This window comes from Rhizobium sp. P1_B8 (assembly GCF_056406515.1).
Map to the genome: position 1 here is coordinate 168171 of NZ_JBFTZZ010000005.1, position 53770 is coordinate 221940.

Here is a 53770-nt window from a genome sequence, read left to right on the forward strand (position 1 = left end):
CGCGGGATTGTTACGCTCGCTGGGTTACAAGACGCGGGTCTCGGACGCAGGGCCAGATCGCGGGAAGGACATAGTTGCCTCTCCGGACGGGTTCGGTTTCGAGTCGCCTCGTATTGTAGTCGAGGTCAAACATCGTAAAGGCACAATGGGCGCACCGGACGTTCGAAGCTTCCTAGGTGGCCGACACCCGCAGGATAAGGGTCTGTATGTGAGCACCGGCGGTTTCACGCGCGAAGCTCGGTATGAAGCGGAGCGTGCAAACATCCCGCTGGCGCTCATGGATCTAGACGACTTAGTGAAGAGCCTGCTGGAGCAATACGGGAAGCTTGACCTTGAGGCTCAGCAACTCGTGCCCCTGAAGCGAATCTTCGTGCCGGCTTGGACATAGCGGTTAGTTATTCAGTTCCCCATCCGCAATGTCAGTCGGGCTTGCTGTTCGCTTCGTTGACTTCATCGCCTCAACGATCTCCATCGTTTCGACTGAAACGTGGGTGACGCGAGCGATCAGGTCAATCATCCTGAACCGCGCCAGGATCTCCGGAGGCCGTTTGGCTTAAGTTATGCGGCCAGCGCTAATTGGTCCAGCATGGCGTAGTATCGTACCTCGGCTTCGGCTGATGCTGACGACGCCGTTCACCGCCCGGAACAACGTGCGGGCGCGGATGGCGCGGCCTTCGGGGGCCATGTCGGACTGCAGTTCGGGCAGAGGTTCGGCGATCATATCCATGAGGAAGAGGTGCTCGTCGAGATGCCATTGCGGCGTCGGGCTGGTTTCCGGCGGGGAGTGGTCGAGTATCGCGTTCCAGAAGTTTCGAACGCGGCAGCGCCCGATAACCAACCGATCTCACCTTACCCGCGCTCTGCAAACAGTCGAACACCTGTGAGTCCGGCAAGCTTTTCCGCGAGCGCCTCCTGAAACCCAGCATCGCTAACCTCAGGCAAGGCCTCCCGCTGCCGGCGATGATACCAATAACCGCCGCTCACCTTCGCGGCCCCCGCATCGCTTGCCGCAAGCCACGTCTGCGTGAGGTGCCCCATCTCCAGGTCATCGGGTGCGCCGGCGCCGCCCATCTTGGTCGGGACCCAGCCGGGATCCACCGCGTTGCTCAGAACATCCGGCCAGTGGCGGGCGAGGGCGGCGGCGAGGGTGGCGATGTAGAGCTTGCTTTCCGAATAGGCCTGGCTGGCGTTCCATGGCCGCTTCTTCCAGTCGATATCGTCAAGGGCGCTGCTGCCGCTGCGGTGCATGCCGCTGGTGAGATAAACCAGGCGATCGGGACGGGCGATCCAGGCGGTGAGGAGATAGGGGGCGAGCACATTCACCGCCAGCGTCTTGGGGTGACCATCAGGCGTTTCGCCCCGGCTCCTTTCGAGGTAGATGCCGGCATTGTGGATGACGGCGTCCATGCGGCCGATGGCGTTGACCTGCTCGGCGATCGATCGCGTCTCGGCGGCGCTGGCGAGATCGCCGATGACGAGGCCGCGTGCGGCAGAGGAAATCGCTGATATGGCGGCGGCGCGCTCCCGGGAGCGGGCGTGCAGCACGACGTCATGGCCTTCCTTCATCAGGGTGCGGGCGGCGGCAAGGCCGAGGCCATCGGTGGAACCGGTGATGAAAATGCGGCTCATGGGTTGTCCTTTCGCGGCGGCGTGGTGGGCGTCAGTCAAGCAGCTTTCGTTGGGCTGCTCAATGCGGGAGTTGGGGCGTGGGTTCCCGTGCTCCCAGGTGAGGATCCATGGAAATTTACCGATCGGGATATTTCGGGATGTGGAGCAGGGTTGAGGCTATGAATTTTCCCGCTCGGTAATATGGCTGGTGGCGCTTCGCAGGTCTGTCCTCTCAGCGTGAGGATTTACGGCTGCCCCTTCGTGCCCATGCCTGCCCCTCACCCTAACCCTCTCCCCGTAAACGGGGCGAGGGGACGTACCTCGCGAGAGGTTAGTGGGGGACGGAGAGGTTGCGGCATATCCCCTTCGCCCCGCCTGCGGGGAGAAGGTGCCGGCAGGGCGGATGAGGGGCATTTTTCGCGGTGATTTCAGTGGCTTGACTCCAGTGCCCGCCGGCATCATGGCGGCGGGTGTAGATCCTCGGGTCAAGCCCGAGGATGACGGAGGATGGGGTGGGGCTCGGCGAAAACGGCAACGTCAGCCTGCGCCACTCGACCCCGCCACTTCACCAAACGCCACCTCACACGCCCGCTTCACGCCGCCGCTCCGCCCCCGCGGCAATCGTCTGCACCAGCTCATCCACCTCCCGCGCCAGCCGCTCCAGTGGCAAGCCGACGAAGCGGCCTTCGAGGCTGATGCTGACCACCCCATGCACTGCGCCGAACAGGGTGCGGGCGCGGATGGCGCGGTCTTCGGGGGGCATGTCGGGCTGCAGTTCGGCCAGCGGTTCGGCGATCACGTCCATCAGGAAGAGGTGTTCGTCGAGGTGCCATTGCGGCGTCGGGCTGGTGTCGGGGGGGAAGTGGTCGAACAGCGCCTTCCAGAGGTTCCGGTGCTCGACGGCGAAGCTTAAATATCCCTGCGCCAGGTTGCGCAGCCGGTCGGTCGGCGGCTTGTCCTTGGTTTCGGAAAGCGTCAGCCTCGCCTCCAGCGCCTTCAGCGTCGCGGAGTTGACGTGGATGACGAGCTCGGCGAGGTCTGAAAAGACCGTGTAGAGGCCGCCGAGCGCGCAGCCGGCATCCTGGGTGATGTCGCGGGCTCTAAGGTTCGTCAGCCCGTCGCGGGCGATCCGCTCGCGCGCCGCCTCGATCAGCCGGGCCTTCAGGTCTTCGCGTTTTTCTTCTCGTCTGCCGGCCATTAACCATTCCACTTCGATTTTTTGAACGTCGTTCAAAATTTATCTTGAACGACGTTCATGATTCTGGCATAACACCTCTCGTGAACAACGTTCATAAACCGGAGGAAGGAAATGTTCAAACTGATTTCCATTTTGTTGCGGGGCAGGGCGCATGATGCCGAACAGGCTTTTGCCGATCGCAACGCCGTGCCGCTGCTTGCCCAGCAGATCCGCGATGCCGCCCAATCGATCCAGTCGGCCCGCCGCAGCGTCGCCGTCGCCATCGCCCAGAACGAGCAGGAGAGGGTGCAGTACGCAGCAATCGTCGCCCGCATCGCCGATCTGGAAAACCGCGCCTCCGCCGCATTGGCGAAGGGCAATGAGGGCCTGGCCCGCGAGGCGGCCGAGGCGATCGCCTATCTCGAGGCCGAGCGCGATGCATCGGAGAAGGCGCAAGCGCAGTTCACCAGCTCCATCGACAAGCTGAAGGCGATCGTCCGCGCCTCCGAGGCGCGGCTGCAGGAGCTGCAGCGCGGCGAGCGGCTGGCGCGGGCCACGCAGGAGGCGCAGAAGCTCGATGTCGTCGTCGCCGGTCCAGGCCTTGCGACGCTCGACGATGCCGAGGAAACGCTGGCCCGCCTTCGCCTGCGCCAGAGCCAGAATGAGCTGACGGCGGCCGCCCTGAAGGACATGGAAGGCTCAATCCGCCCGGCCGGCATCATCGAAAAGCTTGCCAATGCCGGCTTTGGGGCGCCGCTGCGCTCATCCGCCGATGATGTGCTGGCGCGGCTGAAGAGCCGCATCACGCCTGCCGCCTGAAATTGCATCCATCCAACCATTCATCCATCGAACCATAGGGACCACTGATATGAACGACAGTTTCCAGAAACATTCCGCCAGCTGGGTCAGCTTCTCCTACATCTCCTTCGGCTCGGCCGCCTTCATGCTGGCGCTTGGCCTCTACATGATGCCGCTCGATCTCTGGGGCAAAGGCTATCTCGCCATGGGCATTCTGATGCTGGTGCAGACCACGGTGAATATTACCAAGACGCTGCGCGACAACGCCGAATCCGAGAAGCTGATCCGCAAGGTCGAGGATGCCCGCACCGAGAAACTGCTGGTCAAGTTCAATCGTAACGATGAAGATTAATCTTCGTTAACCGCACTGCAGAGTTGTTACCGCACTCAACTATTGCGTAACAACTCTGTGGCCTTCTCTGCCTGCCGAAAGAGGAACGAGCCCGTGCAACACAATCTGATGACATCAAGGAAATTCGCGCCGCTGTTCTGGACCCAGTTCCTCACGGCCTTCAACGACAATTTTCTGAAGAACACCCTGGTGTTCCTCATTCTGTTCAAGATGTCGGCGAGCGAGGGGGCTGCCCTGGTGACGCTGGCCGGCGTCATCCTCATCGTCCCCTTCCTGCTGCTCTCGGCGCTCGGCGGCGAACTCGCCGACAAGCATGACAAGGCCAGGATTGCCGAGCTGTTGAAACGCTGCGAGATCGCCATCGCCGGGCTTGCCGTCGTCGGTCTGGCCTTCTCCTCCATCTTCGTGCTGATGGCAGCACTGTTCGGCTTCGGCGTCGTCTCGGCGCTGTTCGGGCCGATCAAATACGGCATCCTGCCCGATCATCTCGAACGCCGCGACCTGCCGAAGGCCAATGCCTGGATCGAGGGCGGCACCTTCATCGCCATCCTCGCCGGCACGATCATCGCCGCCTTCGCCTTCTCCGGCGGCGACAATGTGCTGATCTTCGGCACGATGATGATGGGGCTGTCGGTGCTCTGCTGGCTGGCCAGCCGGATGATCCCGCCCACCGGCTCCAAGGCGCCGGATCTGGAGATCGACCGCAATGTCATCCGCTCCAGCTACACCCTGGTCATGGAAATCCGCGCCGATAAGCGCCTGTGGCGTTCGGCGCTGATGAATTGCTGGTTCTGGCTGGTCGGCGCCTTCGTTCTCTCCATCCTGCCGACCATGGTCACCGAGCTGCTCGGCGGCTCCGAGCTCGTCGTGCCGGCCTATCTCACCGTCTTTGCCATTGCCGTCGCCGTCGGCTCGGCGATTGCCGCCTGGATGTCCTCCGGCCGCATCGTGCTGCTGCCGGCCCCGGTCGGCACGGCGCTGCTTGGCCTCTTCAGCCTCGATCTCGCCTGGAACCTCTGGGGCTTGGCTTCGGCAAGCCATGCGACGACGATCGCCGGCTTTTTCGCCGGTGAAAATACCATCCGCGTCGCCATCGATCTCGCCGGCATGGCGATATCAGGCGCCTTCATCGCCGTGCCGACCTTCGCCGCCCTGCAGACATGGGCGCATGAGGATCGCCGCGCCCGTGTCATCGGTGCCGCCAATGTGCTGTCTGCGATGTTCATCACCGTCGGCCTCGGCCTGGTTGCCGCCGTCCAGGCGCTCGGCGCCTCCATACCGCAGATCCTCATCGGCCTCGGCATCATCAATTTTGCCGTCGCCTGGCTGATGCTGAAAACGCTGCCGACCAATCCCTTCCGCGATTTCATCTCGATCCTGTTCCGCGCCTTCATGCGCCTCGAGGTCGAGGGTCTCGAAAACATCAAGAAGGCCGGCCGCGCGCCGATCATCGCGCTGAACCATGTCAGCCTGCTCGATGGCGCCCTGGCGCTCGCCATCACCGAGGAAGAGCCGACCTTTGCCGTCGATTACAAGATCGCCCAGGCCTGGTGGGTGCGCCCCTTCCTGAAGATGTGCAAATTCCTGCCGCTCGACCCGACCAAGCCGATGGCGACGCGGTCGCTGATCAAGGTGGTGCAGGACGGCAACCCGATCGGCATCTTCCCCGAGGGCCGCCTGACGGTGACCGGCACACTGATGAAGGTCTATGATGGCGCCGCCATGGTCGCCGACAAAACAGGCTCGATGGTCGTGCCGGTGAAGATCGACGGGCTGGAGAAGAGCTATCTCTCCTACCTCGATAACGGCAAGATCCGCCGCCGGCTGTTCCCCAAGGTCAAGGTCACCATTCTCGAACCGGTGAAGCTGGAAGTGCCGCCGGAGCTGAAAGGCCGCAAGCGCCGCACGGCGGCAGGTGCCGCCCTTTATCAGGTGATGTCGAACCTGCTGTTCCAGACCGCCGATACCTCGTCGACCGTGCTCGATCGCGTCATCCGGGCCGGCCACGAATTCGGCATGGGCAAGCTTGCCGTCGAAGATCCGGTCATTGGCCGGCTGACCTATGGCAAGCTCTTGACCGGCGCTGCCGTGCTTGGCGCCAAATTCCGCGCCCGCTTCCCGGAAACCAACCTCGGCGTCATGCTGCCGAATGCCAATGGCGCCGCCGCCACCCTTCTCGGCGTGATGACGGCGGGCAAGGTGCCGGCGATGCTGAACTTTACCGCGGGTGCCGCCAATATCCTCTCCGCCTGCAAGGCCGCCGAAGTCAAACATGTGCTGACCTCGCGCGCCTTCGTCACCCAGGCGAAGCTCGGTGCCGTGATCGAGGAGATGGAAAAGCAGGTGACGATCGTCTGGCTCGATGATCTCAGGGCCGAAATCTCACTCAAGGACAAGATCCTGGGGTATCTGCGCAAGGCGCGGCCGCTGGTCAAACGCCAGCCGGATGATCCGGCCGTCATCCTCTTCACCTCCGGCTCCGAGGGCACGCCGAAGGGCGTGGTGCTCACCCACCGCAACATCCTGTCGAACGCCGCCCAGGCTGCCGCCCGCATCGATTTCCACAGCGGCGACAAGGTGTTCAATATCCTGCCGGTGTTCCATTCCTTCGGGCTGACGGCCGGCACGGTGCTGCCGCTGATCTCGGGCGTGCCGGTCTATTTCTATCCGTCGCCGCTGCATTACCGCATCGTGCCGGAACTGATCTATGTCTCCAACGCCACGATCATCTTCGGCACCGATACCTTCCTCAATGGTTACAGCAGGACGGCGCATCCCTACGACTTTCGCTCGATCCGCTACATCTTCTCCGGCGCCGAGCCGGTGAAGGCCTCGACCCGCCAGACCTATATGGAAAAATTCGGCCTGCGCATCCTCGAAGGCTATGGCGTCACCGAGACCGCACCGGTGATTTCGATCAACACGCCGATGTACAACAAGTCGGGCACCGTCGGCAAAATCCTGCCGGGCATGGAATGGAAGCTCGAACCGGTGCCCGGCATCGAGGAGGGCGGCAGGCTGCATGTGCGCGGCGCCAATGTCATGGCCGGTTACCTCCGTGCCGAAAAGCCCGGCGTGCTCGAGCCGCTGATCGATGGCTGGCACGACACCGGCGATATCGTCACCATCGACGAGGATGGCTTCGTCAAGATCCGCGGCCGCGCCAAACGCTTCGCCAAGATCGGCGGCGAAATGATCTCGCTCGCCGCCGTCGAGACGCTGGCCGCCGAGCTGTGGCCAGGCGCCCTCTCGGTCGTCTCCTCACTGCCCGACGCCAAGAAGGGCGAGCGCCTGGTGCTGTTGACCGACGCCCCCACCGCCACCCGCGCCGAATTCCTCGCCTTCGCCAAATCCAGGGGCGCCATGGACATGATGGTCCCGGCCGAGGTCAATATCGGCAAGGTGCCGGTGCTGGGCTCCGGCAAGGTGGATTTCGTCGCGGCGCGGAAGCTGGCGGAAACGGCGGCGCAGGGGGTGGAGGCGGCGTAAGCGGCGAGTTTTTCAGCCGCTAGCCTGACTGAAAGTGCTTCGATCCCTGCCGGTCGAACGGCAGCAAGACGATGACCTGCAAAACAAAACAGGCGGCACCCGGCCGCCTCAGTTTGCCGACAACCTCGCTCTCCACTCGGCGTCATCCTCGGCCCTGTGCCGAGGATCTGCTACGAATCAACTGGCAGTAGATGCCCGGGACAAGCCCGAGCATGACGAAAGAGGAGTTGGCGAGACGGCGCGAAGTCTGGTGAGAGCGCCACTCCCAATCTCCGTCATTCCCTTCCTCTGGCAAAGCCCGTGGAAGGGAATGACGGAGGAGAGGTGGGGCGAGACGCAAGAGGCTGCCCTTGGTGCGAACCTGATAGCAAAGCCTCGTCCCGGGCATCTGCAGCCAGTGCAGCAGATCCTCGGCACAAGGCCGAGGATGACGCCGAGTAAGGAGCGAAGTCTGTCAACAAACAGGCGGCACCCGGCCGCCTGTCTTCGCATCTCAAACAAACCGTCCGTTACTTCTGTTCGGGCGCCAAAAACTCTGCGCAATAGGACGGGCCGTCGACGCCGGGGATGTCGGCGACGGTACGGATGTCGCGGATGGTGTAATCGGAGCTGGTGGTGATTTCGGCCTGGCAGCGCAGGTAGGCGGTGCGGGCGGAGGAAATCTGCTTGCCGCGCTTGCCGTCGGCGCCTTCGGCATATTTCGCCGGAATGCGCACGGTCTTGTAGCCGCCGCGCCAGGTATAGATGGTGGTCGAGCCTTGCTCGCTATCGCTGATCGGCGGACCGTAGGCGGCAAAGAAGATGCCGGCCGATTTGCCGACCCAGCGGGCCTCGATCGGATTGCCGGCGGAAGGAATGGTCGTGCATCCGGCAAGCGCAATTGCAAGCCCGGCCGCGGTCATGGTGCGGAAATTCATCGTGTCGTCCCTGATCTCAAGCGCAGTGGCTGCGAAGCCGCCGTCGCAGCGGTTTCGCCTGTCCCGTCTGCCCTTTAGCGCGGAACCTGGCAAAAGAAAATTGCCCCTTTGACACTTCCGTTCGATTTGCGAGAGGTGTGGCTTTTTGCTGCAGCCGCGTGACCCCAGACCTGTCACGTCACCGTCAAAAATTCCCCCGGCTTTTTGGAATTTGGTGCTTGTGCAACCAGATAGGCTGTTCTATAGAAGCGCCGCTGGTCACGGAGTGTAGCGCAGTCTGGTAGCGCACCACGTTCGGGACGTGGGGGTCGAGTGTTCGAATCACTCCACTCCGACCAGCTAGAAACCCCGCTCCGGCGGGGTTTTTCGTTTCTGCTGATCTCAGCCGAAATTCCCCAGGATTTCACCGTTTGATTCATGCGATCCCTGACCGCCCTCGCGCGTTGCGCGCTGTGGATCAAAAGGAGCCCCGCCGAAACGGGGGAATTTGGGTACGGGCGGATCGCACTGCAAGGGGTGGCGTACGGCCCCGTCACGAGGGGGCACCTGCGCGATCCTTGCGACCTAACCCATAGATAGTCGGAAAAGTTCCTGTGCGGTTCCGCACCAAGCGTTAGATAGATCGCTCGTCGCACCAGTCGTTCCGCCGCTTCGGTCACAAGCCGTGAAAAGCGCCCCGCGCCCGAAGGATGGCTGTCGGCTACTTGTTTCATTCGAATGAGAGCACATCTCGATGGAGTAAGCGCCGTCAGGAAAACAAATGGCATACGAGCCTGATATGGCTATCGTCTTCGACAGCGTGACAAAGGCGGTGATCGTAAGTTTCCGCGGAGTCACGGTCTATCTGCCAGGTCCCTATGCTGACCGAAAGGCGGCCGTCCTTACCGCCGAAGCGCATTGCCGCCGACTTGGCTGGCAAGATTGATCGCGACTTATATCAACGATCCAAACGGCAGATATTTGTATTGTGAATCGCTCGTCCTTTCGCAATGAGCGCGCATGCCGAGGCAAAATGTGCTAAGCTCTCTTGGTCGGTATCGAACATCGTTGCCGGTCTATCGTCGCTGATCATCAACAATTTCAGTGGCTTATGTGCGGTTTTGTCATAAACGCACAATTTCGCGGGACCCATAGCCAGTCTTTTGCCGTCCCGTAGCTTTCATTACACCCACAGGCGTTTGGTTTGACATCCAAGCTCCCCACGCGGAGCTGCTATGCCCCACTTCGACCAATCGACCGTCGAGAACACTCTACTGAAATTGTTGAGCGTAGACGGCTTCGCACGCCTCTCGGGAGAGATGGAGCACGTCGACCTTCCATTGCGGTACGTTCTTGTTGCTAGCGACGTCCCATCCACGCATGTCTGCTTCTTGGAAAGGGGCTTGGGATCTATTGTTGTCGGCAGCACCGACGAAGAAGCGGTGGAGATTGGCCACATCGGGTCCGAAGGCGCATCCGGCATGCACGTCGTCCTGGCGGTAGAGACCACCCCCACGCGCACGTTCATGCAAGTCGCAGGATCCGGAATTATGGTGCCGATGGAGACGTTTCAGCGCGCGCTGGCCGATGATCCCGAGATGAAGGATTTCTTCCTTCGCTATGTTCACACAACCGTGCTGCAACTCGCCCATTCGGCGCTTGCGAACGCCCGCTTCAATATGCATGAACGGTTGGCTCGATGGATCCTGATGTGTCACGACCGCCTTGAAGGCAACAACCTGCCAATTACCCATGAATTTCTGGCATTGATGCTTGGTGTCCGGCGTTCGGGCGTCACCAATGAACTACACGTCCTTGAGGGCGTCCACGCCATCCGATCGACCCGCGGAAACGTGCGAATAGTGGACAGGGAAAAATTGATCGAAATTGCCGGTGGCTGCTATGGAGTGCCGGAGCGCGAATACGAAAAGGTGCTGGGTCTTCGGCTCCGCGCCAGGTACATTAGCCCACTCGCTTAACCGCTTCCGAAAAAGGCAACACAAGCAGGATATAGCCTGTTTCGTTTCTGATCTCGACGCTTCTTGACGCAATGTCATATCCGAGGAGCACAGCACTGCTCATCAATGCGCGAGCATCATGCCCCGCTTCAAGGCGAGCGGCATCCAAAATCAGCAAGCTCGGTTCCTTCCCAGTCGTCGAGCGATCCTCCTTCAGACAGAATGTTGAAGTAGAAGCGTGGCATTCGAAATCCTTCAAAGCCGGCATGGCCGGCAGGATAGCCTGTTCATTTTGCCTTTCCGTCGCGCTCAAAGCAACAGCATCGGTAACGCATTCGCCACTGTGCCATGTCATCGCCGGCAATTGTGCGCAACCGCACTGATGGTTGGCCTTGCGAGGTTGATGCACTACGGTTTTCTTATCGCGATCCGAGTGAGCCGTTGCGACGCTCAAGGAGGATGATATGACGGACTTCAATCTCTCTCTCCAGATCGAAGACGTGAACATGCTTTCGGATGCTGTTCGGACTTGGTACCGGCATCATCACGCCACGCCAACGGAACAATCAACACAGCTACTTTGCAGCGCGGCGATCGACCTCTATAATCAAGGACATAGGACGCGCGAGGAACTGGGCACACTGCTGATCATGAAGTTTGATAGCCTTCACTCACTGGACGTCAACGCGCCGACGTCGACGTCTCATCACTAGTGAATCGGTCTGGCGTGACTCTAGAGGCGATGGAACGTGCGGCGCCGTGCGGCGATCTCAGCCGCCGACTGTGATTTCACCATCCGCGACACGTTTGACAAATATCTTCAAACCTTCATGCCTGAGTTTCTTCCAGCCGCCGTCGGAAACCATTGATTTGGCCAGATCGGCAAACCCCGTGGTGAGGTAGGGAACCTGCGATGCCGGTCGTTTGCCGAGCGCTTGAATCAGGCAGTCGGTTCTTGGTGGGGACGAGAACGTGTTTCCTGAACGTTGCATGCCGATCTCCACATGATCTGTGCCGTCCGGAAACCGGATCGTCCCATAGCCGCACTTGGCCGCCGCATTCACTTCGGCCTTGGAGAGAGTGTCTTGCAGAACAAATGACAGCTGGCTGAAAGTGTTGTCGGTGTAGTCGAACTGACCCAGTATGATGAAGTCCAGCTCGTTCTGTCCCTTCTTGGCGCCTTTGATCTTGCCGAAGAAGTCGGAATTCACCCTGGTGTCTTTGCCCGTCTTCATGGCAAGCATTTCGCCGAGCTTGATATAGGTCCTCGGTTTGGACGAAAGGTTTTCGGTACCAGCCGCGGTGTTGCCCGAAGGCAGACTTGCGGTCTCCGGCTTGGCATAGGCGTCAGCGAAGGCTTGCAGCGTCGTGAGGTTGAGCGCTTGGGGAAGCGAACCGCTCTTGAACTTGCGGCAGGAGAGCGCGGCTTGCCGTGTTGCCTTGTCAGGCTTGCCCTCGACATTCCCTGGCTTGCAGCCCAAATGAGCCAGTTGCTGCTGCAGCCTCTTGAGCAAAGCTGCTTGTTCGGCGGAATAGTCGCTGACACCGCGGGTCACACTGACATTGCGGACATCGATGCCGATACCATCCGGCTGCACCACGTCAAACTGGGACGTATGATGGTCATAGCTCTTCCAGTCACCGCCCCAACCCATCATCACCGGGCCGAGAATGAAGTTGAATGATTTTGGGTCGCGGTTTGATTGCGGCTCGCACTCGTTCGATTCCCAGCAATGCGGAGCTTGGTTGGTTGCTTCGCCTTCGGCGGCATAGATCACCTTGTTGTCGCAGCTTGCCGTAACCCAGCCGCTCTCATCGTTTGCCCATCGGATTTTCAGCGAGAATGTCGCCCATTTGCCGAAATCTTGCGGTTTTTGGCACTGGCGGGCGAGAAAGTTCACGCCGTTGCGCGTGTCGGCTTTCAGCATGTAGATGAAATTGTGGATTGCCGGTCCTTCCCAGGACGCCAAGCGCAGATGGCTGTCCCAGCCATCGGGATAAAAGCCATTGGCGGAGTTGTTGTGCCAGCCTTTGTAGGCAAAGGTCGGATCGAGCCGGAAATCGAACTTGTATTCGACGCTTTCGCCAACCTTCATGTCTCGCGTATAGCGAATTGTTGAACGGACGTTGCCATTGCGGCAATCATTTTCGCCGCGTCCATCGCCATAGTCGACATTGGAACATTGACGGTCGAATATCTCAAACCGGGTCACGCCGTCCTTGACCTCCGGTCTGACCGATCCGTTGAACTTGTGGCGCTCAAAACCTTTGGGGAGCGGATCGGCGGTCGCTATGGCGTGGGTCGCAAAAACCATCAGCGCGCCAACCGCCAGTCCAACTATGGGATTTTTCAGCATAGCTCCCCCTCCAAATTGGACTCCAACCATATCACGATCTCTCTTGGACGGTCGGGTTTAGATCGGTGCTAGAGGTGCTGCGCCATGAGCAGGTGCGGCGGTCGAAGCAGCCAGGCTGCTCGTGCTTCCGAGCCGGTGCGGCGGGCGTTTATAACGGCAGCCAGGGCGAGCGACATCAAGTGCGGCTCGTGATCGGCGATGCTTCGGATCATTCCGACCGGAACGCGGCGGGAAGATCGACAGCGACGTCAAGCGGCTGGAAATGCCGCAAGTTTTCCGTAATGACGGTGAGGTCGTAGGCTCGCGCGGTCGCCGCGATGATGAGATCGCCAAGGCCGGGATGACGGCCTTGGCTCTCGGCGTCATCTTCCAGGGCGCCGACGATCCGCGCGACAACGGTATCCATCGGCAAGATCCGATCCCCGAAACTGTCGGTGACGAAGTCCAGCCAAGCCGAAAGGCGCTTTGCCCGCTCGATCCCGCCGCGACGGTGAAGGCTCCGCATTCCTTTCTCGATCTCCGCGACCGATAGAGCCGACAGAAAGAGAGCATCGGCTTCGCCTTGCTCACGGAACCATGCCCGCACCGGATCGGACGGCGACGCCTTGCCCGGCGCGAACTTCGAAATGATATTCGTGTCGAGAAGGTAGGCGGTCACAGATCAATATCGCGCATTTTCGATGGGTTCCGCTCCAGCTCGACCCCACCGGGAAACGTCAACAGGAAATCCCCGAAATTCGGCCGTGGCGTCTTCAAAGCCCTTTTCGCGGCCTCGGCTGCTTCGACGGACACAAGCACGGCAGCCGGCTTTCCGTGTCGCGTGATCGTCACGAATTCCCCGTTTGCCGCTTCATCCACCAGTCCGGCGAAACCGGCCTTTGCCTCTGCCACGCTGATTGTCGACATTGCGGCCTCCTGTCTTAAATGACCATATATGGTCAAGATAGACATTGACGCCGACGGCATCAAGAGGGGGAATTTTCCAAACGTACGTGGGCGTCGCATGAAACAAGGTCGATGCGCTGCGCTTCAGGTTCAACTCGAACGAGTCGGTGGGCGGGAACTAGCCTCCGCACGGGCTTTCGGCGAACGGCTTGCCGTTTATGACACCATAGCATGCCTCGACGCCGTCAACGTCGATGATCTCCATCCAATCTCCGGCACGGGTCGAAGCGTTCTTGCTTTTCACTCCCTTGGCGGTGAATTTGCGCACGGGCGCATTCTCCATTTCCGTATTGCCCGATGCCCTAGCGACAATCATCGAAATCTCGGCAAGTCGGCCCCTGACTTCTTCCGACAACCTGACAAGTCTTTGCAGATCTACAGCGTCAATCTCTGCCATTTGTGCTTCCTGTTTGGTTGATCAGTGCAATGGGTTGCATCCAGGGGTAATATTAGCCGAAATTTTGCACCTAAGGTTAGTAACCCTTTTGGATGAGCGACGCGAATTTCGGTACGACACGACCCAAATGTCGAAGCTGCAGAAATAGCTGCGGGGAAGGCGTGGCCGCTCCTGCGCGCGATGCGGCCTTCGCTCAAGGAAACGCAGTCGGCAGACTATCGTCCAGAATATAGAAGTGTTCGCCGATCTTTATGATGCCGATGGACTCACCCGGACCGGGATCGAGATCCACGCATTCCTTCTTTTCCGAGCATGATGTCTGGACACGCTGTTGCCAGGCCGTGGATTGCTCGCCATTGGGCAAGGCGATTTCATCACTCTCGTCGTAGACGAGCGTCGAGTAGGTTTTCGCCTGGAACGTATCGTCCCATGCAAATGTCCTGAATTGCTGCTCTCCGCCCGGCAGATCGGTTCGTTTGATCTCTGCCAGATACGTTTGCTTGGTCAGCGCAAATCGAACGCTGTCGGACGTTATGCCGACAGCAGCGAGGATACGGAGCAGGACCAGCAACAGAAGGGGTGCGATTAGAAGAGAGACGAGACGCCGCCAGCGCCGCAGCGCGAGGTTGATGCAGATCGAGCTTGCGATGGCGATCAGCGTCACGACCCAAACGATAAGACCGATCGTCCACCAGTCCCATTGGGGAACAAGCCAATACAGCCAATTTTGCGCCAGGAATGGCAACAACCAGAGGGCATATGTCCACGTAAACTTGTCGCCACGTTTTTCTGGCTCTGGCACGTTTTAGCTACCGGCAAATTTCATTGATTCTCTGATCAACAATAACACGCACGACGGCCCCCTCAACCGGAGCGAGTCCTGCCGCGAGGTGCCGAGTCATGAGCATTGGTCGCGGTCGAGGCTATTGGCTCGGAGCTCCAGCGCTCAGCAGCGCCCGTACCAATGCCGCCTGGCTGCGTACGCCGGTTTTGTCGAAGATGCGCTGCAGCTGGGTGCGCAACGTGTTGACGCTGACCCCGAGCAGATCGGCAGCGGCGGCGAGGTCGTGGCCATCGACGATCAGGCGCGCAAGCCGGGTCTGCGCCGGCGAGAGGCCGAAGACCTCCCGCGCACTCGCGATCCGGCGCGCCACCGTCTCGGCGTCGTCGAAGGAGACCAGCGTCTTGCCGTCCTCGAGCAGGACCCAGCAGTGGAGCGGCATCCCCGCCGCGTCCTCGCCGAGCGCCACCGCCCAGGTCTGCTTCGGCGCGATGTTCAGCGGTCTCTGGCTCTGTAGCTCGCGGAACGCCAGGCGCACCGCCTCGCGTAGCGCAGGGTCGTATTCGCGCTGCCGGGCACGTAGGCGACCGGCGGCGGCGACGAGCCCGGGATGGCCAGGCATCCGCTCCCGCGCCAGCCGGTTCGTCCAGAGGATCCTTGCATCCGCGTCGACCTCGATCAGCGGGCAGTTCGCCTCCTCGACGCTGCTCTCCATCATCACCATGCAGCCGATCTTCCAGGCGCCGTCGATCCGCTGGAGGATCCGCAGCTGGCGCTTGCGATCCTCGCCGGTGTCGCTGCCGATCTGATCGAAGGTCATCCAGGCCATGTTGCCGTCGACGACGATGTTGACCTTTTCCCAGCGGACGCGCTCCGCGAAAGCGTGCTTCTCCGGGAATCGCTCGACGATCTTCTTGATCCGCGCGGCGATCGGGTCCCAGCCTTCGTCCACCCGGACGCCGAGCGAGGCGAAATATTCCATCCGCCGGGTCTGCGGCGACTGCACCCAGTGGCTTGCCAGCGCCTCGAAGTCGCGCTGCAGCCAGGCCTCGGTTTCGGCGCGGATCACTGCGATGATCGCCGCCCGGTCAGCCTCGCTGTCGTCCATCGCGCGGTCCCCCGTGACAACGGATCGCAGCATAGCATGATCGGTCTGTCGGAGCATGACGGCACCTCATGTGTTGATGACGCCGGCCAGAAGCAGCGTCACGCCGGCGGTCGCGGCAGTCAGCCCGAGGAGCCGAAGCTTCAGGCGCGGCAGGGTGATCTGATTTCGGTAGTATCGGTCCTCGGCCGCGGCGCCCATCTGCCTCGGGCGGCGGCGGTTTGGCATGTGCGCGGCGACGAGACTTTGAAGGTCCATTGTGTTGCCTCCTGGTACGGGCTTCATCTGCCGTATTCTCGCACGCATCCGAGCCAGGCTCTGTCATGCAGACGGAGGACATCGGGCTCGGCGCCCGGTTGGCAAACGAAGAATCACCTCAACTGGAACGAGTCTCGAAGTGATTCGTTGAGTCGAATGTCCAGCGTGAGGGGGCTGCATCATGAGCAGGCGACGAAGCTTCAAGCCGGTGAAAATCACCATCAATGGCAAGACGAGAACGGTCTATAATGTCGTTCAGGCGGGCAATACCTTGCTGAACGATTGGCCCGAGCAGACGCCGGCGGCGAAGGCCGCCGAACGTCTTGTGCTCGATGTGTTCAATGATGCCGCCGGACCGGAGCAGGTGCGCCGCGCATTCATCACCGCGGCCAAGGCCAGCGACATCAAGTTCAGCTCCTGATCGGCATCTGGAACAGCCTTGGCTCACTTCCATGACACCTGTTCCTGATGGCTGAGATCCTGGTTCTGGAACTGTGTCTCCATCCAGGCGGCCGTAACGATTGCCGCGAGGAAGCCGAAGGTGAGGCAGGTGATCGCCTGGGTCCGCCACGAGACGAAGGTGACCGGCGCCGGGGTGACGGGCTTTTCCGCGCATTCGCCGGGCGGGCAGGCGCAGCCGGAAAAGGCCTCGATCAGGCAATCGCTCATGATGGGCCGCCTTTCATCGTGTCGATGGCGGCGAGGATCTTCTGGTGAAGCGGGCAGCCGTGATCCTTGCTGCCATCGAAAAAGCGTTCGGCCTCCACCAGCGCCTTCAGGAGATCAGGTGCCCCGGCGGTGAAACGGGCCTTGGCGCGGGTCTTTTCGGTTGTTCCCGCCCGCCGGGCGGTAGCAAGGGAAGGGCTGTCGGTCGATGGCTCGGGTGTGGGATAGGCGGCAGACATCTCCGTTCTCCTCAGGCGTAAAGCTGATCGGTATCGGTGATGCCCATGATCTCGCGGGCATAGCGGTAGTGCTGCTCGACGCTGGCGCTCGCACCGCGCAGCCAGGACGGGCCGCGGATCGAATGTTCGGGACGGCTGAGGTACGCAAAGCCGAGGGCGCCCATGCGCTGGGCTTCGTTGGCCATATAGGCGCGGCAGTCGTGGGTCGTGCGTGCTGCATTCCAGCGGGCATCCCGCTTGCTTTCCTCGGTCTCGATATTGCGGATGTGCTGCATCGCCTGTCCTCTCGCGCCTTTGATCGGCTTGTGAGGGAAAGGTATATATCATACCCGATTGCGTCAACGATAAAAGGTATAAAAAATACCTCTTGGATTGACGAGGTACGAATCATAGGCGTATGTCAGGATCAAGTGATTGGGCGACCGGGTGCAACTCCCGAGCTGACGAAGCCCAGCGGCGCGGGAAGCGAAAGTCCTTAAGTGCGCTGTCAGAAAATCAGGACGAGGGCGAAGCGAATGGCCCCTCTGGCACGTGTCCCATCCCGGCTCCGGCCTTCAGGACTTGGCCAATGCTCTCCCGGCTTCATGGGCTTTGCTCATGGGGTAGGGGGAAGCTTTGGCCGGAACCCTCCCTCACCAGCCTTCAGGAACCTTCTCCTCCTAAGCTAAAGAGAGAGGAATGAGAACTGAAGTTGGAGTATGATGTTAGGAGAAAAAAGGAGCCGGCGATGCGCAGCGAAATCGAAATCACCGACGAAGTGATCGAGGCGGGTCTGGATGCGATCACCGAATTCTACGATCCGTGGGAGGAGAAGCTGCCGAAGGACATGTTCCCCGCAGCCATTCGGTCCATCCTGGTGGCGGTGTCGAGAGTGGTGCGCGAACGGCATCCGGAGCTTCCGCAATTTGTGGTTTCAGAGGATGAATCCTCCCGATACCCCTCATGATCCCGGCTGGGGGTCGGCGAGCTTCGGAGAGAAATCCTACAGGCCGTACATCTCTCGCGCGGCGCTGTAGGCCAGGAGCAGCACCGCTATCGTGACGATATAGAACCAGATTCTTCCGGCGCGTGAGGAAGGGCGTATCATATTGTTTTCCCTACTGAAATGTGATTGATTCGCGGCACTATTTTCGAGCCTTGCGCGCTCATCCTTACATCTCGATGATCGATCGGCGGACGCGGCCGACGATGGTGACGGCGCCCTGGAATTCCGGCGGCGGCACGTCCTCGTAGGAAGCCGGCTGGAAGGGCGGATTGTCGTTCGGGCGATAGCGCTTGTAGGTCGCGGCCCCCGTTTCGTCGGCGACGACATAGAGCGCGTTCGGCGCCAGGCGCTTGTCGCGCAGATTGACGAAGATGATCGAGCCCGGCGGCGAGATCTTGTTCATCGAATTGCCTTCGACCTCGAGTGCGATCCATTCGCCATCGGGAAGATCGAGGGCGGCGACCGTCGGGAATTCCGAGAAGTCGGTGATCGGCGCCTGTTCGCTCAGCTGGCCGGCGCTGACCCAGGAGATCTTCGGGATGTCGGCGACGGAGACCGGCAGCTCATCCGGATCGAGCGCGTTGCCGGTGCCGAACTGCAGCCAGTTGAGATTGACCTTGAAAGCGCGGGCATACTTCTTCGCATCGGCAATGCCGAAGCCGTTGCGGCCGGACTCATGCGCCTTGTAGACATTCGCATTCCAGCCGAACCGATCGACGATCGCCTTCGGCCCGGCAAAGCCAGCATTCTTCCTGGCCATGACGAGGCGCTTTGCGCGTTCTTCGCGTTCAAATTGTTCCTGCTCTTTCAACATGATATAAAAAATACCCTAAATTAAGGTACATGTCATGCCCTAATGTGCTTGACATATCGGGTATTAATTGTACCCTAATCGCCATGACAAACACCGACATCAACAACAACGGACAAGCTTTCCGGGATGGGGAGACGGCACCATGAGGTTCACCATTTCCTCGGAAGAGCGGCTTGCCATGGACGTCATGCCGACCGGCGTCGTCATTCACCGGCCGCAAGGCCCAAGGGGAGGGCGGATGTCGGCGATATCAGTTCGCAACGAGGATATCCCCTTCCTCGCCAAGGCCCTGCAGCAGGTGCTGAACGCCAACCGGGAGGTGGAATCGCTATGACCATCTCCCCAAAAACCACCGCCCGCTACACCGGCTGCCCGAATTGCGGCAAGGCGCTGTCGATCGCCGAGGTGATCGAGCGCCACTGCGAAAATTGCGATCGGCCGACGCGCCCGGAAGAGATCAGCGAGACGATGATCCCGCCCGGCGCTCAGCCGATCACCAACCCCGATAGCCCAGCCCCTCCCTGACGGCTATCGGTGGCTGGCGTCGTCGCTCCTCCCTCGGCGACGCCAGCTCCCGGGCGCACTCGCGCCCGACCCAGGCGGCGGCCTGGCAGACGACCGGAGCCTTTGCTCCCAGAGCCGGCGCTCCGGTCGTCACCCCTGAAAAATCAAAGACGTTGTTGGCACCCGCTTCGGCGGCAATGGAACACCGCGTTCGCGGGAAAGAAGGATCAAGCGATGAGCATCCAAGTGAAGGCCGCCCCGGCGCAGCAAGCCGCTCACATGAACGCGCTCGAGCTCTTCCGCTCCGGCCGGGACTATATCGAAATCGCGGCCATCCTCGGGGCGTCGGTGCCGTCGGTGGAAATCGAGATCCACAAACTTCGCAGCGCCGAGAAGGGCGACACCGCCCACGAGGGCCATGCGGGCTCGGAGAGCCGCCGGTTCCCCCGCCGCCCCCTCAAGCCGGGCACGCCGGTCAATTTCGCCGGCGGACGGCGGAGGCTGCGGGTTTGAAGAGGCCATCGCAATCGGGAAAGGCACATCGCATGGGTAAGGACACAGTGAGCCAGGAGATCATGGAGATCCTCAGCCCGGTGCTAGGGGAGGAGCTCGCGGCAGCGATCATCGAGCATCGCAAGCGCACGCTGAAGAAGCCGCTGACGGTCTATGCCGCCAGGATGCAGGCGAGGGAATATCTGCTGACCGGCGACCCGGTCGGCGCCGCCGAGATGCAGATCTTCCGCGGCTGGCAGGCAATCAAATGCGACTGGTACCTCAAGGAGAAGGCGAGGGAAGCCGGGTCGATCAACAGCAGTACGAGAAGGACGACAGTCGATGCCGCAAGAGATTTCCTCTCCGGTGAAGATCATAGCTGGGATGCTTTCGGGTTTCCCGGCATCCGCAGGCACTGATCCCGACATGCAGATCCGCGCCTATCTCGTCGCCATCGAAGGCATCTCGCTGGGGGCGGTCTGGCAGGCCGCCAAACTCTTCATCTCCGGAAAGGTGAGGGATCATAACCGCGCCTTCGCCCCGAGCTCAGCCAGTTTCGCCGAGCAATGCCGCCATCAGCAAGCGGCGATCGAGGCCGAGAGCCGCCCGCGCATGGAAGCCGAACCCGAGACGCCGCAGCCGAAGGTCACAGCCTACAAGATGCAGCTGCTGCGCGACGCCGCCAATGGCAGCCGCAGCGCCAAGCGGGAACTGGCGAGGATGTTTCCCGACAACCCGATCATTGCAAGAGCCGCACGATACGAGGAGGCATTGAGATGACCATCACCTTTTGGACGGAAGACAAGATCGTCAAGGCGGAAAAGCTCTGGAAGGAAGGGCTGTCGGCAAGAGAGATCGCCAACCTCTTCGGCTCGAAGAAGAACACCGTCATCAACATGGCGCACCGCAACCGCGACAGGTTCCCCTCGCGGCAGGACGCCTGGCATCCGCAGCCGAAGGCGGGCCTGCCCGTCCAGCCGATCCGGCACCCCGACCGCGTGACGCGGGTGACCCTGTCGGGCGCCCATGTGACGATGCCGCGCGTGCCCAGCATCGATGGGCCCGCAGAGCCATGAGCACTGTGACCCCACGCGAAACCGAAGTGATCCGCTGGATGGCGGCGGGCAAGACCGCCGCCGAGATCGGCACCATTCTCGGCATCTCCCACATCACCGTGAACACGCACATTGCCAACGCCAAGGCGCGGCTCGGCGTCTTCAAGGATACGGCGCTGGTCGCCGCCGCACTCAGAAACGGCATCATTCGATAGAAGGACAGTCAGCATGGGCGGCAAAGCCACCAAGGTGAAGACAGGGCGGGTCAACAAGGGCGCCGGCCGGCCGCGCAAGGAGAATGTCGAGCGTTTTCCCTGCGGCAAGATCAAGCCCTTCGAAACCGAGAAGGAGAATATCAGCGTGGCGATATCAGCCCGCCGCCGCATCCACGGCTTTGACAGGACGGTCGCCGACGAGACGGTCAAGAGCCCCTTTGCCGGCTACACCCTCGGCCGCATGTTCCTCGACGGCCTGATCACTTCAGAGCAGCGCCAGGCCGGCGACGACTATGCCGAGGCGATCGCCCGCTACCACAAGACCACCGGCATCCCGGCCCCGAGCCCGAGGGCGCAATCGCTGTTCTCAGTCAAAGGCCATGAAGGCGAGGTCACCGAAACCTTCGCCGACCGCGCCCGCAAGGCCAGCAACCGCATGATGGCGCTACAGGGCATCCTTCTGCGCTGCCCGGATGGACCGCAGGTCAGGAGCACGGTCTATAACGTCACGGTGATGGACTACGAACATCTGCGCCAGATGCCGCCGCAGCAATTGCTGTGGCTGCGCAGGGGATTGACAGCGTTGCGGGGGGCGAGGGGCGGGTGATGGAGTGGCTCAAGCCGGGGGTCAAAATTGCCACGCCTAAACACAGGCGATCGGATTGACAGAAGATTAGCGGTTCGCACATACCTGCAGGGCCTGTTCTAATAGGGATATTGACGGATCCACCGTGAAATTGACGTTGCTGCAAGTTTTGAGGACATTGTGGGCGCAGGGGAGCAAGTGTCAAACACATGTCGTTCTCAAGGGATATAAGGAAGCAAGACTGTGATCTACGAGCTCAGAATTTACGACTGCCTGCCCGGCCGATTGCCCGCGCTGCTCAACCGCTTTGCCGAACATACGCTGGCAATATGGGACAAGCACGGCATCAAGCAGGCGGGTTTCTTCACCACAATCGTCGGCGAAAGCAGCCAGCGTCTCACCTATCTCATCGCCTGGGAATCGCTAGCCGATCGCGAGGTGAAATGGACAGCTTTCACCACTGATCCTGCATGGATTAAGGCCCGCGACGAGTCAGAGCGCGACGGGCAAATCCTCTCCAATATCTCTAGCCAGCTGTTGTCACCGACCGCCTTTTCGGCAGTAAAGTAAGACACCGCCGATCCCCACTTGCCGCCAGTCGGAATTCCACCCGATCTGGTCATCCGCGGAAGCGATGAAGAACGGCAGCTCTTAGGATATCGCCAACGCTGCCCGAACGGCCGGAATGGGCGCTTCGCCGACGGCTCTTCATCACCGTCGGCAAAATCGCTTAGGTCAGATCTCAGTGGCTTCGGAGAGCGAAAGCGCCTCATGCTGCGACATCTGTGATTACAGCCGTCTGCCTTCATGGCAAGGCTTCACGAGGCTGAGAATTTCACCATGACACCGCGCTGCCGAAAGTAGGCCTCCATCCGCTTCCTGCCAGACCGGTTATTCTGCACGAGCCTAGCCGGGTCGAATACGGCCTCTTTCAAACCCGCCCGCGTCAACGCTGCCTTGAGGGCCGCGATATGCACGTCGATGTCGGCGTTGTCCGCCTGAAGCGACTCATAAATGCGGTTTGTTGCATCTGCTACGGTCGATTCGCTCACGATTACACTCCTGTTGTCGTCTGGCTGGCCTGACCGTATTGGGGTGAAACCTGTTCACGTCAATGGGGGACAATGAATTAGAAGATTTCGTCCGCTTTCGAAGATGAAGCACCATAAGCAGCCCTACCATCGGGGTTTGCTGTCGAAACGTCACGGCAACAAAGCGCCAAAAGCCGCCATTCCGCGCTATGCGGGTGATTAGATCACGAATTCCTCCTCGTACGTCTGTGGCTCGGGAACGACCGTAGCCTCCACCGGGTCGGGCTGGGGCTCGCTGACGGTGTCGATCTGAAAGCCGGCCGACTTCAGCGCCTCGAACATGGCGTGCAGCGGCCGATGCCGGAAGCGCATGGCGATATGCTTTCTGCCGCGCTGCCAGGTCTCATCGAAGCTGTAGGTCTCGAAATAATTGTCGCTGCCGGTCGAGGCGTGACCCATGGAGGGATGGTGGGCCAACGCTCTAACGCGCCGCTGTATTTGCCGCAGAGCTCACCCCGCCCTCCGTCGTCCTCGGGCTTGACCCGAGGACCCAGGCCAGCCTCCATCAGCAACGGGCATGGATCCCAGGCTCGGAGGTTGGGGATGCATTTTCGCCAAGCTCCCCGCCGATCGAGCCGAAACCCGCCGTGCAGCAATAGCGCACTTTAGCGATGCCTGATGAACCCTTTTCGCTGCCGCTCTATGGGAGTATTTTGCTCTCACTCAACTGAGCGGTGGAGAGTGCAGTGTTTGTGGACGGCCGTCGCACGTTTCTGCTCTTTTTGGCGGTCGCATCCTGGCAGATGGCGTTCGTGCCACGATCAGCTGCGGCAGACGACACCGTTACCATCGATAGCGGAATGCTGAAGGGTGAGAGGTCGGGCACGGTCTTCAGCTTCAAAGGCATACCCTATGCGGCGCCACCGGTTGGTGATCTGCGATGGCGCAATCCCAGACCGATGAAGCCATGGAGCGGGACCAGGGATGCCCGCGATTTCGGTCCGTCCTGCATGCAGACCGACGACCTGCCGAAGTCGGAGGATTGTCTGACCCTCAATGTCTGGACACCCGTCAAGCGTCCCCGCACACCGCTGCCGGTGATGGTCTGGATCTACGGCGGCGCTCTTGCCCATGGAAACACCGCTCAGTATCCCGGTGGCCAGTTGGCCGCCCGGAAAGTTGTGTTCGTCAGCATGAATTACCGTATGGGCCGACTCGGTTTTTTTGCCCATCCGGCGCTGACGAAGGAATCCGCTGACGAGCCCGTCGGCAACTATGGTTACATGGATCAGCTGGCCGCCCTGAAATGGGTCCAGCAAAATATCGAAGCCTTCGGCGGCGATCCGAAGAAAGTGACGATCTTTGGAGAGTCGGCCGGTGGCGGCTCGGTGATGGCGCATATGATATCGCCACTGTCACGCGGGCTGTTCCGGGGCGCCATTCTACAGTCGCCGGGTCTGCCGACCGCGCGGGCGCAGAGCACGCCCTTGTCACCGTTGAAGGAAGCAGAGAAAATCGCGTTGGACTATGCGGCTTCTCTGGGAATCAAGGGCAGCGATGCCGAGGCTCTGGCGGCCCTTCGGGCGCTGCCTGCGGAAAAGCTCACCGAAGGCGCATCGGCACAAGAGGTGCTTGTGGGAATGTCGACAGGCAAGCCCGTCATCGGCATCTCAGGCGCGATCATTGACGGACGGTTTTTGCTGGAAACGCCGGAAGCGGCTTTTGCGGCGGGCCGTCAGGCGCCGGTTCCGGTCATCGTCGGGGCAAATGATCGTGATCTCGGCATCGGTGAGGCCGCGACGAAAGACGATCTCTTCGCGCTCTTCGGCAATCATGCAGCCGAAGCCCGCAGCCTCTACGATCCCAGCGGCCAACAGACCCTCGATGAGCTGAAGCAGCAGGTTCTGGCCGACAAGACGCTTGTCGAACCATCCCGCCACCTCGCTGACGAGATGATCCGCGCTGGTCAACCGACGTGGTGGTATCGTTTCTCCTATGTCGCCGAGGCTCTCCGCAACGATCCGGCATGGAAAGGCACCCCGCACGGCTTCGAAATTCCGTATACGCTCGCCATTCCAAACGCACTGGTGAAAGACAAGGTGACACCTGCCGACTGGGCCATGGCCTCATTGGCAAGCGAATACTGGCTCGAATTTGCAAGAAGGGGTGACCCCAATAGCGGCTCACGGCCAAAATGGCCTCACCACGACCCATTCGCCGACAGGGTCATCGACTTCGGCAATGACGGCGCAACGGTCGGAGCCGATCCGCTGAAACCCAGGCTCGACCTCTGGCAAAGCCATTGGGAGGAGACGAAATGACGGGGGCGGTGCCTGTCGTCTGGTCTGTTGCCTTACCCATTGCGGGAACTGCCGAATAACACAAGCCCGCTTTGTCATTGCCATCTTCCTGGGAAGACCTTTCCGGATGTCGCGATTGACGGAAGCCCGATCTCCGCTGAAATGCGCTTGGCAGCTTCGGGTCGACAGGCGGCAGCCGGGTCTGTCGGATTGCGCCAGAAGCAGACGTCCTATTCCCGCTGGGCTGTCTCGCATAGGCTGAGAAACTCGCCTAGTCGCTGAGCTAAAGTTGTGCGATATTCAAAGCGGGATCGAACTCTGTCTACCGCAGCTCTATGCGAGACAATCTGCCGATGCCGGCAAACACGCCGTCCTTGACGCCGATCCCACCTGCACTAGCAGGCACTGATCGCCCCTTCGGCGCATAATACATAGCCACGAACAACTTTCAGCCTACCGCATTGCACGCACCGTAGCACCGTTCAAACCGGTGCCGTAACGGGCGCGCAAAAATCAGGAGGAGGAGTAATTATGAGCTATACAAAAAACCTCTGTTTCGGACTACTGGCTTCGGCATTTGCTGTCACGTTAAGTGCACCGGCAATCGCTCAGAACCAAACGCCGAAACCAAACATCGTCGTCATCATGGGCGACGACGTTGGCATCTGGAATATCGGGGCCTACAATCGCGGTATGATGGCGGGCCGCACGCCAAATCTCGATAAGCTTGCGGCCGATGGCATGCTCTTCACCGACTACTACGCCGAGGCGAGTTGCACGGCAGGCCGTGCGAACTTCATCACCGGCGAGTTGCCGGTCCGCACCGGCATGACCACGGTGGGCCAGGCGGGTTCTCCGATCGGTCTGCCGGCTGCTGCCCCCACGCTCGCGACCGTGCTCAAGTCCATGGGCTATGCCACTGGGCAATTCGGCAAGAACCATCTCGGTGACCTGAACGAGTTCCTGCCGACCGTTCACGGTTTCGATGAGTTCTTCGGTTATCTCTACCACCTCGATGCGATGGAAGACCCCGCGCACCCTGGTTATCCGCAGGACCAACTGAACGTCGTCGGGCCACGCAACATGGTCCATTCCTGGGCGACAGAGGTGGATGATCCGACAGTAATGCCGCGCTGGGGCAAGGTGGGCAAACAACGGATCGAGGATGCCGGCACGCTCTATCCTGAGCGCATGAAGACCGTTGACGACGAAATCCAGTCCCTCTCTTTCAAGTTCATCGAAAAGGCCAAGGCGGACGGAAAGCCGTTCTTCCTGTGGCTCAACCCGACCCGCATGCACATCGTAACGCATCTCTCCGACAAGTATGAAAATATGCGCAACTCGGAGAATGGATGGACCATTCACGAGGCTGGCATGGCGCAACTTGATGACATCGTGGGCGCCACGATGCAAAAGCTCAAGGATATGGGCGTAGACGACAACACCATCGTCATGTTCACCACCGACAACGGAACCGAGAACTTTACCTGGCCTGATGGCGGGCAGACGCCGTTCTATGGCGGGAAGGGCACGACCTTTGAGGGCGGCTTTCGCGCACCGGCAATGATCCGCTGGCCTGGACATGTCCCGGCCGGCTCAATCGGTAACGGCTTGATTTCGGGCCTCGACTGGTTCCCGACTTTCACCGCGGCCGCAGGCAATGCCAATATTGCCGTGGAACTTAAGGCCGGAAAGGAAATGAACGGGCAGAAGTACAAAGTGTATCTCGACGGTTATGACCAAACGAGCATGATCACCGGGTCGGGTCCGTCGAACCGCCACGAAATCTGGTATTTCGCCGAAAGTGCTCTCGGCGCCGCCCGCGTCGAAGACTACAAATATACCTTCAAGGAACAGCCCGGCGGCTGGCTCGGTGACACAGTGACATTGGGTGCGCCAACCATCGTCAATCTACGTCTGGACCCGTTCGAGCGGACAGCGTTTTACAAGGGGGGGAACACCGGCTCCCTCGAATATTTCGAATGGTATAAATTCGAGTTCTGGCGCTTCGTGCTTGTACAGCAGCGGGTAGAACAATTGGCGAAATCCGCCATCGAATTCCCACCCATGCAGACGGGCGCGAGCTTCGGGTTGAGTGCCGTCAAGGCGCAGATTGCCGAAGCCATGAGGAAGCAGGCGCAATAGGCAGTCCTGCATTTCGAAGGGCAGCTCGCAGGGGCTGCCCACTTTCGTAGCTAAGCCCAGAGCAGCTGACGCACCTTATGTCGCCGGGGCCTTACGCAACGATCCGGCATGGAAAGGCACTCCGCACGGCTTCGAAATTCCGTATACGCTGCGGTCCTGGCCGTAACAGCGAGGCTCTCCTCATCCACGTGCTCATGCTTTCACAGCCGAGAAGAACAGGAACCGCGGCTTGGTCGTCAGGCTCTGATAGGCCTGCGGAAAAAGCGTGCGGGCTTCAGGGTCGGGTTGCGGCTCGCTGACGATATCGATCTGAAATCCGGCCGACTTCAGCGCCTCGAACATGGCGTGCAGCGGCCGATGCCAGAAGCGCATGGCGATATCCTTTCCGCCGCGCTGCCAGGTCTCATCGAAACTGTAGGTCTCGAAATAATTGTCGCGGCCGGTCGAGGCGTGATCCATGAAGGGATGGTGGGTGGAAAGAACCAGGCGACCGCCTTCAGGCAGCAGCCGGTTGAATTCCGCAAGCGGCCTCGACCAGTCGGGCAGATAATGCATGACCAGCGAGGCAAGGATCAGATCGAAAGCTTTGTCCGTAAACGGCAATGGATCGTTCAGATCCGCCGCTAGCAGCCGCGCGCGCCCTTGCAGGCGACGTTGCGCGATCTCCAGCATGCCGGCACTTGCGTCGATCCCGGTCACAACAGCCCCGCGCTCAAGCAGCGCTGCCGCATGCGCCCCGCCGCCGCATCCCGCATCGAGCACGGAAAGTCCGGCGACCTCGCCAACCAGGGCAAGTATAGCCGGCCGCACGTAATAGGCATTCCAGGCATTGACCTCGTTATCGGCATCATAAGCCGCCGCGAACGCATCATAATCATTCTCGGCCAAGATTTTTTCCTTTGCGAAGACTGTTCGAAGACGCCTGTGTGTCGGCGCTTGCTCGATCGACCTGCAAATAGGCCGAGATCAGTCACGCCCGATCTCAAGGGTGACATTGCCAAGACGCGCTGCATCCGAGCGCGAGCCTCCGCCATAGATCAAGGCAAGTGCCAAAAGACGACACGCCTGCGCCGCATGCTTGCTCTTGCGGGCCAGACGCCGAAGACCTTCCGCGTCAAAATCCGCCCGCAATGAAATCGCTGCTCCCATCGCAAACCTCTCGTTTGGCGTATTAATCCCTGTCAGCTTGCCGGATTGCGCGCGGTGACGATCCACGCCGCGCCGTCGATCATCACCGACCGCTCACCGGGGCAGCCCGCGAAGGCGGCACGAACCGCGGCCGAGGCGCGGGCCCGGATGTCGTCGGGTTGATCAGCGAGAGAGCGCGCCAGCGGGCCGACTTCGAGTGTCATCTTCACCGCGTCGTCGAGCGCCGCATCCCGCGTCTCCCCCTTGCCGAATGGGATAGAGGCATCGAAGGGCGCGATGGCGACATCGGTGAAGCCAGCCGCCGTTAGAATGCGCGCTACCCGCCCCTGGTCGCCAAACGAGAACGGGCCGGGCGCTTCGGGACCGGGCGGCGTCATCGGCGGGAGGATGCCCTTCATCGCGCCCATCGGCAAGCGAACCCAATCGTTCTCGGCCATGCCGCGCCAGCAGACGAAAGCGACCCGCGCGCCCGGCTTGAGCGCACGGCGCATATGAGCAAATGCCGCCGTAGGATCGTCAAAGAACATCACTCCGAAGCGCGAGAACAGGATGTCGAACGCGCCCTCGGGCAACTCGGTGCTGCTGGCGTCGGCCACCTGGAACAGGGCCGGCGTATCCTGCGGCGCTCGCGCGCGCGCGCTGCCGATCAGCGGTTCGGATATGTCCACGCCTAACACATGGCCCCCCGCGCCGACGCGGGCGGCCAGATCCAGACTGGACGCTCCCGCGCCGCAGCCGACGTCCAGCACGCGTTCGCCTGTAGCGGGCGCGGCGGCTTCGATCGCGGCCTGGCCGAACACCGCCATCATGGCATCGAGCCGGGCCTGGTAAGTGACCCAGCGCTCCCCGCTTTGGCCTTTCCAGTCGGCGACCTGATAAACATTTTCCTCTGTCATGCCATATCCTTGTTCTGATCCGTTCTTAACCAGGCTATCCGCCCGCGTGATTGTTGCCACCGTGCGCGGCGACGAACATGGCGACGGCCGACCGGCAATAGGATTCTATTTCGTTATCGTCCTCTGCTCTCGCCTCATCGAAGCGTGCGATAATCAGGAGATCGGATCCTTTGATAAGCGCGGCAAATAAGCGGGCGGACTGGAGAGGATCGGGCACGTTCAGAACCGCCTTCGTGTGCAACTGACGCAACAGGGCCTCGATTTGGGCGATGACATAGGCGGGGCCGGCTTCGTAATGGAGCTTGCTTAACGACTTCTGATTCGTCTTGTCGGCCATGATCATGGCTTCGACACTGCGCACCTCCGGGCTCAACAGCGTGCGAAGCAGGGATGTTCCCACCGCCATGAGCTGATGTTCTGCCGAACCGTCGACGCCTTCAACAAGGGCCTGTGGTGCAAACTGATGGCAGTGGGCCGCGATGGCCGCACTGAACAGCGCCTCCTTGTTCTCGAAGTGCCGATAGATGCTGAGCTTGGAGATCCTCGCTCGCTGGGCGACCTTGTCCAATGTCGTCGCTTGAAAACCCAATTCCACAAAGAGTTCGCACGCGGCGTCGACTATCGTTTGGCCAAGCGCCTCGTTGGCGGGCCGGCCGCGCCGGGCCTGGCTATTTTCGGTCACGACAATTACGATCCTTGACAGTATCTTAATTCTGGCATTACGATACTACGTAGTATCTGAAATACGCAAGCCGAAGAATGGATTTTACCCTGTCTTCCAAATCAAGTTTCCCTGGGCCGCTTGGCGATATCGAATGCCTATCGCTGAATGAGTTTTTGCGCCTGGCCCAACCCAACCCCCTCCATCCGCAACACGGAGCCCATCACCATGGATGACGTCATCATCATCGGCGGCAGCTTTGCCGGTCTCGCCGGCGCCCTGCAGCTCGGCCGTGCCCGCCGCAAGGTCACCGTTCTCGATACCGGCCTGCCGCGCAATCGCTTCGCCGGCCACTCGCATGGTCTGCTCGGCCACGATCACAAGCCACCGCTGGACATTCTGGCCGAGGCGCGGCAGCAACTGGCGCGTTATCCCACGATCAGGCTGGTCAATGCCCGGGCCGACAGCATCTCCGGCACCATCGACGACTTCTCCGTCCTCACTGGCGATGGCGAAAGCCTTGGAGCGCGCCGCCTGATCCTGAGTTATGGCGTTGCCGACCAGATGCCTGCTGTTCCGGGTTTTGCCGAAAGCTGGGGCACATCCATCGTGCCCTGCCCCTATTGCGATGGCTTTGAAGTCGCCGGCCAGCATTGGGGCCTCGTCTGGTCCGGCCCGCCGTCGCACAATTATGTCAGGCTGTACCACGACTGGACCGACACGTTGACGGTCTTCGCCGATGGTCACGACATTGCACCCGATATCCGGGCCGATCTGGCGCGCCGCAACATACCTGTCGTTGATGGCCGGATCGCCGAAATCGCCCATCACCGGGGCCATATCACCACCGTTAATCTCGAGAGCGGCCGCAATGCCGCGGTCGACATCCTGTTCGCGCATCCGCGCAACAAGCCGTCTGCAAGCCTGCATGACTCACTGGGCCTCGCCACGGTCAATACGCCCTTCGGCATCGCCCTCAAGGTCGACGAGCGCCGCGAAACCAGCACGCCCGGCATCTATGCTGCCGGCGATCTTGCAAACCCAGCCATGGCCTCGGTCACCACGGCAATATCGCAGGGCGCGACGGCGGGTATCTCCGCCCAGCAGTCGATGCTGGTTTGAGAAGACACAGATGGAGTTCCAACACGTCACCTTCGACCCTGATCAATGAGGAGGCAGGCGCTGAGCGATTGCTCAAGCCAGGGATCATCCGGCGTGGCACGCAGTGGTCGCTGTCGTCATCGAAGGCTCGCTGGTTGTCGGTTTCGATCGCGGGAAGGGAGGCGTCCACTGCGTGCCGCACGAGAGCTGGTAGCGCGGCATTCTCACGTGCACTTTGCCGGGATCATACCAATCCGTAAGAAATGCAGCCTCGGTTGTTCGACCCTCGCACTTTACGAAAATGTATAGTTCCAGCGAAGTCCCCGTGAGGTTTGGAGCGCAGGCTTGGCGCCATCATTGCCAAGTCGAAGGTCAGCTCTCTCATGAACATGCGCACCGCACCTGCCGCCCTTATGCCGGCCCTTCATCCGGTCAGCCTGCGGGTGAACACCTATCTGATCAATCTCGACCGCGCGCCATTGCGCCGATTTCGAATGGAACGCCTGCTGGCAAGCTTCGGCCTTGCCTTCGAGCGCGTGGCGGCGGTCGATGGGGCAGGGCTGAGCCTGCCGCATCCGGGTTTTGACGAAGCAGCCTATCTCAGCCGGCACGGCCGCCGGCCAAACCCTTTCGAGATCGGCTGTTATCTCAGCCATGTCGAATGCGCCAAGCGCTTCCTCGGCAGCCATGCCGAGTTCGCGCTCATTCTGGAAGACGATCTCGATTTCGATGACGATCTGGCCGAGCTGCTCGAGGCCGCTCTTGAGCACCAGGCGCGCTGGGACATCCTGCGGCTGTCGACCGTCAATTCCGGGAAAAAGCACAAGGTGGAGCCGCTGACCGCGTCACGCTCGCTTGCCATCGCGCTCACCCGCGAGAAAGGGTCCGGCGCCTATCTGATCAATCGCAAGGCGGCGGGCTGGATTGCCGACGTGCTTGTCCCCATGCGTCTGCCTTATGATCTCGCCTTCGATCTGGAGTTCGATGATGGGCTGAGCGCCTGCTTCGTCGATCCGCTGCCGGTCAGCCAAAGGGCCGATCCCTGTTCCCAGATCCAGGCAGGGCTTTCGACCTATCGGCTGGGCCGCCGCCGGCCGTGGAGTGTCCTGCCATATCGAACGGCGGCTGAGGTGCGCCGGTTTGCTCGTCGCTTCCGCCGTCTCGCGGCTTGGCGGCTGAGCGGTCAGGACCGCTCCTCCGGGGTGAGCGGCTAGGGCCGCTCCCCCGGGGTGAGCGGCTAGGGCTTCTCCGCCGAGATCAGCGGGAAGCCGATCGAAACGATGAGGCCGGGATGATTGTCCGCCATGGTGATCTCGGCCGCATGCAGCTCGGCGATCGCCTTGACGAGGCTGAGCCCAAGCCCGCTTCCCGGCGTCGTGCGGCTCTTGTCGAGCCGGTAGAGACGCCGGAAGACCTTGTCCCTTTCGCCGGCGGGAATGCCGGGGCCGCTATCGGCGACCGAAACGATGGCGCGGCCGCCCTGGCAGCGGAGCGAAACCGTGATGTCGGTTCCGGCCGGGCAGTGGTTGATCGCGTTCTCCACCAGGTTGGCGATCATCTGCGTCAGCAGGTCACGGTCGCCGCGGATGAGCGCGGGACAGCGCTCCGCGATATCAAGCGCCATCAGCGCGTCTTCGGCGACGTCGGCATAGACCTCGGAAATGACGGCAAGCACGGCGTCGATATCGGTCGCCTGGAAACGCTCCTTGCGGGCGCCGGCCTCGATCTGGGAAATGCGCAGCAGCGCCTCGAAGGTGGCGTTGATCCGGTCGCTCTCGTGTCGCGCTTCGTCAAGCAGAGCCGAAACATCCGCCTGCTGGTCGTTGCCGGCCACCGCGGCATCCAGCGTCAGGCGCAGCCTGTTCAGAGGCGTCTTCAGATCATGGGCGATATCGGCGCTCACCTGCCGCATGCTCTCGACCAATCTCTGCAGCCGTTCCAGCGCCGCATTGATCTGGATCGCCACCGTATCGAGATCGTCGCCGTTTCCGGTGATCGCAATGCGGGCCTGAAGCTGGCCAAGCGAGACATCGTTCATGGTGAGGGCGACCCGGTCGAGCCGCGCCTGGGCACGAACGGCGAGAAAGACGCCGCCGCCGATCGCCGTCGCCACGACGATCGTGGCCGCCCATTCGAAGCTCACCAGCACGATCCGCAGCATCTCGTCGACATCGTTGAAGTTTTCCGCCACCACCAGGCTGTAGGGACCGATCGTCGACACCTGCATCCGGTAGCGCTCATGCCCCTTCAGCCCGACATCCCTGGAGGTGACGGTATAGACGCCGTTCGGGATACGGGGGGCGGCAAAATTGCCGGCGAGTTTCTTGCCGGCATGGTCGGTCAGCGAGTAGAGCCCGTCGGAGGTCGACTGGAAGCTGGCATAATTGTTCAGCGTGTTGACCAGATCCTCGGTATCGTTGGGCTCGTAGGTCGAGACAACAAGCGAATTCATCTCGCCCAGCGACTGTTCGAGATCACGCGCAAGGCCGAGGCGCAGCATGTGATAGATGATAGCGCCACTGAGAATGAAGGTGACGACGAAGAGCACGCCGAAGGTGACGGCAAGCCGGAAGGGCGTGCTCCTGCGCAGGCTAGAGCATGATGCCGAAAAGTGTGCGCGGTTTTCGGACGACATCATGCTCTTACTCTTTAAATTGCGAACAGGATTTGAGATTTTCAGGCCGATGGGCCTGAAATCATCCTGTTCGAGGCGCATGCAGGCTGTATCCGGTGTTGCGAACCGTATGCAGAAGCTGGGCCTGGAACGGCTTGTCGACTTTGGCTCTCAGCCGGCTGATATGGGTCTCGACGACGCTGGTCTTCGGATCGAAGTGGAAATCCCAGACCCGCTCCAAAAGCATCGTCTTGGTGATGACCCGGCCTTCGCCGCGCATCAGCACCTCGAGCAGGGTGAATTCGCGCGGCTGCAGCTCGATCACCTGGCCGGCGCGGCGGGCCTCCCGCCGGATCAGATCGAGCTCGAGATCGGCAACCCTGAGCACTGTCCTCTGCTCCTGCACCGGCGGCCGCCGGCCAAGCGCATTGACGCGCGCCATCAGCTCGGAGAAGGCAAAGGGCTTGACCAGATAATCGTCGCCGCCCGCCTCCAGCCCCTCGACCCGATCGTCGACGCCGCCGACCGATGTCAGGAACAGCGCCGATGTGCCGACCTTGGCGGCCCTAAGTGAACGCACGATCGCCAGACCGTCGAGGCCCGGCAGCATGCGATCGACGACGATGACGTCATAGGCCTCGCGCTGCGCCTGAAACAGCCCATCGCGGCCGTCGCCGAACACGTCACAGACATGCCCGGCCTCGGAAAAACCCTTGGCGATATAATCGGACGTCTTGGTATCGTCCTCGATAAGCAGGATTCGCATCAGCCCGATCGTTCCCGGATGCCTGGGGGATCAATCTAGCTGATCAGACTTCGGCCTCAACTTACGGATTGGTAAGGTGGCGGGTGGGGGAGTGGAGCCTCAGGAAGTCGGGCGAAGAGGTAGGAGGTCGCCCGGGTTCCCAGTGGCGCCCGCAAGGGGCCGAAAGGTGCCTACGAACAGATTTCGAACCCGCGGGGGGCGGACGTTCTTCTTGGGTTGGAGTCAGACTGATCGCGCGATAGATGGCTTGACAGTGTGATCAGCACAGAGTTAGCGCTTTTGGCCACGCACTATCACCACATGGTCGTTTCGCTTTTTCACATTTGAGGGGCCACGCATGGATGTGCAAGCCGAAGTCGACCTTCCAACTCAGAGACAAGAGCGGGGTTGGGCATCGGCGACGTTGCTTTGTGTTCTGGCATCGCCAGTCTTCCTCGTTCTGAAAACACTCGCTTTTATGTTTGGCCTGAAGCCGTTCCTGTTTTTATTCGGGGCATTCCTCGTCGTCGCTGTCGTGGGGTATCTTCTTGGCCCGGTGTCGGTGGTTTGGAGTGGGTATATAGCGGTGACCGAGGTCATTCTTGGGCTTTCCGAAGACCACAAATACTTCTTGTGCTGTTCGTCGAAAGACCGATTTGAAGCAGAAGTTGTTTCGTGGGTGCCAGTTTTGATGTTTCCGGCAGGAATGACGAGCTGCCTACTTCTAGCTCGGTCTATGTTTTGGAAATCCCTCACGCTCCGACAGATGATATTGGTTGTCGCGGCCTCGACTGTTATCGCGCAAGGTCTGTTGTGGTACTACGAATGGCAAGAGGTGATCGTGAAATGTTCGGCCGTTCAGTGTAATTTCTGAAACGATTTGGGAATTGACTCACCGCGACTAACCTGAAGCTACAGGGTGGTTTTTGCTACCTAATCCCGAACGAAAAGGGTCAAAGCCGTCATGATCGTTCTGGAAGGCCGGCTTTCGGTCTCGACGGACGGGGGAACGGTCACCGCCGGCCCCGGCGAGATCGTCTACATGCCCATCAGCCCGATCGTTCCCGGATGCCTGGGGCAGTAATCTAGCTGATCGGGCTTTGGTCACAACTTACGGATTTGTAAGGTGATTGGCATCCCCGACAAGCTCCCATAGATCGACCTTCTCGGCGCGCCCCTTGAGCTGCACCAGGCCGAGCGGGCGAAGGTGGAAGCGATCGGCGACCGCGTCGCGTGTGGCCGCACTCACCAGGATCGAGGTATTGAATTCCTTGTTCAGTCCCTCCAGCCGTGAGGCGACATTGATCGTATCGCCCATGGCCGTGTACTGCTGTCGCGAAATCGCGCCAAAACTGCCGACGACCGCCGGGCCGGTGTGCAATCCAAATCGCGTGACGAGGGCGGGACGGCCATTTTGACGATTGGCTTCGTTCAAGTCGTCGACCGCCGCTTTCATGGCAAGCGCGCATCGGCAGCCGTTTTCGGCATGTCCGGCATCGGGAACAGGGGCGTTCCACATGACGAAAATGGAGTCGCCGAGATATTGCACGACAGTCCCGCCATGGCGCTCGGCGATGGTGTTCAACAGTTCGAAATAGGCCGACAGCGTATCGACCACGTCTTCAGGCGAATGCTGCTCGGAGATGGTGGTGAAGTCGCGGATGTCGGTGAAGAGCACGGTCACATCCTGCCGCTGCGCCTTGACGGCGGTTCTTCCCTGGGGATCGATGATCCGTCTGACGACTTCGCGCGGAACATAGAGGGCAAACTGGCCGATGGCATGGCGGCTTGCCGCCAGCGCGCTCGCCAGCGTGTTGATCTCCGTTATAAGGGAATGGGAGACGCCCTTCTCGCCGACGTCGAGATCGCCGATCCTGCGCGCCTCGTCCGCCAGGCGATAGAGGGAGCGGCTGACCATGCGGGACAGCATCACCGTTGCAGCGACACCCGCGATCACGAAGGCGCTGGCAATGAGGAGATTGCGCACAAGCAGCCGATTGGCCTCAGCCACCAGGTCCTCCAGCGGCACGACGATTGCGGCCACGCTTCCCTGAAACAGGCCAGACACGCTGACGGGGGCAATCTGCACCAGATGACTTTCACCATCGAAATCGACCCGCGCCAGGCCGCCATTGGCAAAGGCGGGATCCTGCCTGAGCCGGGCCACGGTTGCGAGGCTGGTGTCGAAACCGTTTGCGGTCGCGGCAAAGGCGCCTGCCGTTCTCGACCATAGTCCGATGATCCTGCTCATGACAGCCGGGTCGGAATGGGCGACGAGATCACCGCCACCATTGATGATGTAGGCTCTTGCTCGCGGCGAAATCTGACCCGCGTCCAGCAGGCGGCTGACGGTCTGCAGGTGAATGTTGATGCCGACCACCACCTGGCCATTGTCCCGCATCGGCGCTGCGATTGTCAGCGTCGGAACCTTGAGCGTGCCGGCGACATAGGGTCCAACGGAAACCGGGATACCGTCCTGAACGACGGATTGATACCACGGGCGTTGCCGCGGATCGAAGGATGCATATTCGACGTTCCTCGTCCCTATCTCAATGGCTTGGCTGTCGAGAAAGCGAAGCGTCGATATGACGTCGGTCGTTTGTCTCTGTGCAATCGTTCTGACCGCGAATGCCGTGCCTTCAGGCACCGAGAGGGTCTGGCGAACATCGTCCCTTACCGTATTGATGACCTGCAGGTACGAGCCATCGGGATAGCCCGTGTAGATGCTCGTCGCGTTCGGGACGTTTCGCAGAACTTCCAGAAAGAATTGCTGTTTTGCCTTGATATCTTGGGGCGGCGGGGAAGTAAGCTGCGGCAGGGTCGCGGCGAGTGCGACCGCCTCGGTGCCGCCCTGCAGCGTATTCCGGTATCCCTCGATCAGCCGCAAGCTCATCTCGCGCATTTGCTGCACGCCCGCGCTCACCGCAGCATCGCGTCCATGGCTGAACGCCATCCAGATGATCGGCGTCGACGTGCAAAGCAGCGATGCGACGACCAGGACGCCGAGATGCAGTCTTAGCGGTTTCGACCAGTGCACGAGATTTTCCTCGGAATGCGGACACGTCTCAGCACACGAAGCTCAACGATGGCAGCTAACCGCTTTTTGAAAACTTACACAAGGTGATGATATCGGTTCTCCGGCGCTTGTGCAGATAAGCTGGCTGCGGCTGCCTCGCGACCGTTCAGGTTTTCCTGCGGCGGGGGCGTCGAAAAGCCATAGCGAGCTTCCGCGACAACTCAAATGGCGGGCATCTCCCCTTGAGCACCGCCATGAAGCCCGAAAGACCGTCATGTCCGGTCGCCGCCACGATAGGCACTCTGTCGGAGGATGCTCGCCGCCCGGCACGCCGGCGCCGTACTGCGGCGGCGTTTCACCATATCGAAGGGAGGGGCTGAGAATGCCCTTGTCTCAGGTTTCGCCGGGACGAACTGCGCGGGCCGAGGTGAGCTTCTCGGCGTATAGCCGGATCAGCCATGCGCCTGGCCGGTCTTAGCTCATGACGCTCTTTTGCAGCTCGATCAAGCCGATTGGCGCCAGGCCGTTGCTTTACGAACTTTCGGTGCAACTTCAGTGCCAAGCAGCTCGATGGAGCGTCGCATCGCGTCATTATCCAGTGCGGCTGTGCTCATTTGAAAGGTGAACCGCGACACGCCTCCCAAGGCCTTATCGGCGGCGACTATCCGGTCCTCCACCGTTTGTGGACTGCCGACCAGGAACGCGCCGTTCGGGCCGCACATGTGCTCGAATTGCGCCTCTGTCGGCGGCGGCCACCCTCGTTCCTTTCCCGCTTCCGTAAACATCTGAAACCAGCCGGGGAAAAACGCCTCTTTCGCAGCCTTGTCGGTTTCTGCGACAAAGCCGAGAGCATGGACACCGATCTTCCGCTTGTCCGGATCGTGGCCAGCGTCGCGCCAAGCGTCGCGATAGAGTTCCACAAGAGGCCGAAAGCGATCGAAGCTGCCACCGATGATCGCGATCATCAGCGGCAAGCCAAGCGTTCCAGCCCGCGCGAAAGACCCCGGTGTTCCGCCCACGCCGAGCCAGATTGGAAGATCGTGTTGATAGGGACGCGGATAAATTCCCTCGCCCTTCAGCGAGGGGCGGAAACGGCCCTGCCAGTCGACTTTGGGGTTGGCTCTGATCTTGAGCAGAAGCTCGAGCTTCTCGACGAAGAGCGCGTCATAGTCGCGCAAATCGAACCCAAACAATGGATAGGCATCAACGGACGAACCACGACCGACAACGAGCTCGGCTCGGCCGCGAGATATAAGGTCAAGAGTGGCGAAATCCTGAAAGACTCGGACGGGGTCGGCCGCACCAAGGACTGTGACTGCGCTTGTCAGCCTGATCGATTTCGTCCGTGCTGCGGCAGCAGCCAGGATTATCGCCGGCGCTGAATCCAGAGCATTTGCGCGGTGGTGTTCACCCATCCCGAAGACATCCAACCCCACTTGGTCTGCCAGTTCGACCTCGGCGAGGACGCTTGCCATACGATCGGCGGCCGACTGCAACCGGCCTGTGGCAGGGTCAGTCAAAAGCATCGCAAAACTATCGATACCGATTTCCAAGGAGAACTCCTTCCAAGTTTCAATCGCAGGGAACGCTCAGTAGGCGTCCGTCGTGTCGCCGCGTTGTGGCTCCTTCCAGCCCAGCGACTGGCCCATTTGGGTAGTGTGGCAAGATGCCAGACTTAAACACGCAAGGAGAAAAACAGTGAAACGTATCATCAGTGCCTCTGACGAGAGCTGAAACTCATTGCGAGCAAAGTGCGCGCCCGCAATGACGGTGATATCTGGTGATTGAACCGCCTGGCGTTTAACGCAGGGAATCCAAAATGACAGCGAAGCTGCGACGGTGGAGCCACGCCACTGTGCCGGTCATCGCCAGCAACACTACGGCTGGCAATGGATTGCCGCCGATCAGGAAAAGGTGAGTGAGGACGGCGAACACCATGGTGACAGCGAGCGTCAGAGCGCCGAATGCCGTGCTTGCGGTCACCAGCAGCGCGATCGCGCCGCCGACTTCCACGATGCCCGTCAACACGCGAAACCACTGACCAAAACCCACTTGGTCGAAAATCGCCACCATCATCGGCACCCCGGCAATCTTTGCGCCCCCGGCCGCCAGGAACACGGCAGCAGAAAGAAGGCGCAGAGCCCAGGATGCAACGCGGACGGCTTTACTCTGTGAAATCAGCGGAGAATATGCGGCTGTCATCGGTATCTACTTTCCCCTATCTGCCATGGGCAGGACCAAAATAATTGTCTGTTGCCTCTCATCACACGGCGGAAAGCATTGGGAAAGCCGATATTTAATGATGGATACCATCGTGTAATCCGATATTACATCCATGTCGGTATTGGTGAAGGGAACAGAGATTGGACGGAATATCGCTCGATCAATTGCGCACTTTTGTGGTGACTGTCGATGAAGGGAGCTTCTCTGCGGCAGGCCGCAGACTGGGGCGGGCCCAGTCGGCCGTCAGCGAACTCATTCGCAGCCTGGAAATTAGACTCGGCGTTGAATTGTTCGATCGGGATGGCCGATATCCTCGATTGACCGGAGCAGGAGATTTGCTGCTTCCAAAAGCCCGCGAGATCATCGCCAAGGTGGACATATTCAAATCCTACGCGAAGGGGATGGCCACCGGGCTGGAAGCAGAGCTGTCCGTCGTCATCGACGTGTTCTTTCCCATCCACATAATCGCTGAGGCAGCAAAGGACTTTCGCGAGCGTTTCCCAACTGTTCCCTTGCGTCTGTTCGTGGAGGCGCTGGGTGGCACGGTGGAGCCTATACTTGATCGAAGAGCCAATGTCGGCATCGTTGGCTCTTTGCCGGTCATGCCTTCAGGGATCGCAACCGAGCCTCTCGGCAGTATCCTGTTCAATATCGTTGCTTCCGCAGACCATCCGTTATCATTGATCGAAGGGCCGATTTCCAAGAGCCAACTCGAGCAGCATGTCCAGCTGATCCTCACCGATCGTACGGAGTTGTCGGCCGGGCGGGAATTCGGCGTGATGTCTTCGCAGACCTGGCGGCTGGCCGACCTCTTCGCCAAACATACCTTTCTGGTCAACGGCCTTGGTTGGGGCGGGATGCCGGAACATGCCGTGAAGACGGATATCGAGGAAGGGCGGCTGGTCTCGCTGATCATCGAGGATTTACCTGCAGGCGGACTTCGACTGCCAGTGTCCATCGCCTATCGATCCGACGATCCGCCAGGCCCTGCAGGACGCTGGTTTATCGGTCGACTAACAGCGTGTGCCAACGACAGCTCCATCAAATAGCGCCACCGTCCATGATGGAACACGCGAGCTTCCTCCCGGAAAGTTCAACGGCTACGCCTGACTCGCCGAAGCCCCACTACCCTGCAACGATTTCGCTGATCTGCACGATGGGCGCGATGTCCGTATAGTTGGCGACGTCCGCGACGATCTCGGCGCGGTGGGGACCGAACGCCTCCTGGAATATCCCCAGGGTTGGCGAGTAGATGTGGCACGCCGCGACGAACTCCGGCGCGCTTCCAGGTTCGCGACCCGCAAGGCCCTTCTCGATCTCGTAGCGCAGGCAGGCATCGCCGAGCCGTTCCTGGATCAGTGGCATGTGGCGGGTGCGGTAGTAGTCGTGATCGAACTTCGAGCCGCCATTGGCCGGATAGTAGACGCTCATCTTGATCATGGTCGGGCACCTGCCTGAACGCCTCTCCGAGCGTCCGAGGGGACTTATAGCTCTCCGACTCGTGAAGCGCATCCAGATTTTGGCCGAAGCGAGTTTGACGAGCGCAAGGTTGTTTTCGCTGTGCTTTTCGAAGCGAGTGGCTGACCTAACCGTGAGGCCAACCCGCCCCGGCCGTCTCGACCTCGACGGACAACAGTTGGCCAGTTCCGCCCATCTGGTCCATCTTGTCCATCCCGAACCATCTGGCGGCAGTTATGTAGAGGGTGGTTCGATCAGGTCCACCCAGCATGCAGGCGAAGGCGCCGCGATCGAGCTTCACGTCATCGAGGAGCGCGCCGCCTTCACGAACCCTGCAGCAGCAGGCATTGGGTACGTCGGCGTACCAGATCGCCCCTTCAGCGTCGAAGCATATGCCATCGGGCCACCCGGGAAGATCGGCCCAAACCCTTCGATGGGAAAGTCGCCCGTCGGCGGCGACGTCAAACGATGTCAGCCGTTTCGCCCAGCTTTCGGCGCAAACCAGTGTGCGCCCGTCCGCAGAGAGAGCCATTCCGTTCGGAAACTGAAAGCCTTCCGCTTGTGTTTCGACCGTCCCGTCTGGATGTATCAGCAGGATCGCGGGTCCGTTGACGTAGATACGGCCTTGCGGATCGATCACGATCTCGTTCCAGCCATTCGCTCCCAGCTCGGCGAACTCTTCCAGTCCGGAGCCGTTGAACCGCAGCAAGTGCGACGCCCCGGACGCGATGACGTACATGTCGCCCTGTGGTCCGAAGTCGAATGACAGGGGCGGGGCTTTCGCGGTTGTCGCCACTCTGACAGTTCCGTGCTCGCTCAAGGCGAGAATTTCGCCGCTTGTCCAATCCGCGAACCACAGCTCGCCGTCATGCCATCGTGGGCATTCGACCAGCCCCCGGTCTTCCAACCGAACCCTTGTCCTGTTCATTTCGCCCTCCTGTCGTTCTGCGCCTTGGCCCGTCAAATGGAGCCACTTGGTAAAGACGAGTAAGCAAAGCCAATACCGACACTTGTCTGGCGAAAAGGGCACGGCCGTATCCCGTACCAGCGGCGTTGACGTCCGGATAACGCCTGGATCAAACCGCGAAAGTGAGGCTGACGTGGCACGCCTGTTCGCACCCGGAGGAAATTATGGAGGAGGTGCCACAAGCTTGCTTGAAGGGACAGATGCTATCCTCAGTTTGCAGATTATCCTATGGCGGCATCCCTACGGGAGAACGTGAAAACTGGACACTCCAGCCTTATGGAAGCCGTCGAGCCAAAGTTTCCCATCTTCTGGCAAAGCGCATATCCTTACAGTATTGTGGGCATAGACAGTGGCATCGAACGTGTCCGGCTTCTGCCGCACTATGACTGCAGCTTCCTCCACCCTGCCAAGCTGGGCGAGACAGGCCGCCTGGTTTAACTTGAAAAAATAAGGTGGATTAATGAGGGTTCCGTACGCTGCCAGTGCCGCATCGAACCTGCGCGCCAAGTAGTAGCAGTCTCCGAGACTAGAAACGAACGCCGGAGGTAACAGCGGCTCGAACCTGCAGCCCCGTTCGACAAGAGCTAAGCCTTCCTCGTGCCTCCCCGCATAGGCAACGATCATGCCTCGTGCGACAAGAACGTTTATGTCGTGCGGGCTGATCGTGATCGCAATGTCAGAGTAACGCAGGGCATCATCAATATTCCCGACCAGCAAGAAGCATGCAGCAACGCTTGTAAGGACGAAGGGATCAGACTTGTCGACCGCGATTGCGCGCGCGGCGAACTGCTGGCACTGAACCTCAAGTTGGGCGTCTGTTGCGGCGCTCGGCTCACTGAACCGCCAATATGCACAGAGTAATCCCAGCGAAGCGAGAGCGGGCGCATATGTCGGATCGATACGGACCGCCTCGTGCATGTGTTCGCGTGCGCCATGTTCGTCGCCATTGCGCCAGGCCGCCCCTGCTCGGAGCCACGATGTATAGGCGGAAATAGTTGTCGTAGAAGCCCTTCCGCGCGTGTTGCCGGCGACCTCTTGAAGGTTGAAAAACAGGCGGCCAATAATCGCCTCGACGATTTCATCCTGAACCGCGAACACGTCTGCCATCTCCCGATCGAATTTCTCGGCAAAGACATGAGTCCCGGTTTGTACGTCGATCAATTGCACCGTAGCGCGCATTCGCTGGCCTGCCAGCCGAACACTGCCTTGGAGGACGAAATCGGCGCCGAGCTGTCGGCCCACCTCCGCCACATTTACAGATTGGCCCTTGTAGTTAAACGTGGTGTTTCTAGCTACCACGGAAAGATTCTTGAAACGGCTGAGTTCGGTTATGATGTCTTCGGTGATGCCATCGGCGAAATAGTCCTGTTCAGCGTTTCCCGACATGTTGGCGAGGGGTAGAACGGCGACGGTGGTGAATTCCTTGCCGCGAAAAAGCATAGCGGAGGGTAGTCCGCGCGCCGTCTCCATCCCAAAGGTCCTGACTGGCGCAGCGATGTTCTTGAGCTGCACCAGCCCCAGGTCCTTCATCGTTATGGAAATTTTCCCTCGAACTTCATTGTGGACCTTTTCGGATATGCAGATGCCCCCAGGCTCGGCAAGCGTTTCCAACCGCGCTGCTATATTGACTCCTTCGCCATAGATATCTGAGCCTTCACCGATCACATCGCCGATATTGATGCCGATCCGGAGCACGATCTGACGGGACTCTGGAATATTGGCATTCGCCTCCGCCATCTTCTGCTGAAGCTCTAACGCGGCCTCGACGGCGTCGATCGCGCTGCCGAATTCCACCAACACCCCGTCACCCATCAACTTGACAACGCGCCCTCGGTTGGCGCGCACCACGGGGTCGAGCACATGCCTTCGCCGCTCCTTCAGCATCTCGAATGTCCCAGCCTCATCGGCTTCCATCATTCGAGAATAGCCAACTACATCCGCGACAAGAACCGCAACGAGGCGGCGGTGTATTGTTTTTTCGACCACGCTCCGACGTCCCCGATCACTTTGCTGGGAAGCCAAACTTGTGGCACGTTATCGGATTGTGGCTTTGAGCGAAACTTCTTGTGACACTTGCTCCATAATGCCGGACTGTCCCCGCAGGAGGGACACCGACCCGCGACTGGTTATGTGGAAAGTGCCACTGGGTCCGATCCGGGGCCAAGCCCTTGTCTGCACACTGTTTAGGACGGCCCCGTCATCCGGGGGCGTGGTGCCGTCGGTTGCCGCAAGTCCAGCAGGCGCCGCGTTTCCGGCGGCGCTTTCAGCTGGAAATGAGCGGAGACGCCTTGCGAATCGTATAAGTCTGTGCTTATGTGTTGGCATGATAGAGAACGACATCTTCAAGGCTTTGGCTGATCCCACCCGTTGCGCGATCTTTGAGAAGCTGGCGACCGGAAGCATGAATGCCAGCGCTTTGCGCGATGGCATGACGATCAGTCAGCCTGCCATGTCCCAACACCTCTCCGTTCTGCGGAGCGCGAGACTGGTGCGGGAGGAACGACAGGGGCGCTTTGTGAACTACGAGGTCGATCCAGAAGGCTTGGCACTCATTGCCGGATGGCTGGCGAAGTATCGCGCCTACTGGCCCGCTCGCATCGACGCCCTCAAAGCTCTGCTGAAGGATATGGATCAATGAACGAGAGCAAGACCGACGATCACGACAGGGGCATCGAGCTTGAGTACGAAATCGACGAGCCGCCGCACAAGGTCTGGCGCGCGATAAGCATTCCGGAGTTTCGAGAGAAATGGTTGCCGAAAGAGGCATTGGCCGATCCGGAGGCTGCGTCTCTGACGCCGGGGCAAGAGGTCCGCTACCGGATGCGCGAAAGCGAACCGCCGTTCCTTGAAAGCGTGGTCATCTTTCGGATCACCCCCAACGACACCGGCGGAACCAAGCTGCGGATCATTCACCAGCTTACGGACGTCAGCTTCGATCGGATGACCCGCGCAACCGCAAACAATAATAGCCTGCCCCTCATGCTCGCCGCCTGACGCGGCGAGCTTCCCTTTAAATTCTGGAAGATTGGAGTTCGCCGATGCGCGAAGCGATGCAACTCGTCCCCATGGTGGTAGAGCAATCAAGCAGAGGGGAGCGATCTTTCGACATCTATTCCCGCCTGCTTCGTGAAAGGATCATCTTTTTGAATGGCGAAGTGAACGACACCGTGTCTGCGCTGGTCTGCGCACAATTGTTGTTCCTCGAAGCGGAAAACCCCAAGAAGCCAATCAGCCTCTATATCAATTCCCCCGGCGGCATGGTGACGAGCGGCCTCGCCATGTATGACACCATGCGTTACATCCGCGCTCCGGTGCATACGCTTTGCATGGGGACAGCCCGCTCGATGGGATCGTTCCTGCTGATGGCGGGTGAACCCGGACAGCGGGCAACACTGCCCAATACAAGCATCCTCGTCCATCAGCCATCCGGTGGCTTTCAGGGACAGGCATCGGACATGCTCATCCATGCCGAGGAAATCAGACGAACCAAGGACCGGATGACACGTCTCTATGCCGAGCATTGCGGACGCAGCTATGAGGAATTCGAACGCGCGATGGACCGCGACCGTTTCATGACCGCAGAGGAAGCTCTGGAATGGGGGTTGGTCGACCGCATCCTACAGGTCCGGGAAGAAAATCTGGACGCAACGGCATAAGCGTAGCCTCGGATTGAAATGGTCCATTCATGCGTCGATTGGTTGGAAGAACGCTAGTGCGTGCGCTATTCTCTGGCCTCAGCGAAGACTTCGGTATCTGGAAGGATTTTGCCGACCGCTACCGAGGACGAATCTTTGTTGGACTTTTCCTAACAGCCTCTAACGAGGGTTTGGGTATCTCTCCCCAGACCTTGAGTGCCATCAGCGTCGGTGGGCTTGAACTTGATCTCGATGTCTACAGCGGTGACGCCGACGCGGACGTAGGGGACATTCAAAGCAGCAACTGAACGCAATGACCGGCCTGAGACGAACTGGACGGCCGACTTTGGCTAAGGCTACGTCACCGCACTATGCCACGGCAACGGGCACAAACAGAGCCAGATCGACGAGCTTCTGCCGTGGAATTATGCTGCCTTTACCTAACAGTTCGCCCGAACGCATTAGGCTCAAAAGAGCCATTCTGGACGCGGTTTACTCATTTCAATAACTCATTTTTTCTGGCGTAATTGTCGCGTGCGAGGATGAACTCCCGGCTCCAGACATCAATGGCATGATAGCCGCGATCCAGTATCTCCTGGACGGAAGTGTCGGAGTCTATCTTATCTACTCGAACCCACTGATTGCGTGGATATTCCGCACCAAAGGCGTTGATAAGTTGCGTCATGATGGTCGCGTAGTGGCGCAGTTCCATTGCCTGCAACGCATCCCGAACAATAGGAGCCAAAGTACCGGATGAGTTCTCGAAGAACTGAGGAAGGCCGCCATTGGCGACTTCCCCGTCGAAAATAACCGTAGCGTAAAGGTAGACATAAGGCAGCCCCAACCGCTCGACCGTCCCCGGAATAAGCTCGTCTTCAATCGAAATCCCGCGCTCTGCCTGCTCAATCCCTTGTTTAAGGAGCCAGTCATCGAGCGAGCCAAGATCATTGTATGGCGCTGTCATGATGACTCTCAACTATCCAACCCACCTACGTGAGGTTGTTGATACGATCAAATCGCGAAGCCTGCAAACGGCTATAGTTGCTGTGCCCATCAACGCCGCGATTATTGAGCAGCACACCGCTTACGATCCGAACGATCCGGCTGTCCATCAATCTCAGCATCGCGTCGAGAGAAGTTACCAATAACCCTGTCTATGACGCTGGCCGGATAGTCCGCCGAATGCTGATGCGGATCGTAGTTGTCACCAGCGCGCTTATCAAAGGAGCATCCCCGCCAATGGCGAGCCCGATTTCAATCTCGTCGGTCATCGGCAAAGCCTAGGCCAGCGTGGCTGTTTCTTCAATCACCGCTTCAACCCTCCTTGCGACGTGCGAGGAGGGCTGAATTCAAGGCCGGTTAGGCGGTCCGCCGATACCGGTCGCGCTCCCGCGCAATCTGCTCGGGGGTATATGGATCGAGTGTGTCGTCGAACCGGGTCCCATCCCTGCTCGTTATAGGGCCTCGGGGTTTGTCTCTTCGCGACTGTGAAACCTCTCGATTTGTATTGGCGCTGGCATGACCGGCGCGAAAATTCATTCGAGATCGATCACCATCGAACTTCGGCCGAGTCACACTTTTTGACGCTGGCCCCACAAATCGCAGATGGCGATGACTCTATTCACCTCGTTGGAACGTCGTTGTTGTGACCGTCGTCGAGCGGTCGGACCCGACCCAAATGAGGACTGAGAGATGGATCTGGAAGGAAAGCGAATCGTGGTTGTCGGCGGGAGCCGCGGCTTGGGGAGGGGGCTCGCCGAGGCATTTGCGGTTCGCGCGGCCGAAGTCACAGTGGTCGCCCGAAACGCGGCTGCCGTGCAGGGGCCAGGCAAGCAACCGGCCGTCACCGCCATATCGGCTGATGCAACCGATGTCGACGCGGCATGGCGGATCATGGAGCAGACGCGACCCGATCTCGTCATCATGAACGCCGGTGCGGAACCGCCCATGGAACGGATCGACCGGATTGGCTGGGAGGCATTCACGACCAACTGGAATGTGGACGTCAAGGCCGCGCTGCACTGGGTACAGGCTGCTCTGACGTTGCCGATGACGCCGGGCGGGCTTGTCGTCCTGGTCTCCAGCGGAGCCGCCGTGCAGGGGTCGCCGCTATCGGGCGGTTATGCGGGAGCCAAGCGCGCGCAGTGGTTCATTGCAAAATATGCCGAGGGCCTATCGGCGGAACTCGGCCTGGGTCTGCGCTTCCGGGTCATCGTTCCCCGGCAGATGTTCGCAGGAACCGGTGTGGGTGATACGGGCATCGCGGCCTATGCCGCGGCGGCGGGTCGGACATTTGCCGAACATGCCGCCACCTGGCCGGACATGACGCCGCGGGATTTTGGCGATATGGTCGCCGACCTGATCGGCAGGACGGACCTCGCCGGGGCCCTGGTCTACGCGGTGCGTGGGGATACGGGTGTGACGGTCATCGAATGACAGAAGACGCTGCTCTCGAAGACGAAGAGAGGAAAACTCTGCTCGCAGCGCTCGCCAGGGAAGCGGACGCGCTTCGCCCCGAACTGCACCGCTATGCTGCTCGTCTGGTGGGTTCGGTGATCGACGGCGAGGATGTGATTCAGGACGCATTTGCCAGGGTATTTGCGACGGCTGGCTCGATCCCGCCGGGCACGCCGCTGCGACCCTGGCTATTTCGCATTGTCCACAATCGAGCCATAGATGCCCTGCGCCAGCGCAGTACGCTCCGATCGGAGCCCCTTGAGATGGCTTTCGACCTGGCCGATATCAGCGCCGTCGGTCCGGAGGACGCGCTGATCCGGCAGGACGCGGTGCGGGTCGCCCTGGGCCACTTTGCAGAATTGCCGGTGCCGCAACGCAGCGCGGTGATCCTCAAGGATGTGTTGGGAGAGTCACTTGCGGACATCGCAGCGCTGCTGGAACTGAGTGTCGATGCCGTCAAGGCCCATCTGTCGCGCGGTCGGGCGAGATTGCGCGCCATCTCCGACGTGCGGTCCGAGGTTCCGCCACCGCCGAGTCCCGAGGTCCTGAACTTTGCAGCGCTCTTCAAAGCCCGAGACTGGGACGCGTTGCGTCGCATGCTGGCCGAGGATGTTCGGCTTCGTCAGGCGCGACGGCCGGAAATCTCTGGTGCCGCCGATGTCGGTCGATTTTTCACCTTTTATGCCGAATATCCACCCGTCAGGATCGAACCTGCTTGGCTGGAAGGCCGGGAAATATTGCTGGTATCAGCCGAACCGCCGGGCGGTCCTTCCTATTTCATGCTGCTCGAATGGCGGGAGCAAAAGATAAGCCTGATCCGCGACCATCGCTATGCGACCTATGTCATGGATGGTGCTGATGTCATGCTGGCCGCATCGCGGTGACCGGCATTGATCAAGACGCGCTTTCTCGAGGTCCGCTATGCGCCTCATAATGGTCATCGAGCCACCCGTCGCTGTTGCTGCAAAGCGGACATGACGCAGTGACAAGGCGGGTCGCAGTTGCGCCAAAAGCCGCCATTCCGCCCCATGCGGGTGATTAGATCACGAATTCCTCCTCGTACGTCTGTGGCTTGGAAACGACCGTAACCTCCACCGGAATGATCCAATTGGCCGCGTAGCTCTCGCAGTCGGAACGCTGGAGGTCGGGCTGCACGCATCCAGCCCCATCGATCGCGCGACATCGCAGTGTATATCGCCCCACTTCTTCAGGGGTCCACATGTACTCCCACAAGCGCCATGCAAAGGGACGTTCTGTTTCGAGGAGCCTTCCCTCGCGCCAGCCCTTGCCATCTCCGGTGCAGACCTGCACCTGCCGGATAGCAGCCTCTCCGCTCCAGGCGGCTCCGAAAATCCGGTACGGTTGGCCGGCGATGAGCTGCGCCCCCTGTACCGGACGCGCGATCTGCGCTTTGACCTCCATCTCCGCAAGGGGGACCAGCGTCGGTTCCCCGAGGCTGCGCTCCCAACGGAAATAGTCGCGCGCCTGCCAGTAGCCAAGGAACGGTTGCTCCACAACCGTGATATCAGTGATCCACTTGACCCAAGCCATGCCGAACCAGCCACCCACGACCGCGCGTAGCGGGTAGCCGTGATCGCGCGTCAACGGCTCCTCGTTCATCGAATAGGCAAGGATCGTGCTGTCGGCGATGGCCTTCTCAAGCGGTAGACTGCGCGCAAAAGCGATGGGGCCGGGAGAAGCTGTTTTCTTGTTCGTGTCGACCACGCCGCTGTCGGCGCCTGCGAGCAGAACCTCACATGCGGTTCGCTTAACGCCCGCCATTTCCAAAATGTCGCGCAGAAGAACACCAGTCCACGCGGCATTGCCGACGGCTCCGTTCTGCCACTGCAATCCCTCCCTCGGCGGCTCATAGTAGACGCGCCCGTTCCCTGCACACTCGACGACGGCAGTGAAAGTCGTGCTGCGCATCGCCTTGATGCTGTCGAGGTCTAGTTCGATCGGCCGCTCCACCGCCCCGCCAACGCGCAACCTCCAGTCTCGCGCATCGAGGTCCGGCGACGGGAAATGGTTTCGCACGAAGAACAGCTCGGTCGGGATCAGCCAATCGGAGAGCGACGCAAACGGAAACTCGATATTCTGGGGGGATTTCTGTCGAACTATTAGACTGGGTTGCTCTGGTGTCGGCATCGTCCTCATCTCCCCTTTCAAGACACAACGTCGGCTCTCGGTCGCGCGAATTCCGGTGCGATCACACCGCCCCTCGCAGTGCGTCCGTCGCATTCCGCCTTCGGGCCGCATCCTAGCACATATCGCACGTTCCTCGGATCGACCTCGAGCGGCAGAGGACGATCGACTACCAGTGAGCCTGACCGCCATTAACGGAGACGCGTCTGATAGGCGGGACGCTAGGTTGCCATCCGCGCGCGCAGGCGGGGGCCGATCCAGTCAAGGAAGCACCGCACCTTCAGCGACAGCGGATCGGCTGGTCCGTGAATAACATTTACCGGCAGCGGCTCCGGTGCGAACTCCGCCAACAATTCCCGCAGAGCGCCAGAGCGCAAATGGTCGTTGATCTGGTAAGAAAGCACGCGAATAATGCCGATACCGGCCAGCGCAGCCTGAATGGCAGCCTCTGTCGTGTTGACCGCGAGTTTGAGGCGCGGCTCGACGGCGAAGGCCGCGCCGTCCCGGCGGTATCGCCATTCCGGGGCGGTCGCGAAGCCCTGGAAGCTTATGCCATCATGCGGGGCGAGGTCTTCCGGCTGACGCGGCACTCCTCGGCGGGCGAGATAGTCGGGGCTCGCGCAGATCACCCGGCGGACGGCGCCAACCCGTGTTGCGATAATCGCGCTGTCGGGCAGGTGCCCGATCCGTAGGGCTACATCGACGTGCTCATCCCTCAGGCTTAGCTGCCGATCAGTCAGGGTCAGCCGCAGGTTGATATCGGGTTGCTCCTTCAGGAATTCGAGCGCAATTGGCAGCAGATGGCGCTCGCCGAAGGCAATCGGCGCGGTGACGTGCAGCCCGCCACGCAGCGCTCCATAATCGCCGCTGGCCTGCCGCTCCGCCGCGTCCAGTTCCTCGAGAATACGACGTGACGCGGCGACGAAGGCGCGTCCCTCCTCCGTCAAGGCGAGGCCGCGGCGGGTGCGCACGACCAGGCGAACGCCAAGATGCTTTTCAAGATCGGCCACTTTGCGGCTGACCGTGGCCAGCGGCGCATTCAGCCGCCGTGCCCCGGCAGAAAGACTGCCGGCGTCGACCACCGCCAATAGCACCGCCATCGCGTCAAAACGATCCATCGAAGCCTTCCATAAAATGAGAAGAATGTTTCCACATTGCCAAGATACCCGGTTGATTGTGGATGTCATAGCATTCGCGTCGTCAAGGGGCTCGACGTAGCTCCCATCGTGCTACTGATCCGGAGAAAGATGTCATGCCTCAACTTTCACGTCGCGCTTTCGCTGGCGCCCTGCCTCTCGGCCTCATCGGCGGAAGCCTCCTCGGTGGAGGCCTGCTCGGCGACTCCGCCGCCCGTGCGGCGACGCAGGAAGCTGCCAAGGCGCCTGTTGCGATGAACCCCTTCGCACAGATCCGCATCGGTCGGTTCACCGTGACGGCACTGACGGATGGCTATGCCGATATGCCCTATGACTACTTTCCGGGGCGCTCGGCGCCCGAGGTCGAGAGGGCGGCAAGCGCACAGTTTACCGCCCGGCCGAGTGGGGTTCGGTTCCTCTTCAACCAATATCTCGTCGAGGATGGCGAGCGCCGCATCCTGATCGATGCCGGTGCGGCAGGTTCGATCGGGCAGACCGGACAGTTACCACAGGCACTCGCCGCGCTCGGTCTGAAGCCCGACAAGATCGACGCGGTCATCGTGACGCATATGCACCAAGACCACATGGGTGGGCTGGTTCTGGGAGGTAAGAACAACTACCCCGGAGCCGAGCTTTATATCGATCGTCGCGACATCGCTCACTGGACCGATCCGGCCAAGCGCAGCGGCGCGCCTGAATACCTGCAGACGAGCTTCAGGATGGCGGAGGAGGTGGTGCGGCTATATCCGAGGCTCCAAGCGATCGACGGAGAGCGCGAGATCATGCGGGGCGTTTCGATCGTCGACTTAACCGGCCATACACCCGGCCATATCGGCGTGCGGGTGGAAGATGGCGGGAAGAGCATGATCATGGTTTCGGATATGATTTTTCCGGTCGTGCATCCGGCCGCGACCGATGTGTTCTTCCTGTTTGAGCAGGACCGTGCCGCTGCGAAAGCCATGCGTGATCGCTTCTTTCCGCGTGCCGCGTCGGAAGGCGCACTCATCGCTGCCACGCACATGCCGTTCCCTGGGCTCGGTCGTGTCGTTGCTGATCATGGGGAGATGCGTTGGCAAGTCGCAGACTGGGCCTTGCAGGACTGATGTCTGCTCTCGGTGATCTTAAATGCCAAGCAGATCCCAACTGCAATCGCGCCGGCGGCCCTATTCGGTGGATCGCCGACCCCGAACTGATCGTCAGAGGCCGGCAAGATAGTGAGCCATGGCAGCGATGTCGTCGGCCGAAAAATTGCGCACCAAGGCCGTCATGCGGGGCACGTTCGGGCGCTTGTTATCGCGAAAGTCGGAGAGGGTTTTGATCAGGTAGTCCAGCTTCTGATTTGCGACGCGCGGAGTGTTGGCGTATCCGACGAAACCCTCCCGGTGGCACGAGGTGCACTTCTTCCCGGCGTCGAGCGCTTGGAAGCGGGTAATGCTCGCTGCCTCCGCCGGCTCGCGGTAGGCGGGCCAAGGCAGTGCGGAAAAGTAGGCCGCAAGCGCCTTCATGTCGTCGTCGGAAAGATTCTTCGCGATCCGGCCCATGAGGTCGTCGGTGCGCGCTCCATTGCGATATTCCTGCAAAGCTATCAGCAAAGAGGACTCGTGCTGGCCGGCGATGATCGGCGTGTTCTTAACAGTCGGCAGACCTTTCTTACCGTGACACATCTGGCAAAGCTTGGCCTTGTGGGAGATTGCCGCCGGCGGTGGCGCAGCATTGTTCTGCGCTCCAGCCGGCAGCGGACCGAGGGCCACGAGAGCGGCGATGACGAACGGAGCGAGCGCATTGCTGCAGGGCATGCGAGGCCTCCAGATCGAGGCTTAAGCTGAAGTGTGATGCTGATCTTATCAGGAGATGCAACCATTGGCGAACGGACCCCGCCGCCTCCATCCGACTATGGCTGCGTTTTTATGAGTTCACGCCCTAGTTGACTTGGAGTCTTGCGGCATTTGCTGCATAAGTCCGGGAAATTCTGGCCTAAATACGGAGCTAAAGCGATGAAGGTTCAGGGCCAGAGTGAGCTGTCTGGTATCGGTGAAATCCGAGCCCAGCTCGGCGGCTGGCTCATATCGACGGCAGGCATGTCGTCTACCTCTCGCGGCCTGCACTTTGATGTGAGAGACGGGAGCCACGGCGTCGAACTGGTTGTGCCTGGGTGTGATCATCATGCAGTGTTAGTGGCGCTGGGATCATCACGGCAATTCCGCTTTCAAACGCACATAGCGTCCCGCGAGGTATCTTGCAGAGCAGGGGATCTGATTGTCGTCCCGGCCGGCAGCCCAGCACGGCTTGGAGGCGCTATCCCGCCAATGCTTCGGATCGGTATCGACCCAGAGCAACTCAGCGATGGCTCTCGGTTACGTGAGCCCCTCCGAGGCAGGGATGATCAGACGGGCTCTATCCTTCACGCCAACGAT

General features: G+C 60.4%; 62 protein-coding genes, 1 tRNA gene and 4 pseudogenes (2 of these 67 only partly in view). 33 read left to right on the forward strand and 34 right to left on the reverse strand.

Going from position 1 to position 53770, the window contains the following annotated elements:
• On the forward strand, positions 1–388 hold the end of the coding sequence (locus AC1D2N_RS09255) for a restriction endonuclease (protein WP_026188295.1). Its footprint begins 611 nt before the window's first position; the window shows 388 of its 999 coding nt (coding positions 612–999); the start codon falls outside the window, past its left edge; its stop codon occupies positions 386–388.
• Between the two features lie 225 nt (positions 389–613).
• Here the strand turns inward: AC1D2N_RS09255 and AC1D2N_RS09260 are convergent.
• From AC1D2N_RS09260 to AC1D2N_RS09270, 3 genes and pseudogenes are all read right to left on the reverse strand, one after another.
• Positions 614–814, reverse strand: a pseudogene (locus AC1D2N_RS09260) (hypothetical protein); the annotation flags it as partial.
• A gap of 35 nt (positions 815–849) precedes the next feature.
• On the reverse strand, positions 850–1629 hold the full coding sequence (locus AC1D2N_RS09265) for an SDR family NAD(P)-dependent oxidoreductase (protein ID WP_130651893.1): 780 nt from the start codon (positions 1627–1629) through the stop codon (positions 850–852).
• A 559-nt stretch (positions 1630–2188) separates the two neighbouring features.
• Entirely contained in the window at positions 2189–2806 is a 618-nt protein-coding gene (locus AC1D2N_RS09270; RefSeq protein ID WP_130651894.1) for a TetR/AcrR family transcriptional regulator, read from the reverse strand.
• A 111-nt stretch (positions 2807–2917) separates the two neighbouring features.
• Between AC1D2N_RS09270 and AC1D2N_RS09275 the strand changes: the two genes are divergently transcribed.
• The 3 genes from AC1D2N_RS09275 (at position 2918) to AC1D2N_RS09285 (ending at position 7424) form a co-directional block, all read left to right on the forward strand.
• A complete protein-coding gene (locus AC1D2N_RS09275) occupies positions 2918–3604 on the forward strand; it encodes a PspA/IM30 family protein (RefSeq protein WP_130651895.1) in 687 nt (228 codons plus the stop codon).
• Positions 3605–3653: 49 nt separating this feature from the next.
• Positions 3654–3935 (forward strand): YiaA/YiaB family inner membrane protein, encoded by a 282-nt coding sequence (locus AC1D2N_RS09280; protein WP_003546080.1) that lies wholly within the window; start codon positions 3654–3656, stop codon positions 3933–3935.
• A gap of 93 nt (positions 3936–4028) precedes the next feature.
• A complete protein-coding gene (locus tag AC1D2N_RS09285; RefSeq protein WP_130651896.1) occupies positions 4029–7424 on the forward strand; it encodes an acyl-[ACP]--phospholipid O-acyltransferase in 3396 nt (1131 codons plus the stop codon).
• Positions 7425–7933: 509 nt separating this feature from the next.
• On the opposite strand, the gene AC1D2N_RS09290 is transcribed toward AC1D2N_RS09285, so the two are convergent.
• Positions 7934–8341, reverse strand: coding sequence for a hypothetical protein (locus AC1D2N_RS09290; protein WP_018240983.1), 408 nt, complete (start codon positions 8339–8341; stop codon positions 7934–7936).
• A 261-nt stretch (positions 8342–8602) separates the two neighbouring features.
• Between AC1D2N_RS09290 and AC1D2N_RS09295 the strand changes: the two genes are divergently transcribed.
• Positions 8603–8679 (forward strand) — tRNA-Pro (locus AC1D2N_RS09295).
• Between the two features lie 876 nt (positions 8680–9555).
• Positions 9556–10299 carry a Crp/Fnr family transcriptional regulator gene (locus AC1D2N_RS09300; RefSeq protein WP_130651897.1) on the forward strand — a complete coding sequence of 248 codons (744 nt, stop codon included), beginning with the start codon at positions 9556–9558 and terminating at the stop codon, positions 10297–10299.
• Here the strand turns inward: AC1D2N_RS09300 and AC1D2N_RS09305 are convergent.
• Entirely contained in the window at positions 10283–10756 is a 474-nt protein-coding gene (locus AC1D2N_RS09305) for a DUF6894 family protein (protein ID WP_245484443.1), read from the reverse strand. The genes AC1D2N_RS09300 and AC1D2N_RS09305 overlap by 17 nt on opposite strands.
• On the opposite strand from AC1D2N_RS09305, the gene AC1D2N_RS09310 reads away from it, so the two are divergent.
• The gene (locus AC1D2N_RS09310) at positions 10743–10991 is read left to right on the forward strand and encodes a hypothetical protein (RefSeq protein WP_130651898.1); all 249 of its coding nucleotides are present in this window, start codon (positions 10743–10745) and stop codon (positions 10989–10991) included. The genes AC1D2N_RS09305 and AC1D2N_RS09310 overlap by 14 nt on opposite strands.
• Positions 10992–11048: 57 nt before the next feature.
• Here the strand turns inward: AC1D2N_RS09310 and AC1D2N_RS09315 are convergent, their stop codons facing one another.
• The 7 genes from AC1D2N_RS09315 to AC1D2N_RS09345 all read right to left on the reverse strand — a co-directional run bounded on the left by AC1D2N_RS09315 (position 11049) and on the right by AC1D2N_RS09345 (position 16121).
• Complete coding sequence (locus AC1D2N_RS09315; protein ID WP_130651899.1) at positions 11049–12635, reverse strand: hypothetical protein; 1587 nt, start codon at positions 12633–12635, stop codon at positions 11049–11051.
• Positions 12636–12843: 208 nt separating this feature from the next.
• Positions 12844–13293 carry a type II toxin-antitoxin system VapC family toxin gene (locus tag AC1D2N_RS09320; RefSeq protein ID WP_130651900.1) on the reverse strand — a complete coding sequence of 150 codons (450 nt, stop codon included), beginning with the start codon at positions 13291–13293 and terminating at the stop codon, positions 12844–12846.
• Complete coding sequence (locus tag AC1D2N_RS09325; protein ID WP_003557256.1) at positions 13290–13541, reverse strand: type II toxin-antitoxin system Phd/YefM family antitoxin; 252 nt, start codon at positions 13539–13541, stop codon at positions 13290–13292. Before AC1D2N_RS09325 ends, AC1D2N_RS09320 begins: the two co-directional genes overlap by 4 nt.
• 157 nt (positions 13542–13698) lie before the next feature.
• Positions 13699–13977, reverse strand: a complete 279-nt coding sequence (locus AC1D2N_RS09330; protein ID WP_130651901.1) for a hypothetical protein — start codon at positions 13975–13977, stop codon at positions 13699–13701.
• 193 nt (positions 13978–14170) lie between these two features.
• Entirely contained in the window at positions 14171–14779 is a 609-nt protein-coding gene (locus tag AC1D2N_RS09335) for a hypothetical protein (protein ID WP_130651902.1), read from the reverse strand.
• 121 nt (positions 14780–14900) lie between these two features.
• Positions 14901–15923 (reverse strand): LuxR family transcriptional regulator, encoded by a 1023-nt coding sequence (locus AC1D2N_RS09340; RefSeq protein ID WP_130651903.1) that lies wholly within the window; start codon positions 15921–15923, stop codon positions 14901–14903.
• Between the two features lie 9 nt (positions 15924–15932).
• Entirely contained in the window at positions 15933–16121 is a 189-nt protein-coding gene (locus tag AC1D2N_RS09345; RefSeq protein WP_130651904.1) for a hypothetical protein, read from the reverse strand.
• Positions 16122–16302: 181 nt separating this feature from the next.
• Between AC1D2N_RS09345 and AC1D2N_RS09350 the strand changes: the two genes are divergently transcribed.
• Positions 16303–16542 carry a DUF982 domain-containing protein gene (locus AC1D2N_RS09350; RefSeq protein WP_018240992.1) on the forward strand — a complete coding sequence of 80 codons (240 nt, stop codon included), beginning with the start codon at positions 16303–16305 and terminating at the stop codon, positions 16540–16542.
• Between the two features lie 23 nt (positions 16543–16565).
• On the opposite strand, the gene AC1D2N_RS09355 is transcribed toward AC1D2N_RS09350, so the two are convergent.
• From AC1D2N_RS09355 to AC1D2N_RS09365, 3 genes are read right to left on the reverse strand one after another with little or no spacing between them, the layout of a single operon-like run.
• Positions 16566–16790: a hypothetical protein gene (locus tag AC1D2N_RS09355; protein WP_130651905.1), complete on the reverse strand. Its 225-nt coding sequence runs from the start codon at positions 16788–16790 to the stop codon at positions 16566–16568.
• Positions 16787–17026, reverse strand: coding sequence for a hypothetical protein (locus tag AC1D2N_RS09360; RefSeq protein WP_130651906.1), 240 nt, complete (start codon positions 17024–17026; stop codon positions 16787–16789). The genes AC1D2N_RS09355 and AC1D2N_RS09360 overlap by 4 nt, the downstream gene beginning before the upstream one ends.
• 11 nt (positions 17027–17037) lie before the next feature.
• Positions 17038–17301: a hypothetical protein gene (locus AC1D2N_RS09365; RefSeq protein ID WP_130651907.1), complete on the reverse strand. Its 264-nt coding sequence runs from the start codon at positions 17299–17301 to the stop codon at positions 17038–17040.
• A 452-nt stretch (positions 17302–17753) separates the two neighbouring features.
• Between AC1D2N_RS09365 and AC1D2N_RS09370 the strand changes: the two genes are divergently transcribed.
• Positions 17754–17972 carry a hypothetical protein gene (locus tag AC1D2N_RS09370; protein WP_018240996.1) on the forward strand — a complete coding sequence of 73 codons (219 nt, stop codon included), beginning with the start codon at positions 17754–17756 and terminating at the stop codon, positions 17970–17972.
• Between the two features lie 205 nt (positions 17973–18177).
• Here the strand turns inward: AC1D2N_RS09370 and AC1D2N_RS09375 are convergent, their stop codons facing one another.
• Positions 18178–18825: a S24 family peptidase gene (locus tag AC1D2N_RS09375; RefSeq protein ID WP_018449194.1), complete on the reverse strand. Its 648-nt coding sequence runs from the start codon at positions 18823–18825 to the stop codon at positions 18178–18180.
• A 142-nt stretch (positions 18826–18967) separates the two neighbouring features.
• Here AC1D2N_RS09375 and AC1D2N_RS09380 point away from each other — a divergent pair, with 142 nt between their 5' ends.
• From AC1D2N_RS09380 to AC1D2N_RS09420, 9 genes are all read left to right on the forward strand, one after another.
• Positions 18968–19159 (forward strand): hypothetical protein, encoded by a 192-nt coding sequence (locus AC1D2N_RS09380; protein ID WP_017993244.1) that lies wholly within the window; start codon positions 18968–18970, stop codon positions 19157–19159.
• Complete coding sequence (locus AC1D2N_RS09385) at positions 19156–19350, forward strand: hypothetical protein (protein ID WP_130728913.1); 195 nt, start codon at positions 19156–19158, stop codon at positions 19348–19350. The genes AC1D2N_RS09380 and AC1D2N_RS09385 overlap by 4 nt, the downstream gene beginning before the upstream one ends.
• A gap of 213 nt (positions 19351–19563) precedes the next feature.
• Positions 19564–19842 (forward strand): sigma-70 family RNA polymerase sigma factor, encoded by a 279-nt coding sequence (locus AC1D2N_RS09390; protein ID WP_130651909.1) that lies wholly within the window; start codon positions 19564–19566, stop codon positions 19840–19842.
• A gap of 32 nt (positions 19843–19874) precedes the next feature.
• Positions 19875–20240: a hypothetical protein gene (locus tag AC1D2N_RS09395; protein ID WP_047619280.1), complete on the forward strand. Its 366-nt coding sequence runs from the start codon at positions 19875–19877 to the stop codon at positions 20238–20240.
• Positions 20206–20601 (forward strand): hypothetical protein, encoded by a 396-nt coding sequence (locus AC1D2N_RS09400; protein WP_130653509.1) that lies wholly within the window; start codon positions 20206–20208, stop codon positions 20599–20601. Before AC1D2N_RS09395 ends, AC1D2N_RS09400 begins: the two co-directional genes overlap by 35 nt.
• Positions 20598–20897, forward strand: a complete 300-nt coding sequence (locus AC1D2N_RS09405) for a GcrA family cell cycle regulator (protein WP_130651910.1) — start codon at positions 20598–20600, stop codon at positions 20895–20897. The genes AC1D2N_RS09400 and AC1D2N_RS09405 overlap by 4 nt, the downstream gene beginning before the upstream one ends.
• Entirely contained in the window at positions 20894–21091 is a 198-nt protein-coding gene (locus AC1D2N_RS09410; protein ID WP_012756421.1) for a response regulator transcription factor, read from the forward strand. Before AC1D2N_RS09405 ends, AC1D2N_RS09410 begins: the two co-directional genes overlap by 4 nt.
• 13 nt (positions 21092–21104) lie before the next feature.
• On the forward strand, positions 21105–21698 hold the full coding sequence (locus AC1D2N_RS09415) for a hypothetical protein (protein ID WP_130651911.1): 594 nt from the start codon (positions 21105–21107) through the stop codon (positions 21696–21698).
• A 222-nt stretch (positions 21699–21920) separates the two neighbouring features.
• Positions 21921–22247, forward strand: a complete 327-nt coding sequence (locus tag AC1D2N_RS09420) for an NIPSNAP family protein (RefSeq protein ID WP_130651912.1) — start codon at positions 21921–21923, stop codon at positions 22245–22247.
• A gap of 248 nt (positions 22248–22495) precedes the next feature.
• Here AC1D2N_RS09420 and AC1D2N_RS09425 read toward each other — a convergent pair whose 3' ends face one another.
• The gene (locus AC1D2N_RS09425; protein WP_026188297.1) at positions 22496–22732 is read right to left on the reverse strand and encodes a hypothetical protein; all 237 of its coding nucleotides are present in this window, start codon (positions 22730–22732) and stop codon (positions 22496–22498) included.
• A gap of 195 nt (positions 22733–22927) precedes the next feature.
• Positions 22928–23179 (reverse strand): annotated as a pseudogene (locus AC1D2N_RS09430) (hypothetical protein); the annotation flags it as partial.
• A 275-nt stretch (positions 23180–23454) separates the two neighbouring features.
• Here AC1D2N_RS09430 and AC1D2N_RS09435 point away from each other — a divergent pair.
• Both AC1D2N_RS09435 and AC1D2N_RS09440 read left to right on the forward strand, forming a co-directional pair.
• A complete protein-coding gene (locus tag AC1D2N_RS09435) occupies positions 23455–25029 on the forward strand; it encodes a carboxylesterase/lipase family protein (protein ID WP_130651913.1) in 1575 nt (524 codons plus the stop codon).
• Between the two features lie 510 nt (positions 25030–25539).
• A complete protein-coding gene (locus tag AC1D2N_RS09440; protein WP_130651914.1) occupies positions 25540–27153 on the forward strand; it encodes an arylsulfatase in 1614 nt (537 codons plus the stop codon).
• A 192-nt stretch (positions 27154–27345) separates the two neighbouring features.
• Here AC1D2N_RS09440 and AC1D2N_RS09445 read toward each other — a convergent pair whose 3' ends face one another.
• The 4 genes and pseudogenes from AC1D2N_RS09445 to AC1D2N_RS09460 all read right to left on the reverse strand — a co-directional run bounded on the left by AC1D2N_RS09445 (position 27346) and on the right by AC1D2N_RS09460 (position 29880).
• Positions 27346–28041 (reverse strand): class I SAM-dependent methyltransferase, encoded by a 696-nt coding sequence (locus tag AC1D2N_RS09445; protein ID WP_477981154.1) that lies wholly within the window; start codon positions 28039–28041, stop codon positions 27346–27348.
• A gap of 81 nt (positions 28042–28122) precedes the next feature.
• Positions 28123–28302: pseudogene (locus AC1D2N_RS09450) on the reverse strand (IS630 family transposase); the annotation flags it as partial.
• Positions 28303–28334: 32 nt separating this feature from the next.
• Entirely contained in the window at positions 28335–29198 is an 864-nt protein-coding gene (locus AC1D2N_RS09455) for a class I SAM-dependent methyltransferase (RefSeq protein WP_130651916.1), read from the reverse strand.
• 34 nt (positions 29199–29232) lie between these two features.
• The gene (locus AC1D2N_RS09460) at positions 29233–29880 is read right to left on the reverse strand and encodes a TetR/AcrR family transcriptional regulator (protein WP_018449601.1); all 648 of its coding nucleotides are present in this window, start codon (positions 29878–29880) and stop codon (positions 29233–29235) included.
• Positions 29881–30087: 207 nt separating this feature from the next.
• Between AC1D2N_RS09460 and AC1D2N_RS09465 the strand changes: the two genes are divergently transcribed.
• Together AC1D2N_RS09465 and AC1D2N_RS09470 are read left to right on the forward strand one after the other, a co-directional pair.
• On the forward strand, positions 30088–30981 hold the full coding sequence (locus AC1D2N_RS09465) for an NAD(P)/FAD-dependent oxidoreductase (protein WP_130651917.1): 894 nt from the start codon (positions 30088–30090) through the stop codon (positions 30979–30981).
• 362 nt (positions 30982–31343) lie between these two features.
• Positions 31344–32174: a glycosyltransferase family 25 protein gene (locus AC1D2N_RS09470; RefSeq protein ID WP_130651918.1), complete on the forward strand. Its 831-nt coding sequence runs from the start codon at positions 31344–31346 to the stop codon at positions 32172–32174.
• Positions 32175–32197: 23 nt separating this feature from the next.
• On the opposite strand, the gene AC1D2N_RS09475 is transcribed toward AC1D2N_RS09470, so the two are convergent.
• Positions 32198–33598 (reverse strand): sensor histidine kinase, encoded by a 1401-nt coding sequence (locus AC1D2N_RS09475; protein WP_130651919.1) that lies wholly within the window; start codon positions 33596–33598, stop codon positions 32198–32200.
• 58 nt (positions 33599–33656) lie between these two features.
• Complete coding sequence (locus AC1D2N_RS09480; RefSeq protein ID WP_130651920.1) at positions 33657–34340, reverse strand: winged helix-turn-helix domain-containing protein; 684 nt, start codon at positions 34338–34340, stop codon at positions 33657–33659.
• 337 nt (positions 34341–34677) lie between these two features.
• Between AC1D2N_RS09480 and AC1D2N_RS09485 the strand changes: the two genes are divergently transcribed.
• The gene (locus AC1D2N_RS09485) at positions 34678–35193 is read left to right on the forward strand and encodes a hypothetical protein (RefSeq protein ID WP_130651921.1); all 516 of its coding nucleotides are present in this window, start codon (positions 34678–34680) and stop codon (positions 35191–35193) included.
• A gap of 78 nt (positions 35194–35271) precedes the next feature.
• Positions 35272–35367: pseudogene (locus AC1D2N_RS09490) on the forward strand (hypothetical protein); the annotation flags it as partial.
• A gap of 63 nt (positions 35368–35430) precedes the next feature.
• Here AC1D2N_RS09490 and AC1D2N_RS09495 read toward each other — a convergent pair.
• The 3 genes from AC1D2N_RS09495 to AC1D2N_RS09505 all read right to left on the reverse strand — a co-directional run bounded on the left by AC1D2N_RS09495 (position 35431) and on the right by AC1D2N_RS09505 (position 39537).
• Positions 35431–37356 carry an adenylate/guanylate cyclase domain-containing protein gene (locus tag AC1D2N_RS09495; RefSeq protein WP_130728918.1) on the reverse strand — a complete coding sequence of 642 codons (1926 nt, stop codon included), beginning with the start codon at positions 37354–37356 and terminating at the stop codon, positions 35431–35433.
• A 482-nt stretch (positions 37357–37838) separates the two neighbouring features.
• Positions 37839–38888, reverse strand: a complete 1050-nt coding sequence (locus AC1D2N_RS09500; RefSeq protein ID WP_130651923.1) for an LLM class flavin-dependent oxidoreductase — start codon at positions 38886–38888, stop codon at positions 37839–37841.
• A 247-nt stretch (positions 38889–39135) separates the two neighbouring features.
• Positions 39136–39537 carry a DoxX family protein gene (locus AC1D2N_RS09505; RefSeq protein WP_130651924.1) on the reverse strand — a complete coding sequence of 134 codons (402 nt, stop codon included), beginning with the start codon at positions 39535–39537 and terminating at the stop codon, positions 39136–39138.
• A gap of 161 nt (positions 39538–39698) precedes the next feature.
• Here AC1D2N_RS09505 and AC1D2N_RS09510 point away from each other — a divergent pair, with 161 nt between their 5' ends.
• Positions 39699–40607 carry a LysR family transcriptional regulator gene (locus AC1D2N_RS09510; protein ID WP_130651925.1) on the forward strand — a complete coding sequence of 303 codons (909 nt, stop codon included), beginning with the start codon at positions 39699–39701 and terminating at the stop codon, positions 40605–40607.
• A gap of 76 nt (positions 40608–40683) precedes the next feature.
• Here AC1D2N_RS09510 and AC1D2N_RS09515 read toward each other — a convergent pair whose 3' ends face one another.
• The 3 genes from AC1D2N_RS09515 to AC1D2N_RS09525 form a co-directional block, all read right to left on the reverse strand.
• Positions 40684–40998: an EthD family reductase gene (locus AC1D2N_RS09515; RefSeq protein WP_130651926.1), complete on the reverse strand. Its 315-nt coding sequence runs from the start codon at positions 40996–40998 to the stop codon at positions 40684–40686.
• Between the two features lie 145 nt (positions 40999–41143).
• A complete protein-coding gene (locus AC1D2N_RS09520) occupies positions 41144–41944 on the reverse strand; it encodes an SMP-30/gluconolactonase/LRE family protein (protein ID WP_130651927.1) in 801 nt (266 codons plus the stop codon).
• 279 nt (positions 41945–42223) lie between these two features.
• Positions 42224–43969: an adenylate/guanylate cyclase domain-containing protein gene (locus AC1D2N_RS09525; RefSeq protein ID WP_130651928.1), complete on the reverse strand. Its 1746-nt coding sequence runs from the start codon at positions 43967–43969 to the stop codon at positions 42224–42226.
• 337 nt (positions 43970–44306) lie between these two features.
• On the opposite strand from AC1D2N_RS09525, the gene AC1D2N_RS09530 reads away from it, so the two are divergent.
• Genes AC1D2N_RS09530 through AC1D2N_RS09545 form a run of 4 tightly spaced genes read left to right on the forward strand, consistent with a single transcriptional unit; the run spans position 44307 to position 45926 of the window.
• Positions 44307–44621 (forward strand): ArsR/SmtB family transcription factor, encoded by a 315-nt coding sequence (locus AC1D2N_RS09530; RefSeq protein WP_018449587.1) that lies wholly within the window; start codon positions 44307–44309, stop codon positions 44619–44621.
• Entirely contained in the window at positions 44618–44977 is a 360-nt protein-coding gene (locus AC1D2N_RS09535; protein WP_130651929.1) for an SRPBCC family protein, read from the forward strand. The genes AC1D2N_RS09530 and AC1D2N_RS09535 overlap by 4 nt, the downstream gene beginning before the upstream one ends.
• Before the next feature lie 44 nt (positions 44978–45021).
• Positions 45022–45639 carry an ATP-dependent Clp protease proteolytic subunit gene (locus tag AC1D2N_RS09540; protein ID WP_018241031.1) on the forward strand — a complete coding sequence of 206 codons (618 nt, stop codon included), beginning with the start codon at positions 45022–45024 and terminating at the stop codon, positions 45637–45639.
• 56 nt (positions 45640–45695) lie between these two features.
• Positions 45696–45926, forward strand: coding sequence for a hypothetical protein (locus AC1D2N_RS09545; protein ID WP_130651930.1), 231 nt, complete (start codon positions 45696–45698; stop codon positions 45924–45926).
• Between the two features lie 188 nt (positions 45927–46114).
• Here AC1D2N_RS09545 and AC1D2N_RS09550 read toward each other — a convergent pair whose 3' ends face one another.
• A complete protein-coding gene (locus AC1D2N_RS09550) occupies positions 46115–46582 on the reverse strand; it encodes a DMP19 family protein (RefSeq protein WP_130651931.1) in 468 nt (155 codons plus the stop codon).
• Positions 46583–47310: 728 nt separating this feature from the next.
• Between AC1D2N_RS09550 and AC1D2N_RS09555 the strand changes: the two genes are divergently transcribed.
• A complete protein-coding gene (locus tag AC1D2N_RS09555) occupies positions 47311–48054 on the forward strand; it encodes an SDR family NAD(P)-dependent oxidoreductase (protein WP_130651933.1) in 744 nt (247 codons plus the stop codon).
• The gene (locus AC1D2N_RS09560; protein WP_130651934.1) at positions 48051–48959 is read left to right on the forward strand and encodes an RNA polymerase sigma factor; all 909 of its coding nucleotides are present in this window, start codon (positions 48051–48053) and stop codon (positions 48957–48959) included. Before AC1D2N_RS09555 ends, AC1D2N_RS09560 begins: the two co-directional genes overlap by 4 nt.
• Before the next feature lie 154 nt (positions 48960–49113).
• Here AC1D2N_RS09560 and AC1D2N_RS09565 read toward each other — a convergent pair whose 3' ends face one another.
• Together AC1D2N_RS09565 and AC1D2N_RS09570 are read right to left on the reverse strand one after the other, a co-directional pair.
• Positions 49114–50223, reverse strand: a complete 1110-nt coding sequence (locus AC1D2N_RS09565) for a sulfite oxidase (protein ID WP_245484444.1) — start codon at positions 50221–50223, stop codon at positions 49114–49116.
• A gap of 218 nt (positions 50224–50441) precedes the next feature.
• Positions 50442–51338: a LysR family transcriptional regulator gene (locus tag AC1D2N_RS09570; RefSeq protein WP_182565517.1), complete on the reverse strand. Its 897-nt coding sequence runs from the start codon at positions 51336–51338 to the stop codon at positions 50442–50444.
• A gap of 134 nt (positions 51339–51472) precedes the next feature.
• Between AC1D2N_RS09570 and AC1D2N_RS09575 the strand changes: the two genes are divergently transcribed.
• Positions 51473–52459: an MBL fold metallo-hydrolase gene (locus AC1D2N_RS09575; RefSeq protein WP_130651937.1), complete on the forward strand. Its 987-nt coding sequence runs from the start codon at positions 51473–51475 to the stop codon at positions 52457–52459.
• Positions 52460–52552: 93 nt separating this feature from the next.
• On the opposite strand, the gene AC1D2N_RS09580 is transcribed toward AC1D2N_RS09575, so the two are convergent.
• The gene (locus tag AC1D2N_RS09580; RefSeq protein WP_130651938.1) at positions 52553–53152 is read right to left on the reverse strand and encodes a c-type cytochrome; all 600 of its coding nucleotides are present in this window, start codon (positions 53150–53152) and stop codon (positions 52553–52555) included.
• Between the two features lie 198 nt (positions 53153–53350).
• Here AC1D2N_RS09580 and AC1D2N_RS09585 point away from each other — a divergent pair, with 198 nt between their 5' ends.
• Positions 53351–53770 carry the 5' portion of a helix-turn-helix transcriptional regulator gene (locus AC1D2N_RS09585; RefSeq protein ID WP_245484445.1) on the forward strand. It continues 504 nt past the right edge of the window, so only the first 420 of its 924 coding nucleotides appear in the window; the start codon lies at positions 53351–53353; the stop codon falls past the right edge of the window.

What these genes read in the sequence shown, in the direction of transcription:
- AC1D2N_RS09265 (WP_130651893.1), bottom strand. Translation starts at nt 1,629, where the DNA reads ATGAGCCGCATTTTCATCACCGGTTCCACCGATGGCCTCGGCCTTGCC.
- AC1D2N_RS09270 (WP_130651894.1), bottom strand. Translation starts at nt 2,806, where the DNA reads ATGGCCGGCAGACGAGAAGAAAAACGCGAAGACCTGAAGGCCCGGCTG.
- AC1D2N_RS09275 (WP_130651895.1), top strand. Translation starts at nt 2,918, where the DNA reads ATGTTCAAACTGATTTCCATTTTGTTGCGGGGCAGGGCGCATGATGCC.
- AC1D2N_RS09280 (WP_003546080.1), top strand. Translation starts at nt 3,654, where the DNA reads ATGAACGACAGTTTCCAGAAACATTCCGCCAGCTGGGTCAGCTTCTCC.
- AC1D2N_RS09290 (WP_018240983.1), bottom strand. Translation starts at nt 8,341, where the DNA reads ATGAATTTCCGCACCATGACCGCGGCCGGGCTTGCAATTGCGCTTGCC.
- AC1D2N_RS09300 (WP_130651897.1), top strand. Translation starts at nt 9,556, where the DNA reads ATGCCCCACTTCGACCAATCGACCGTCGAGAACACTCTACTGAAATTG.
- AC1D2N_RS09310 (WP_130651898.1), top strand. Translation starts at nt 10,743, where the DNA reads ATGACGGACTTCAATCTCTCTCTCCAGATCGAAGACGTGAACATGCTT.
- AC1D2N_RS09315 (WP_130651899.1), bottom strand. Translation starts at nt 12,635, where the DNA reads ATGCTGAAAAATCCCATAGTTGGACTGGCGGTTGGCGCGCTGATGGTT.
- AC1D2N_RS09325 (WP_003557256.1), bottom strand. Translation starts at nt 13,541, where the DNA reads ATGTCGACAATCAGCGTGGCAGAGGCAAAGGCCGGTTTCGCCGGACTG.
- AC1D2N_RS09330 (WP_130651901.1), bottom strand. Translation starts at nt 13,977, where the DNA reads ATGGCAGAGATTGACGCTGTAGATCTGCAAAGACTTGTCAGGTTGTCG.
- AC1D2N_RS09340 (WP_130651903.1), bottom strand. Translation starts at nt 15,923, where the DNA reads ATGCTCCGACAGACCGATCATGCTATGCTGCGATCCGTTGTCACGGGG.
- AC1D2N_RS09345 (WP_130651904.1), bottom strand. Translation starts at nt 16,121, where the DNA reads ATGGACCTTCAAAGTCTCGTCGCCGCGCACATGCCAAACCGCCGCCGC.
- AC1D2N_RS09350 (WP_018240992.1), top strand. Translation starts at nt 16,303, where the DNA reads ATGAGCAGGCGACGAAGCTTCAAGCCGGTGAAAATCACCATCAATGGC.
- AC1D2N_RS09355 (WP_130651905.1), bottom strand. Translation starts at nt 16,790, where the DNA reads ATGAGCGATTGCCTGATCGAGGCCTTTTCCGGCTGCGCCTGCCCGCCC.
- AC1D2N_RS09360 (WP_130651906.1), bottom strand. Translation starts at nt 17,026, where the DNA reads ATGTCTGCCGCCTATCCCACACCCGAGCCATCGACCGACAGCCCTTCC.
- AC1D2N_RS09365 (WP_130651907.1), bottom strand. Translation starts at nt 17,301, where the DNA reads ATGCAGCACATCCGCAATATCGAGACCGAGGAAAGCAAGCGGGATGCC.
- AC1D2N_RS09370 (WP_018240996.1), top strand. Translation starts at nt 17,754, where the DNA reads ATGCGCAGCGAAATCGAAATCACCGACGAAGTGATCGAGGCGGGTCTG.
- AC1D2N_RS09375 (WP_018449194.1), bottom strand. Translation starts at nt 18,825, where the DNA reads ATGTTGAAAGAGCAGGAACAATTTGAACGCGAAGAACGCGCAAAGCGC.
- AC1D2N_RS09380 (WP_017993244.1), top strand. Translation starts at nt 18,968, where the DNA reads ATGAGGTTCACCATTTCCTCGGAAGAGCGGCTTGCCATGGACGTCATG.
- AC1D2N_RS09385 (WP_130728913.1), top strand. Translation starts at nt 19,156, where the DNA reads ATGACCATCTCCCCAAAAACCACCGCCCGCTACACCGGCTGCCCGAAT.
- AC1D2N_RS09390 (WP_130651909.1), top strand. Translation starts at nt 19,564, where the DNA reads ATGAGCATCCAAGTGAAGGCCGCCCCGGCGCAGCAAGCCGCTCACATG.
- AC1D2N_RS09395 (WP_047619280.1), top strand. Translation starts at nt 19,875, where the DNA reads ATGGGTAAGGACACAGTGAGCCAGGAGATCATGGAGATCCTCAGCCCG.
- AC1D2N_RS09400 (WP_130653509.1), top strand. Translation starts at nt 20,206, where the DNA reads ATGCTTTCGGGTTTCCCGGCATCCGCAGGCACTGATCCCGACATGCAG.
- AC1D2N_RS09405 (WP_130651910.1), top strand. Translation starts at nt 20,598, where the DNA reads ATGACCATCACCTTTTGGACGGAAGACAAGATCGTCAAGGCGGAAAAG.
- AC1D2N_RS09410 (WP_012756421.1), top strand. Translation starts at nt 20,894, where the DNA reads ATGAGCACTGTGACCCCACGCGAAACCGAAGTGATCCGCTGGATGGCG.
- AC1D2N_RS09415 (WP_130651911.1), top strand. Translation starts at nt 21,105, where the DNA reads ATGGGCGGCAAAGCCACCAAGGTGAAGACAGGGCGGGTCAACAAGGGC.
- AC1D2N_RS09440 (WP_130651914.1), top strand. Translation starts at nt 25,540, where the DNA reads ATGAGCTATACAAAAAACCTCTGTTTCGGACTACTGGCTTCGGCATTT.
- AC1D2N_RS09455 (WP_130651916.1), bottom strand. Translation starts at nt 29,198, where the DNA reads ATGACAGAGGAAAATGTTTATCAGGTCGCCGACTGGAAAGGCCAAAGC.
- AC1D2N_RS09465 (WP_130651917.1), top strand. Translation starts at nt 30,088, where the DNA reads ATGGATGACGTCATCATCATCGGCGGCAGCTTTGCCGGTCTCGCCGGC.
- AC1D2N_RS09470 (WP_130651918.1), top strand. Translation starts at nt 31,344, where the DNA reads ATGAACATGCGCACCGCACCTGCCGCCCTTATGCCGGCCCTTCATCCG.
- AC1D2N_RS09475 (WP_130651919.1), bottom strand. Translation starts at nt 33,598, where the DNA reads ATGATGTCGTCCGAAAACCGCGCACACTTTTCGGCATCATGCTCTAGC.
- AC1D2N_RS09480 (WP_130651920.1), bottom strand. Translation starts at nt 34,340, where the DNA reads ATGCGAATCCTGCTTATCGAGGACGATACCAAGACGTCCGATTATATC.
- AC1D2N_RS09485 (WP_130651921.1), top strand. Translation starts at nt 34,678, where the DNA reads ATGGATGTGCAAGCCGAAGTCGACCTTCCAACTCAGAGACAAGAGCGG.
- AC1D2N_RS09505 (WP_130651924.1), bottom strand. Translation starts at nt 39,537, where the DNA reads ATGACAGCCGCATATTCTCCGCTGATTTCACAGAGTAAAGCCGTCCGC.
- AC1D2N_RS09515 (WP_130651926.1), bottom strand. Translation starts at nt 40,998, where the DNA reads ATGATCAAGATGAGCGTCTACTATCCGGCCAATGGCGGCTCGAAGTTC.
- AC1D2N_RS09520 (WP_130651927.1), bottom strand. Translation starts at nt 41,944, where the DNA reads ATGAACAGGACAAGGGTTCGGTTGGAAGACCGGGGGCTGGTCGAATGC.
- AC1D2N_RS09530 (WP_018449587.1), top strand. Translation starts at nt 44,307, where the DNA reads ATGATAGAGAACGACATCTTCAAGGCTTTGGCTGATCCCACCCGTTGC.
- AC1D2N_RS09535 (WP_130651929.1), top strand. Translation starts at nt 44,618, where the DNA reads ATGAACGAGAGCAAGACCGACGATCACGACAGGGGCATCGAGCTTGAG.
- AC1D2N_RS09540 (WP_018241031.1), top strand. Translation starts at nt 45,022, where the DNA reads ATGCGCGAAGCGATGCAACTCGTCCCCATGGTGGTAGAGCAATCAAGC.
- AC1D2N_RS09550 (WP_130651931.1), bottom strand. Translation starts at nt 46,582, where the DNA reads ATGACAGCGCCATACAATGATCTTGGCTCGCTCGATGACTGGCTCCTT.
- AC1D2N_RS09555 (WP_130651933.1), top strand. Translation starts at nt 47,311, where the DNA reads ATGGATCTGGAAGGAAAGCGAATCGTGGTTGTCGGCGGGAGCCGCGGC.
- AC1D2N_RS09560 (WP_130651934.1), top strand. Translation starts at nt 48,051, where the DNA reads ATGACAGAAGACGCTGCTCTCGAAGACGAAGAGAGGAAAACTCTGCTC.
- AC1D2N_RS09565 (WP_245484444.1), bottom strand. Translation starts at nt 50,223, where the DNA reads ATGCCGACACCAGAGCAACCCAGTCTAATAGTTCGACAGAAATCCCCC.
- AC1D2N_RS09570 (WP_182565517.1), bottom strand. Translation starts at nt 51,338, where the DNA reads ATGGATCGTTTTGACGCGATGGCGGTGCTATTGGCGGTGGTCGACGCC.
- AC1D2N_RS09575 (WP_130651937.1), top strand. Translation starts at nt 51,473, where the DNA reads ATGCCTCAACTTTCACGTCGCGCTTTCGCTGGCGCCCTGCCTCTCGGC.
- AC1D2N_RS09580 (WP_130651938.1), bottom strand. Translation starts at nt 53,152, where the DNA reads ATGCCCTGCAGCAATGCGCTCGCTCCGTTCGTCATCGCCGCTCTCGTG.